A 56,703-nucleotide genomic window follows, 5' to 3' on the forward strand; every position below is an offset into this window, starting at 1 on the left:
GTGGGAGGGTGGGGCGGCAGGAGCCGCGGGGTGCGGTCGCCGGGTGCTCAGCGGGGGCGCGCCGACCGGCGGCCACGCAGCCGCAGTCGGCTGTAGGTGAACAACGCCAGTACCACACCGATGAGCACCAGCATCCCCATGCTGAACAGCCACCACGAGGCGACGTGCTGCCAGAGGGGGTCGCTCTCGGCCGTCGGATCCTTCGCTCGGAGGTCGACGGTCGAGGCGGCTGCGGCGTAGCCCCAGCGGGCCGCGAACAGCCAGGACAACTGTTCGAGCACCATCCGGCCGGTGATCGGGATCAGGCCTCCGCTCATCACGAGCTGCACCATCACCGCCACCACCAGCATCGGCATGACCTGCTCGCTCGACCGGGCCACGGCCGACAGGGCCAATCCCAGCACGACGCACGCGCACGTGGTCATCGCGACGTCGACCACGAGCTCGATGCCACCGAACGGGATGAGTGCACCGGAACCCGGAATTCCCTTGCCCGCCATGACCACCAGCACCAGCACGATCGACTGGACGAGCGCAGCCGTGCAGAACACCAGGATCTTCGCCGCCAGATAGGCGGACGGCTGCAGACCAGCCGCGCGTTCACGGAAGTAGATCTGCCGCTCGCCGACGAGGTCGCGCACCGTCAGCGACAGACCCATGAAGCACGCACCGAGGATCAGCAGAATGAGAATGAACGACAGCTCGCCGGGTTCCACACCCGGCGCCGGGAAACCGAACCCCGCGTCGCCCGGCACCAGGATGGTCAGCCCGCCGAGGACGAACGGCAGCACCGACAGAAAGATCAAATATCCGCGATCCGCCCTGACGAGACGGAACTGTCGTCGCGCCACCGTGCCGAGCTGACCCGTCCGGGACGTGGGTGCCGGTCGCCCCAGCGGACGTCGTTCCTTCGGGGGCGGTTCGTCGAGCGTGGAGCTGCGGGCAAGGTGATCGGCGTACACGGCGTCGGGTTCGGCCGCGACGCGGGCGAAGATCTCCGCCCAGTCGGTGCTGCCCAGCGCGGAACCGACGTCGGCGGGCGGTCCGACATACGCGGTCCGTCCCCCCGGCGCCAGGAGCAGCACCTGATCGCACATCTCCAGATACGACAGCGAATGCGTGATCACCAGGATCACCCGGCCCAGGTCCGCGAGGCGGCGCAGGGTGGACATGATCTGCCTGTCCAGGGCCGGATCGAGTCCGGAGGTGGGTTCGTCGAGGATCAGGAGCGACGGCCCGGTCAGCAGCTCCAGCGCCACCGACGCCCGCTTGCGTTGCCCGCCGGACAGCCGATCGACACGGGTGTCGGCATGCTCGGTGAGCTGCAACTCGGCCAGCACCTTCGCGATCACCTCGTCGCGGTCGGCGCGTGTGGTGTCCGGCGGCAGCCGCAGTTCCGCGGCGTAGCCGAGCGCCTGCCGCACGGTGAGCTGCCGGTGCACCACGTCGTCCTGCGGGACGAGCCCGATCCGGGAACGCAACGCCTGATACTCCGAATGCAGGTCGTGGCCCTCGAATTCGACGATCCCGTCGGTCGGGCCGGTGGTCCCGGAGACGATCCTGGCGACCGTCGACTTGCCCGCCCCGGACGGGCCGATCACGGCGGTGAGTGTGCCGAGAGGCGCGGAGAGGCTGACGTCGTCGAGCAGCCGCCGCCCGCCCGCGATCGTCAGGCCGACGCCCTGCACGCGCAACCCGACCGTGGGTGAGGGCTCGTCCTGTCGCGGGACGAGGTTGTCACCGTGTACCACCAGATCGGTGTTGCCGATGGTCACGACGTCACCGTCGTGCAGCAGCGTGCGGGTCACCGGTTCACCACCGACGAACGTACCGTTGACGCTGCCCAGATCCTCGATCTCGAGACCGGAAGGGCCGGTGTACAGGGCAGCGTGCGTGCGGGAGGCGAGCACGTCGGAGACGACGATGTCGCAGGTCCGGTCGCGGCCGACGGTCCGGCCGCCGGTGTCGGGCGGACGCGGTCTGCGACGAGGCGCGGGCCGAAGGTCGTCGGCGCGGATCGTCCGAAGCTGCTCGACCAGGCCCTTCCGGGTCCGCGTCGCGGACGGATCGGCCACGACGAATCGCACCGACGGCGCGGTGTAGGGGCCACCGCAGTGCACGACGACGGAATCGGTCAGCGCGACGCGTTCCACGCGGTGACCGTCGACGAACGTGCCGTTCTTGCTGCCCGAGTCGGTGAGGTACCAGCCGTCGTCCCATTGCAGCCGGACGTGTTCGCGGGAGACCACCGGATCGGTGATCGTGATCTCCATCGTCTCGTCCCGGCCGATACGCACCTGGTCGGGCGCGTCCACGACGGTGCGGCCCCCGTCCCACTCGATGACAACCCGGCCGTTTCCCGTGCTCATCGCCCAGGCCTCCCGTTCAGTGTTCGGGTCGCAGCACCAGACGGATGCCACGCGCGTCGCCGGCTTCGAGCCGGCGGTGGGCTTCACCGGCAGCGCTCAGCGGCAGCTCCTCGACGTTCCGGGGGCGCAGCACCCCGTCGGCGAGCAACGTGGTGACGTGCTGTGCGGCCTCGGCCAGTTCATCGGAGGTGGCGTTGCTGATCGCGAAGCCGATCAGGCTGCGGTCGCGGGGATAGAGGTCGCCGGCCCGGCATTCGAGCTGCCGGTCCATCCCTGCCATCACCACGATCCGCCCGCGCGTCGCGAGCAGGTTCAACGTGGTGGCGAGGTCGAGCCGGCCGGAAGTGTCCACAAGCACGTCGATGCCGTCGGAGGCGGCGGAGCGCAGCCGACCGGCCAGATCGGGAGCTGTGTAGTCGAGTACCTCTGCCGCGCCGGACGATCGGCACCACTCGTCGTCGTCCGCGCGGGCCGAGACCAGGACGCGCGCGCCGGAGCGGGCGGCCATGACGGTCAGCGCCGACCCGACGTGTCCGGCGCCGCCGGCGACGAACACCGTCTCCACAGCGCGGAGACCGGCGTGGGTGTACAGCGCGAGGTGCGCGGTAGCCGCGGGGTGCGCGACCGCGACCGCGACGACCGGATCGACCCCGGCCGGCAGCGAATACACCCGGTCCGCCGGTGCGGTGGTGTACTCGGAGGTCGGACCCTGGCGGCCGTCGTGTCCGAGGCTGTTGCACCACACACGGTCGCCGACGTTCGGCGTCGTCACCTCGGCGCCGCGGCCGACGACGGTCCCGACGACATCGCGGCCGATCACGAACGGGAACGTCAGCGCGGTGGGGAAACGGCCGGACCGGACGAACGTGTCGACGTTGTCCACCGCGACCGCTTCGACCTGCAGCAGCACGTCGCCGGGGCCGCACCGGGGGACGGGCAACATGCCGTAGCGGATCGCGTCGGTGCCCCCGAGCGATTCGACATACGCCGCGTGCATCTGTTCCGGGCCGGACACCATTCGATGGTACCGACCGGGCCGGTCGAGGCCGGGCGGTTCGACGAGCCTTCTCGGACACCCGGTCAGCGCAGCGGATACTGGTGCCGTGAGCACACCATTGTTCGCGGCCGAACCCCTGGCCGGGCTCACACTGGCTGCCGCGCAGGCGGCGTGGTTGGTCTCGGAGGTCCGCATCGGGCGGCGGAACCGGATGCCTGCGCCGGATCGGATCGGACGCGGGAGCGGTCTGGTCGTCGGGATCGGCCTCGTCGCGGTCTACGTCGGCGGGCCGATGCTGAGCCTGACCGTCACCGCGGCGACGATCACCACCGGTGCGGTGATCTGTTTCGTTGCGGGCCTGGCGATTGCGGCGGCCGGTCAGGCGCTGCGGCTGCGCGCGGTGCGAGAACTCGGCGCATCGTTCACCTTCGAACTGCAGACGGTCGCGGGCCAGCGGGTGATCGACACCGGGCCGTACGCGCGGGTCCGTCATCCGTCGTACACCGGAGCGCTGATCTGCGCGCTGGGTTTCACTGTGGCCTATACGAATTGGCTGGCTCCGCTCACGGTGCTGGTGCTTGCGGCGGCGTATATGGTGCGGATACCGGCGGAGGAACGCATGCTCGTCGCCGCGCTGGGGGACCCGTACCGGCGTTACATCGACCGCACATGGCGGCTGGTTCCGCACGTGCTCTGACCCGGCCGCCCCCGGTGGCCGGGGTCGCCTAACCGTCGTGCTCGGGGACGGTACGGTCGCGGTACGTGCTCGGGTTGAAGCCGAGAACCCGACGGAAGTCCGCGCACAGATGGGCCTGGTCCGCGTACCCGAGTTCGGCGGCGACCTGTCCGATCGGAACAGCCGGATCGTCGCGCAGACGCTGGGCGGCTTCCTGAAGCCGGTAGCGGCGGATCATCGCCAGCGGAGTCACACCGACGTACCGCTGCGCGAGACGCTGCACGCTGCGCACCGAGATTCCCAGCGCGCGTGCCAGGTGTTCGACGCGGATGACCGTGAGGTCGGTGGCGATCGTCTCCTCCATCGTGTTGGCGAGCTCGCCGTCGGCGTCCGGCGGCCCGAGACGGTCGGTGATCCACCGGGCGTACGCCGCGGTCGCCCGAGCGCGCCGCGCGTCGTCGTCGGCCGTCATCGCCGCCGTCACCGCCCGGTGTAGTTCCGGTGCATCGTGCGGGATCTGCCGGTCGCGAACCGCGCACGGGTCGCCGACGAGCGACGGAATCGCGGCCGGCCGAAGCAGCGCACCGACGGCCCAGCCGGACCCGCTCAGGTCGCGGTGCGATCGTCGGGTCGTCGGTCCGGAGAGCGTCACCCAGCCGGGTTCGACGGTCAGATTCGACGCGGGGAACGCCAGGATCTCCTGCCGTGACGTCCGGCCCGGCGCGAGCCGCCACTGCGGAATCCAGAACCACCGCACCAGACCTGCGAGTTCGGGGGGTGGCGGTTCGCGATGGAACGTGGGCAGGCGCGCCGGATACAGGACACCGCGTCGGTCGCCGTTCGTCACGCCTGTCCTTTCCCGAGTGCTGTCGCGAATCTACAAGCCACCCCCGACAGAGCGGTCCTACCGTCGTGACATGAGCGAAAACACCATGATCAAGGCCGGGGTCACCGGCGACCACACGACCGACGGCATCCCGCACGGATCCACCAGCCTGACGCCGTTCATCACTGTCCCGGCGGCCCGCGACGCAATCGAGTTCTACCGTTCGGTGTTCGGTGCCCGTGTCGTGGACGTCACCGAACTCGGTGGCGTCGTCGTGCATGCGGATCTGGATTTTGGCTGCGGCCGAATGCAACTCGGCGAGCCGAACCCCGAATACGGGCTCGTCGCCGCGCCGGCGGGGGACGCCGACTGCTATTCGATCGGTCTGTACTGCCCGAATGTCGACGAGGTGGTCGCGCACGCCGAACGAGCCGGCGCCACCGTCCGTGAACCGGTCGGCACGTTCGTCTCCGGGGACCGGTTCGCGTCGATCCGCGACCCCTTCGGGGTGCGATGGTCGATCATGACCCGGGTGGAGGACCTGTCCGAGGAGGAAAGTGCCCGACGGGTCGCCGAGTGGGCGGCCGAGCAGTCGGCCCCGGATGCCGGCTGACCTGCCGTATCCGCCCGGTCCCGGGGATCACCACAGGTCGAATGCGCTGTCCGACACGGTGAATCAGTGTAGTCGCGCGGCGCAGGTGACGCCCCGGTCCGGGTCCACGGCGCAGGTGAATCCGGCGGTGGTGAGGCTGCGACCGTAGGCGAGCGGCCGCGCGGTCTCGCCGAACCTCAGGAACAGGGTGTCGCCGGCGCTCATGAAGGCGGCCTCGTCGCCTGCGGTGGGGGCCCGGGAACGACGACGGTGCATCCGGCGACAACCGCCACCGCGACGACCCGCGGCAGGACAGCCACACCCCCGTGTCTCATGCCGACATGGTGATCGAAGTGTCCGGCTCGGTGGCATGCGGGGATGGTGTCCCCGAGGTCACGCCGCCAGCAGGCGATCCAGCGCCGCGTAGCTCTCGCTCAACCCGTCGGCCATGCCGCTCTGCATCATGCCGTCGCGTTCCTCGGTGGTGTGGAACAGGCTCTCGGTGACGATCCTGGTGCGGCCGTCGCCGAGATCGGCGAACGTCGCGGTGTCGATCGAGACGTAGCCGGGCATGCCGTCCCACTCGAAGGTCTGGACGATGCGTTCCTTCGGGGTGATCTCGCGGAATCGTCCTTCGAATCCGTGGGTTTCGCCATCGGAGTGTTCGACGAACCGCCAGTGACCGCCGCGCTCGAATTCGAACTTCTCGACGTCGAGCCGGTTCCCGCGGCCCCACCAGCGGGCGAGCTGCCCGGGGTCGGAATGGGCCGCCCAGACCCGGTCGAGCGGGGCGTCGAAGACCCGCTCGACGCGGATTGCGCGGTCGCTGGGGGTGGTGACGGTGACGGTGGTGTTCTGGGTGGTCATCACAGCTCCTTCGTGTCGTCGAGAAATGCGGCGAGGCGGTCCATGCGGTCTTCGATCGACTGCCGGTGGCCGCGGATCCAGTCCGCCTCGCGGTCGAGAGGGTTGGCTCCGAGCGTGCAGTACCGCACGCGGCCCTTCTTCTCCGTCAGTACCAGGCCGGCCTCCTCGAGGAGTCGGATGTGTTTGGTGATGCCGGGCAGGCTCATGTCGAATCGTGCGGCCAGGTCGCTGATCGAGGCGGGACCGTTCGTCAGATGTTCGAGGATTCCGCGGCGGGTGGGATCGGCCAGCGCCGCGAACGTCGAATCCAGATCCGAATACTGAACCATTTGGTTAAGTGTTGCATCACGGCTCTTCGGAGTCAACACTCCGCGCTCGCGTATTCGCGGACCGTTCACCCGCTCGTTCCGCACACGTGACCGCACCGACGGGTGAATCCGGCACGCTGACAGCATGGCGACGCTCGTTCTCGACTCCGTGTTCGGCTTTCTGCAGGACAGCGGCCTCGCCGGATCTCCGGGTGAAGCCGCGGCCCTGCTCATGGAGGGCCTGGTGCGGATCAATCACCTGCCCGTGCGCAACCCCCGGACCCACCTCGTCTCCGGGGACGTCGTCTCCGTCGCCGGAGACCACCGGCACGCGGTGTTCACGACCCCGGCCGAAGTGCGGTGCACACAATCGCTGCGCACCCGGCGAGCGCGAGGCACACTGGTCCGCGTGACCGGTCATCCGCTGCCGAAGACCTCGGCTCCCGCCCAGCGCGCATTCGACGACATCGGCGTCGCGACCCTCGAAGATCTCACCCGCTACACCGAACACGACCTGCTCGCGCTGCACGGCGTGGGGCCGAAGGCCGTGCGCATCCTGCGGGAGGACCTCGAACGCCACGGTCTGCACTTCGCGTGACGAGCGGTTCGATTCCCCGACCGTGGTCGTAGTGACGCAGTAGCGTTCCCATCCATGCCGAAGAAATTCGAGTTCACGGCAGTTCTCGACCATCCGGCGGGAGATGTGCACGCCGCGCTGATCGATGAGCGGTACTGGCGTGACCGGGTCGCCGCCAGTCCCACCGCGACCGTTCGGATCGAGAATCCCCGCGGTCCCGGCACGCTGCGTGTCGTCGTGACCGAGCGGACCGAACCGTCCGACATCCCCGCGCTCGTCCGCAGCGTCGTGCGCGGACCCATGGTGCTGGAGCGCACCGACGAGTGGGGCGCCCTGGGCGCCGACGGCGCGACCGGCCTCATCGCCGGTGCGGCCACCGGCATCCCCGTCGACTTCCGCGGCACCTCGCAACTGCGGCCCACCACCGACGGAACCGTCCTCGACCTGTACGGGGAGGTGACCGTGAAGATCCCGCTCCTCGGCGGGCAGATCGAAGGACTGGCCGCCAAGATGATCGGCCAGATCATCGAGAAGGACCGTGCCGCGCTCGCCTCCTGGCTCACCCGCTGACACCCGGCCACCGACCGCCTGCCCGGGGGTCACGCGATCGTGCTCGATGTCCGACCGGTGTGATAGACCGCAGAGGAACACCGGACGACTTCGAGGAGGACACGCGTGCTGACGCTGCACCGCGCCGAGCGCGCCGACATCCTCGCCGACACCCTGGCCGGATTGCTCGCCACCCCACCGGCCGACCCGTTCGCCCGGGAGGTCGTCGCGGTCCCGGCCCGCGGAATGGAACGTTGGCTCACCCAGCGGTTGTCCACCGCGCTCGGCACGACCGGAGGCGACGGCGTCGCCGCGAACATCGACTTTCCCTCGCCGGCCCGACTGGTCGACGAAGCGCTGTCCGCGGCCTCCGGCACCACCGCCGACGACGACCCGTGGCACCCGTCGCGCGTGTTGTGGGCACTGCTCGCCGTGATCGACGAGTGCGTCGGCGAGCCCTGGTGCGCGGTGCTGTCCCGGCACCTCGGGCACGGCAGCGACGACTTCCGTGCCGGTCGCCGCTACGCGACCGCCGCGCACCTGGCCGAGCTGATGCGCAGCTACGGCGCCCAGCGGCCGCAGATGCTCGTGGACTGGGCGGCGGGCCGGGACACGGACGGCACAGGTGCACCGCTCGGTGAGCACCTGCTGTGGCAGGCCGAACTGTGGCGTCGCCTGCGCGACCGCATCGGCAGCGACAGCCCGGCCCAGCGGCTCGACGCCGCGTGCTCGCGGCTGCGCGCCGAACCCGGTGTCGTCGACCTGCCGGAACGGCTGTCCCTGTTCGGGCCGACCCGGCTGACTGCGGTGCAGCTCGCGGTGCTGTCCGCGCTCGGCGAGCGCCGCGACGTGCACCTGTGGCTGCCGCACCCGAGCCCGGCGATGTGGGAGGCGCTCACCGGAACGCCGCGTCGTTTGCGGCGCGCGGACGACGACAGCGCCCTCGCCGTGCGTCATCCGCTGCTCGCCGCCCTTGCCCGCGACGTCCGCGAATTCCAGGCCCGCCTGAGCGACCTCGACGGCGCCGACGTGCACCACCGCTCGGACGAGCCCGCCGGCACGCTGCTCGGCCGGTTGCAGGCCGACATCCGCGCGGACCGGCCGCCGGTCGCCGGTACCGCATCCGCCGACGGCACCGTGCAGATCCACGCGTGCCACGGCCCGACCCGCCAGGTCGAGGTGCTGCGCGAGTCGCTGCTGCACCTGTTCCGCGAAGATCCGACGCTCGAGCCTCGCGACGTGATCGTCATGTGCCCCGACGTCGAGACCTATGCCCCGCTCGTCCACGCCGCGTTCGGGCAGGGCGTGGCCGGGCATCCGGGCCACGGCCTGCGGGTGCGCGTCGCCGACCGCGGCCTGCGCCGCACCAACCCCGTCCTCGCCGTCGTCGCGACCCTCCTCGACCTCGCCGATGCCCGCGTCACCGCGAGCCAGGTCCTCGACCTGGCCGCGGCGCCGCCGGTGCGGCGCCGGCTCGGATTCACCGACGACGACCTGGAACGCCTGCAGGAATGGACCGTCGAGACCGGCGCCCGGTGGGGCCTGGCCAAGGGCCAGCGCGCCGCGGTCGGCCTCGGAGACTTCCCGCAGAACACTTTCGGCACGGCACTCGACCGGCTCCTGCTGGGGGTCGCCGCCGACGAGTCGCAGAGCGAATGGCTTTCGCTCGCACTGCCGTTCGATGATGTGGACAGCAACGACATCGACCGCGCGGGCCGATTCGCCGAGTACATCGACCGGCTGCACTCGGTGCTGCACAGTCTCCGAGGTCCCAAACCCGCCACCCGGTGGTCCGCCGACCTGACCCGCGCCGTCGACCTGCTCGCCGATGTCGCGCCGGGCGACAGCTGGCAACTCGTCCAGGCGCACCGCGAACTCGCCGCCGCCGTCGAACACAGCGGTGGCGCGCACCTCCGCCTCGCCGACGTGCGGTCCATGCTCGCGAGCCGGCTGGCGGGCCGGCCCACCCGGGCGAACTTCCGCACCGGTGAACTCACGGTCTGCACGATGGTGCCGATGCGATCGGTGCCGCACCGTGTGGTGGTGCTGCTCGGGCTCGACGACGAGCACTTCCCGCGCGGCACCCACATCGACGGCGACGACGTCACCTCCCTCGATCCCGTTGTGGGGGAGAGAGACCCGCGCAGCGAGGACCGGCAGCTGCTGCTCGACGCGTTGATGTCCGCGCGCGACCGGGTGCTGTTGTTCCACACCGGTGCCGATCCGGTCACCGGAGCGCCGCGGCCACCCGCCGTCCCGCTCAGCGAACTGCGCGACGTCGTCGCCGCCATGACCGGCACCGAGACCGGGGGTGAGCGAAGTGACGGGGGCGAGCGAAGCGACGCGGGGCCCGGCGCCATCGTGACGCGGCATCCGTTGCAGCCGTTCGATGCCCGCAATTTCCGTGCGGACGCGCCGTTCAGCTTCGACACCGCCGCCCTCGCCGGGGCCCGGGCCGCGGCGCGGCCCGATCCCGAACCGCCGCGTCCGGTCGGCGCGGCGTGCACGGCCCTGGCGCCCCGGCCCGTGGACGGTGACATCGACCTCGCCGAGCTCGTCGCCTTCCTCACCCACCCCACGCAGGGGTTCCTGCGGCAGCGGCTGGGCCTGCGCATTCCCGAACTCGACGAGAACATCGCCGACGCCCTCGACATCGAACTCGACGGACTCGCCCGCTGGAATCTCGGTGAGCGCATGCTCGAGGCACGTCTGGCCGGTGTCGATCCGGCCGATTTCCGCGCCGCCGAGTGGCGCCGCGGCACCCTGCCCCCGGCGGCGCTGGGCGAGCACGTGCTCGGCGACGTGACCCGCACCGTCGAAGAACTCGTCGCGACGTGCGGGCCGGTGCACGCAGGCCCCGCCGACACGGCCGATGTCGTCGTCGATCTCGGTGGGGGTCGCCGCCTCACCGGTACCGTCGGCGGTGTCCACGGCACGACCATCGCGCGGAGCACCTTCTCACGGCTGGCGCCGAAACAGCGGATGACGGCGTGGGTCCACCTGCTCGCGGTCGCCGCGTCGGGTCGTCCCGGCACGTGGCAGGCGGTGACCACCGGCCGCGGCCGTTTCCGCACACCCGCCTGGCGTTCCACCCTCACCGCGCCGGCGGACGCACACGAGCAGCTCCTGCGGTTGGTGAGCCTGCGCGACCGCGGACTGCACAGGCCGCTGCCGATCACCACCGGTGCCTCCGCCGAATACGCGAACCGGCGCTACCGCGGCGACTCTGTCGAGATGGCCCTCGAATCCGCGGGCAAGGAGTTCGGCGGTGCGTTCGGCGACGGCAAGGACCGGCACCTGACGTACCTCTACGGAACGGGAGTGAGCCTGAGCACGCTGACCGCTGCCGTGCCGCTCGACGACGAACGCGCCTGGCACGACGATCCGACCCGTTTCGGAGTCCTCGCGCGGCGCCTCTGGGAACCGCTGCTGGCCTCGGAAATCCAAGGGAGGCCGTGATGACGGCGCCGACGTCGCCGGCAACGGCGTTCGACCTGCTCGGCCCGCTGCCGCGCGGCACCACCGTGCTCGAGGCCAGCGCCGGCACCGGCAAGACCTACGCGATCGTCGGCCTGGCGACCCGGTTCGTCGCCGAAGGCCACGCCGACCTGTCGGAACTGCTGCTCGTGACGTTCAGCCGCGCCGCCACCCAGGAACTGCGCGAACGCACCCGGGAACGGTTCGCCACCGTCGCGGCGGCACTCGCCGACCCGGACGCCGCGCGGAGCAGCGGCGACGAACTGATCCGATATCTGGCCGACGGCGACGTCGCCGCGCACCGCACCCGGCTCCGGCAGGCCCTGTCGAACTTCGACGCCACGACCATCGCCACCACCCACGGGTTCTGCCAGCGCATGCTCGACGAACTCGGCATCGCGGGGGAACGGGAACCCGACGTGGTCCTCGTCGAGGACGTCGGCGACCTCACCACCGAAGTCGTCGCGGACCTCTACCTGCGTACCTACGGGCGGGTCGAGAGCGCCCCGATCGGTCTGTCCGAGGCGACCGCCGCCGCGCGCGCCGCGGTCTTCGACCCGCAGGCCGACCTCGTCCCGGAGGGCGCCGAGGGCACCCCGGCGGGGGAGCGGGTCGCGTTCGCCCGGGCCGTGCGCGCCGAGGTCGAACGTCGCAAGCGGGCGGTGGGTCTGCGTGACTTCGACGATCAGCTCGCGCTCCTGCACCGGGTGCTGGGCGATCCCGAACACGGCGACGCGGCGTGCCGGCGCATCCGCTCGCGGTTCGCGGTGGTGCTCGTCGACGAATTCCAGGACACCGACCCGAAACAGTGGGAGATCCTGCGTCGCGCCTTCCACGGGCACACCACCCTCGTGCTCGTCGGCGACCCCAAGCAGGCGATCTACGCCTTCCGCGGGGCAGAGGTCCTCAGCTACCTCGAGGCCGTCGCGGTCGCGGACAGTCACCTGGAACTGACCACCAACTGGCGCAGCGACGGCAACCTGCTTGCGGCACTGCGCCGGTTGTACGGCGGTGCCGCACTGGGTGACTCGCGGATCGTGGTGCATCCGGTCGACGCAGCGCAACCGCCCTCGCGCCTGACGGGTGCACCGCCGATCCGGATGCGCTACCTGCCGCGCACCGGAGCCGGACCCTACGGCAGTTCCGGATTTCCCACCGTGGGGGCGCTGCGGTCGCGGGTCGCGCGTGATGTCGCCGCCGCCGTCGTGCGGCTGCTTGAGGACGGCGCCACCGTCGACCACGGGCGGGGACCGAGCCGAATCGAACCGGGCGACATCGCGGTGCTGGTGCGCACCCACACGCAGGTGTCGCTCGTGTACGACGCGCTGGTGCGTACCGGCGTGCCGTGCGTGCTGGCCGGCGGTACCAGCGTGTTCGCGACCCCCTCCGCGCAGGATTGGCTGTGGCTGCTGCAGGCGCTCGAGCAACCGCACCGGTCCGATCGGGTGCGGCTGGCCGCGCTGACCTCCCTGCTCGGCTACACCGTCGACGACGTCGACACCCGCGGTGACGAGTTGGTCGCCGAGGTCGGCGGCAGGCTGCGGGAACTGTCGACGGTGTTCGCGCGGTCCGGTTTCGCGGCGTTGTTCGAACGCCTCGCGGCGGTCGGCGGACTGGAGGCGCGGCTGCTCGCGTCCGCGTCCGGCGAACGCGCCCTGACCGACGTGCGGCACATCGCGCAGTTGCTCGATCGTGTTGCCGCCGAAGAATTCCTGGGGCCGGCCGCGCTGACGCGCTGGCTCGAGGAGCGGATGCTCGATCCGGGTACCGGCAGCGCCGACCGCAGCCGCCGGCTCGACAGCGACGCCGCGGCCGTGCAGATCCTCACCGTGCACGGCAGCAAGGGTCTCGAATTCCCGGTGGTGTACGTGCCGTTCGGGTGGGATTCGGCGAAACACCCGAACCCCGATCCGTTGCTGCTGCACGAAGACGACCGGCGCATCCTCGACGTCGGCGGCGAGGGCAGCCCCGGATACGGGCAGCGCCGCGCCCGGCACGACGAGGAGGCTGCCGGGGAGGAGTTGCGGCTGCTGTACGTCGCGCTGACGCGGGCACGGTGTCACCTCGCGCTGTGGTGGGCGCCGTCCTACGGCACCGGATCGTCGCCGCTGCACCGAATGCTCGCGGGCCGCGTCGACGGCACCGCCGACCTCGCGCCCGGCGTGAAGGTCCCCACCGACGCGGCCGTCGCCGACCAGTTCGCCGCATGGTCCGAGCGCGCCGACGGGCTCATCGTCACCGAGGCGGTCGGCCCGGGCCCGATCCCGGTGCCGGCCTGGAGCCGCGACCGCGACCGCGACGAAACGCTTGCCGCGGCCCGGTTCGACCGGGTTCTCGACGAGCACTGGCGGCGCACGTCCTACTCGGCGCTGACCGCCTCCGCGCACGACAATCCCGGTGTCGCAAGTGAAGTGGAGAATCCGGACAAGGACGACGAACCGGAGGAGCCGCCGCTGCCGGCCGGTGGCGAACGCGAAGGGGAGCCGGCGGTAGCCGTGATCGAGTCGCCGATGAACGAGCTGCCCGGCGGCACCGTGTTCGGCACCCTCGTGCACGCGGTCCTCGAGGTCGTCGACACCAGCGCCGCCGATCTCGGTACCGAACTGCTCGAGCGCTGCCGCGACGTGATCGCCGCGCAACTCTCGGAGGTCGACCCGGAGGCACTGGCCGCGGCCCTGCTGCCCGTGCTGCACACCCCGCTCGGCGACCTCGGCACCACACTCGCCGGAATCGCGCCGTCGGACCGGCTGGCCGAGCTCGACTTCGAACTGCCGCTCGCCGGCGGGGACACCCCGGTCGCGGCGACCGTGACACTCGACGCGGTCGGTGCCCTGCTGCGCCGGCACCTGCCCGCCGACGATCCGATGTTGCCCTACGCGGATCTGGTACGGACGCTCGATCCGATTCCGTTGCGCGGCTATCTCACCGGCAGCATCGACGCGGTGTTGCGGGTGCCCGGCGCAGAGCGGAGTGCCGCGGAATGCCGCTTCGTGATCGTCGACTACAAGACGAACCGGCTCGCGCCCGGCGAGCTGACCACCGAGCACTACACCCGCGATCGGATGGCCGCGGAGATGCTGCGCGCCCACTATCCGATGCAGGCGCTGCTGTATTCTGTTGCGCTGCATCGATACCTGCGGTGGCGGCTGCCCGGCTACGACCCCGCCGCCCACCTGGGCGGTGCGCAGTACCTGTTCGTGCGCGGCATGGTCGGACCCGACACCCCGGCCGGGGTCGGGGTGTTCGACTGGACACCGCCGGCCGCCCTCGTCACCGAACTGTCCGACCTGCTCGCCGGAAAGGACCAGCCGTGATCGATGTCCTGGTGGCCCAGCGCGGCAAAGGCGCACTGCGCGCGTTCAACGAGGCCGGTGTCCTCGCCGCGGCCGACGTGCACGTCGCCCTGCGACTGGCGGGTCTCGGCGCCGAACCCGACGAAGGTGTTCAGCTCGCCACCGCACTGGCGGTGCGGGCCGTGCGGTCGGGTTCGGTGTGCCTGGACCTGACCCGCCTGCGGGATGTCGGTGTCGACGAGAACGCCGAGGTGGATCCGGCCGCGCTCCCGTGGCCGGACGACGACGAGGTCGTCGCCGCGTTGCGTCGCAGCCCCCTGACCACGGGATCTCCGACCGGTCCGCTGCGCCCGCTGCGGCTCGTCGACACCGACGCCGGGCCGCTGCTGTACCTGGAGCGCTACTTCCGGCAGGAACAGATCGTGCGGCGTGCCCTGGACGAGCGGGGCCGCGACTATCCGGACATCGACGCGGGCCTGCTCGTGCAGCGGCTCGACGAGTTGTTCCGCGACCCGGCCGACCCGTCCCGCCCGTCGCCGGCGCCGGACCGGCAACGCGTGGCCGCCGCACTTGCCGCGACCCACTGGACCACCGTCATCGCCGGTGGTCCCGGTACCGGAAAGACGCACACCGTCGCGCGGATCCTCGCGTTGCTCACGTCGCTGCACGGACCGGGCGTGCGGATCGGCCTGGCCGCGCCCACCGGCAAGGCGGCGGCGCGACTGCAGGAATCGGTGCGCGACCAGGCCGGGACGCTCGGGCTGGCACCCGACGTCACCGCCATGACCCTGCACCGGATGCTCGGCTGGCAGCGCGGCCGCACCCGGTTCCGCTACCACGCCGGCAACCACCTGCCGTTCGACGCGATCGTCGTCGACGAAACCTCCATGGTGTCGCTGACGATGATGAGCTGCCTGCTCGAGGCGGTGCGGCCGGACACCAGGCTCGTGCTCGTCGGCGACCCCGACCAGCTCACGTCCGTCGATGCCGGAGCGGTCCTCGCGGACCTCGTGGCGCGACCCGTTTCCGGCACCCCCAACCCGGTGTTCGTCGACATCGCCGCACGCGACCTGGCCGCCGCCGACGACCCGGACGAAGCCGCGTTCGGTGCCGGGGAGCGGGAACGGCTGCGCGGCAGTGTGGTCCGCCTCAGCCGCGGCAGGAGGTTCGGTGGGGCCATCGCGCGACTCGCGGTCGCGGTGCGCGACGGCGACGACGACGAGACGATGCGGATCCTGCGCAGCGGTGTGCCCGAGGTGTCCTTCCATGCCCCCGGCGACCTGAACGCCCTGCACGACGATGTCGTCCGTTCGGCCGAGGAGGTCACCGCCGCCGCGGTCGCGGGCGACGCGCACACCGCGCTGGCCCGCTTCGAGACCCACCGGCTGCTGTGTGCGCACCGGGACGGCGAGTACGGGGTGCAGCGCTGGGCCCGGCAGGCCATGGAATGGATCGGTGCGGCGTCCGGTCGTCGCCTCGACCCGGAGCACTGGTATCCGGGACAGCCGCTCATGGTCACCGCCAACGACCACGACCTGCGCATCTACAACGGCGACACCGGGGTCGTGGTCCGCCGTGAGGACGACACGCCGGTCGCGGCGTTCGCACGCGGAAAGGAGCCGTTCCTGCTGCATCCGAGCCACCTGTCGGCGGTGCAGACGGTGTATGCGATGACGATCCACCGCAGCCAGGGCAGTCAGTACGACACCGTGTCGGTGGTGCTGCCCGACGCGACGTCGTCGCTGCTGACGCGGGAACTGCTGTACACCGCGATCACCCGCGCCCGGACCCACGTGCGGATCATCGGCACCGAGGACGCGGTGCGCGCCGGCGTGGGCCGGCAGGTGCTGCGCGCGAGCGGGCTGCGCCGCACCATTCTCGCCGAGAGCTGACGCGCAGCGGCGCTCTCACGACGACGGGTTGGGCCGGACGAACCGCTCGTCGATGTCGGCGACCGACCGCGCACCCGTCAAGGCCATGGTGAGGTCGAACTCGGCGATCACGTTGCGGATCACCTCCTCGACCCCGCGCCGGCCCGCGACGGCCAGCCCGTACATGTAGGGCCGGCCGAGCAGCACCGCATCGGCGCCGAGGGCGAGCGCGACGAACACGTCGGCGCCGCTACGGATTCCACTGTCCAGCAGGACGGTCGGTTCCCGGCCGATCGCCGCCCGGATGTCGGGGAGCGCATCGAGCGAGGCGATCGACCCGTCGATCTGCCGTCCACCGTGATTCGACACCACGATCGCGTCGACGCCGAGGTCGACCGCGCGTCGCGCATCGTCGGGATGCAGAATCCCCTTGAGCACGATCGGCAACCGCGTGCGCTCGCGTAACGTCGCCAGGTGATCCCAGCTCAATCCCGGATTCGAGTAGATGTCGAGGAAGGTCTCCGCGGCGGCACGCGGCACAGGGGAGCGCAGATTGTCGAGGAACCGGCCCGGATGGTTGCGGGTCATCGCCAGCAGCGTGCGGATCGCGCCGAGCGTGACATCGGGCCGTTCCGTGACGGTTTCGCGGAGCGCGTCGATCCGCTGCCGGACGATGTCGCGGAAACGCCCGTCGGACGTGTACTGGGCGATGCCCTCCCCCCGCGCGAACGGCAGCGAACCCAGGTTCAGGTCCTGCGGGCGCCACCCCAGCATCGTCGTGTCGAGGGTGACGACGACAGCCTCGGCGCCGATCGCCTCGGCTCGGTGCAGCAGGCTGTCGACGAGCCCTTCGTCCGAGCTCCAGTACAGCTGGAACCAGCGCGACGCGCCGCCCATCGCGGCGGCGCAGTCCTCCATCGGACTGCAACCCTGGTTGGAGAAGATGTACGGCACACCCGTCGCCGCGGCGGCCCGCGCGATCGCCAGGTCGCTGTCGGGTGCCATCAGCGCGCCCGCGCCGACCGGCGCGAGCAGCAGCGGCGACGGCAGCACGGTGTTCACCACCGTGGTGCGGAGATCACGTTCGGTGACGCCGTGCGCCATGCGTGGCACGATGGCCCACCGGTCGAACGCGCGCCGGTTGTTGCGCATCGTGCGGCCTTCCCCGGCCCCTCCCGCGACGTACGCCCAGGCTCGCTTCGAACTGGCCCGGCGCGCGGCGCGTTCGAGGTCGGTGAAGGCGGTCGGCACAGCGGGCCGGCGGCCGAGCGCACCGTCGCGATAGACGACGCCCTGACGTTCCCGGCCGGGGCCGGTGGCGGGGGAAGCAGCGGTTTCGGTCACGTGTTCTCCTGAATGGTGGGAACTGGTATTCGGTCTGTCCGGGTGGTGGAACCCTCACCCGGAGGGGAGGAGCGCCCGCACCGCGTCGATGGTGTCGGCGTCCGCGGCGTCCTTGTCGGGGCGGTACCGCAGCACGCGCGCGAACCGCAGGGCGACCCCGCCGGGATAGCGCGGGCTCACCTGGACTCCATCGAGTTCGATCTCGACGACCAGTTCGGGACGCAGGTAGACGGTGTGCGCGTCGCGGGACCGTTCGTGCCGGGGGAATTCGTCGGTCTGCCAGCGCAGCAGCGCGTCGGTCAGGCCCTTGAAGGTCTTGCCCACCATGATCGGTTCACCGCCGCCGGGGTCGCGGGCACCCAGATGGAGATTCGACAGGAATCCCGTGCGCCGGCCGTATCCCCACTCCGCGCCGAGCACCACCAGGTCCAGAGTGTGTTCGGGTTTGACCTTGAGCCACGTGCGGCCCCGGCGGCCGGCCGCGTACGGATCGGCGAGTGACTTGACCATCACACCCTCGTGACCCGCCGCGAGCGCAGCATCGAAATGTGCTGCCGCCGAGTCGGAATCGGGTTCGATCAAGGACGGGATGCGATAGGGCGATGCGACCGATTCGAGCGCGGCGATCCTGTCGGTCAGCGGTGCGTCGAGCAGGTCGGCGCCGTCGAGGTGCAGGCAGTCGAAGAAGTACGGCCGCAACAGCAGATCGTGGGTGCTCCCGGTCCCGAAACGGCTCATCGTCTCCTGGAACGGGCGTGGCCGTCCGCTGTCGTCCAGCGCGAGGGTTTCGCCGTCGAGCACCACACTCGTGCACGGCAGGGATGCGACCAGTTCGACGAGTTCCGGTACACCGGAGGTGATCTCACGCAGAGTACGTGTGTACACGCGGACCTCGTCGCCGTGGCGGTGCACCTGGATGCGGGCGCCGTCGAGCTTGTACTCGACGCTCACCGCCGATCCGAGCGTGGCGAGCGCATCGGCGAGCGAGCCAGCGGGGGAGGCCAGCATCGGCCGGATCGGCCGCCCCACCTCGAGCCGGAATACACCCAGCGCCTCCACGCCACCGGTGAGAGCGGCCGATGCGGTCGCTGGGAGGCGGCCGGACAGCATGAACGCCCGCCGCACCGCCTCGACGGGAACCGACGAGGCCGCGGCGACCGCGTCGGTCATCACCCCTTCGAGCGCACCCTGCCGCAGGTCGCCGGTGAGCAACCGGACGAAGAAGCGCTGCTCGTCCGCGGTCGCGGCACCGAACAGGGAGGTCAGCAGGGCCCGCCGTCGTTCCGTGGATCCGGCACCGGTGGTCGCGGCGAGAGTCGTGAGGGTCGCGTCGAGTTCACCGACGGACAGCGCCGGGCCGGGCGCCGGATCGATGTCCAGTCCGGTCAGGGTGCGCCATCCGACCCCGACCCGGCCCTGCCTCACCTCTCCCGACAGCCACGCGACGACCGGTTCGACCTCGTCCGGTTGCAGATCGGCCAGGACCTCGCGCAGCAGCGCGACCTTCTCCCGCCGTGAGCGGGTGGCACCCACGGCGTCCGACACGGCGACGATCCGGGACACACGCACAGTCCGACGGTAGCCGTACCCCGGGTGGAGGGTCCGGATATTCGGTGCGGCCGGGTGTCGGTTCTCCGCTCGCCGGGGGCGGCGGGTTCCCAAAGGGCCGCGGCGGTGGGATCCTCGGAATCGGAGACAGCGGTGGACTGGTTCGATGCGGACGGTTACACGTGGGGCCGGATGTTCTTCACACGGGGACTCGCGGCTCTCTACCTCGTCGCGTTCCTGGTGGCGTTCAACCAGTTCCGCGCGCTGCTCGGCAGCGAGGGGCTGTTGCCGATCCCGGACTTCGTGCGGGCGGTGCCGTTCCGGAGCGCACCGAGCATCTTCCACCGCCACTACACGGATCGCTTCTTCGCGGCCGTCGCGGTGACCGGAGCCGCGCTCGCCGCCGCCACCCTACTGGGTGTCACGGACCTGCTGCCGCTTCCGGCGACGATGCTCGTGTGGTTCGTGCTGTGGGCGCTGTACCTGTCGATCGTCAATGTGGGACAGACGTGGTACTCGTTCGGATGGGAATCCCTGATCCTCGAGGCCGGTGTGCTGGCGATGTTCCTGGGCAATGCCGCGACCGCACCGCCGTTCGTCGTGCTGATCCTGCTGCGGTGGCTGCTGTTCCGCCTCGAATTCGGTGCCGGCCTGATCAAGATGCGCGGCGACCGCTGCTGGCGTGACCTGACGTGCCTCTACTACCACCACGAAACCCAGCCCATGCCTGGGCCGCTGAGCTGGTACTTCCACCACCTGCCGCGACCGCTGCACAAGGTGGAGGTCGCCGGCAACCACGTCACGCAGCTGGTCGTGCCGTTCGGGTTGTTCCTGCCGCAACCGGTCGCCGGGATCGCCGCCGCGATCATGATCGTCACCCAGTTGTGGCTGGTGGCGAGCGGAAACTTCTCGTGGCTGAACTGGATGGCGATCATCCTCGGGCTGTCCGTGCTGCCGGATTCGTTCTACGACGCGGTGCTCCCCGCCGGTGCGTCCCGCAGCTACGCGGACACACCGACGGCGTTCGTCGTGATGGTATCGGGCCTGGCCGCCGTGGTGGTGGTGCTCAGCTACCGGCCCGTGCAGAACATGATCTCCCGTGGGCAGAAGATGAACGCCAGTTTCAATCGCTGGCACTTCGTGAACACCTACGGGGCGTTCGGCAGCGTGACCCGGGTGCGGCGGGAGGTCGTCGTCGAGGGCACCGCGAGCGAGCACCCGGACTCGGACACGGTGTGGAGGGAATACGAATTCAAGGGCAAACCGGGCGACGTGCGGCGCCGGCCACGGCAGTTCGCGCCGTACCACCTGCGCCTGGACTGGCTCATGTGGTTCGCCGGGATCTCCCCGGACTACGCGGCCCGCTGGTTCCCGCCGCTCATGGCGAAACTGCTGCAGAACGACGAACACGTTCTGAAACTGCTGCGCCACAACCCGTTCCCCGAAGAACCACCGCGTTACGTGCGGGCCCGTTTGTTCCGCTACCGGTTCTCGACACGCGCGGAACGGCGCGCCACGGGCGCGTGGTGGGTGCGGACCCCCATCCACGAGTTCTTCTATCCGGCGCGGCTCGCGGAGGTACCCGGGAATCGCGCCTGATCATCCCAGTCCCGATCGATGACTTTTCGTCCCCCGGCCGGTCTGTGTATTCGACGATGGAGACCCCAGGCAAGGAGACGACGATGCCCAAGATCACCCCGTGGCTGTGGTTCGACATGAACGCACAGGAAGCGGCCGAGTACTACATCACGGTGTTCCCCAACTCCCGCATCCTGAACGTGACCCACTACCCCGAAGGGACGCCCGTGCCCGCGGGCACCGTCCTGACCGTCGACTTCGAACTCGACGGAACCCTGTTCGGCGGACTCAACGGCGGTCCCCAGTTCCGGTTCAGCGAGGCCGTGTCGTTCTCGATCGACTGCCGAGACCAGGACGAGGTGGACCACTACTGGAACGCCCTCACCGCCGACGGCGGCGAGGAATCCCAGTGTGGATGGCTGAAGGACAGGTTCGGGGTGTCCTGGCAGGTGGTGCCGCGCCGGCTCACCGAACTGATGTCCGATCCGGATCCGGAGGTCGTGGGGCGGGTCAGCGACGCCCTGATGAAGATGCGCAGGATCGAGGTGCCGTTGCTCGAGGCGGCCGCCCGGGGCTGACGACCGCGCGGGACCGTCCGCGCGCACGCGCTGCGACGGGTGCTGCCCGCGGGCGGTACGTTGCGGTTCATGACCACGCGCGCCCAGCGGCTCGACGAACTGCCGTTCACCCGTAGACACGCCAAGCTGGTGCTCGGCTCCGGCGTCGGCTGGGCGCTCGACGCCATGGACGTCGGACTCATCTCGTTCGTGATGGCCGCGCTCGCCGTGCAATGGAACCTGAGCAGCACCCAGCTGTCGTGGATCGGCTCGATCGGCTTCGTCGGCATGGCCGTCGGGGCCGCGCTCGGCGGCCTGCTCGCGGACCGCATCGGACGCAGGCAGGTGTTCGCGACGACGCTGCTCGTGTACGGACTGGCGACCGGGGCGTCCGCGCTGGCCGGATCGGTCGCGGTGCTGCTGGTGCTGCGGTTCGTCGTCGGCCTCGGGCTGGGCGCGGAACTGCCGGTCGCATCGACGCTGGTCAGTGAATACGCGCCGCGCAAGGTCCGCGGTCGCGTGGTGGTGGCGCTCGAGGCGTTCTGGGCGGTCGGCTGGATCCTGGCCGCCCTCATCGGCTACTTCGTCGTACCGATCGGCGACGACGGCTGGCGGTGGGCGCTGCTCGCCGGAGTCATCCCGACGTTGTACGCCGTGGTCGTGCGGCTCGGCCTGCCCGAGTCGGTGCGGTTCCTCGAACGCAAGGGCCGCTACGTCGAGGCCGAAGCGGCCGTACGCGCGTTCGAGAAGTCGGCGGGCGTGGCCGTTCCCACCCCCGCACCCGAGACTGCGGTCGCCGAGCCGGAGCCCGTCGTCCCGGAATCGATCTGGTCCCCGAGACTGCGGTCGCGCACCGCCGCACTGTGGACCGTGTGGTTCGGCATCAACCTGTCGTACTACGGCGCATTCATCTGGTTGCCCAGCCTGCTGGTCAACCAGGGTTTCGACCTCGTCAAGTCGTTCGAGTACACGCTCATCATCACGCTGGCGCAGCTGCCCGGCTACGCGGTCGCGGCATGGCTGATCGAAGTGTGGGGCCGCCGCCCGACCCTCGCCACGTTCCTCGTCGGATCGGCGGTCGCAGCCGCACTGTTCGGCCTCGCCGGAAGCCCCGCCACGATCGTCGCAGCCGGAATGATGCTGTCGTTCTTCAACCTCGGGGCGTGGGGCGCCCTGTACGCGATCGGGCCCGAGCTGTATCCGACCTCGGTGCGTGGAGCCGGCACGGGCGCCGCTGCCGCGTTCGGCCGGATCGCGTCGATCCTCGCGCCGCTGATGGTGCCGTGGCTGTTGCACGGCGGCAACGGCCTGGTGTTCGGGGTGTTCGCCGCCGCGTTCGCCGTCGCCGCGGTCGCGGCGTACACCCTTCCGGAGCGGGCCGGGGCGGTCCTCGACGCCTGATCCGAAGGCCCGTCGCCGTGGGGGTGGCGTGCGCGCGTGCGTCCGAGCGAATGTATCCCTCGTCTCCGTCACTCGATCGAGTGTGCCTTTCGCTCGGAATCGAGGCGGGTCTGCCGTGAGCGGACGAACGGCGCCGTCCGCGTCGGGGGCGCTGAAACTGATCCCATGATCGAATCAACCCAGACGTATCGGGACCAACTGGCCGACAGACTGTTCCGGCACAGGACGCTGCTGCTCACCGGCGAGGTGAACGACGAGATGGCCGAGCGGGTGTGCGCCGAACTCGTGCTGCTCGCCGCGGCGGACGACGAACGGGACATCGTTCTCCACATCAACTCGCCCGGCGGATCGGTGCTCGCCGGCCTGGCCATCCACGACACGATGGCACTCGTCCCGAACGACGTGGTGACCGTCGCCGTCGGCTTCGCCGCCAGCATGGGACAGGTGCTGCTCGCCGCGGGGACCAAGGGCAAGCGGATCGGCCTGCCGCACAGCCGGATCATGATGCACCAGCCGTCGGCCGGATTCGCCGGCACCGCCGTCGACATCGCGATCCAGGCAGAGAACCTCGAGTACATGAAGCGGCAGTCCCAGCAGATCCTCGCCGACGCCACCGGCCGGTCCGTCGAGGAGATCGAACGTGACAGCGACCGCGACCGCTGGTTCACCCCGGAACAGGCCCGTGACTACGGGATCATCGACTCGGTTGCGGGGTCGCTCGCCGAGCTGGCGCCGTTCGCCGCGGCACCTCGGATGGGGTTGTCGTGAGCACATCACCGAGAATGCAGACCCAGTACGCGATTCCGTACGTCGTCGAGCGCACCCCCGCCGGCGAGCGGTCCTATGATGTCTTCAGCCGGTTGCTGAACGAACGAATCGTCTTCCTCGGCACGGAGATCGACGACGGGGTCGCCAATGTGATCATGGCGCAGCTGCTGCACCTCGAGGCCGAATCACCGGATCGTGAGATCGGCCTGTACATCAACTCGCCGGGAGGGTCGACGACGGCGATGCTCGCGGTCTACGACACGATGCAGTTCCTGCGGCCGAAGGTCGCCACGTACTGCATGGGGCAGGCCGCCTCCGCCGCTGCGGTGCTGCTCGCCGCGGGAGCGCCCGGTCGCCGGCACGTACTCGCGCATTCGCGGGTGCTGTTGCATCAACCGTCGGCGCAGGGGCAGGGCACCATCTCCGACCTCGCGTTGCAGGCCGCGGAGGTGATGCGGGTGCGGGCGCAGACGGAGGAGATCCTCGCCCGGCACACGGGACGCGGCACCGCCGAACTGCGCCGCGACACCGACCGCGACCGCATCTTCGGCCCGGAGGAGGCGGTCGGGTACGGGCTCGCCGACCACGTGATCGTCAGCCGCGACGGGTGACGGTCATGCCGCGCACAGTTCGACGCCTGCGCCGGGGACGCTCCGGAGCGCGCGGTGCGCGGTCATCCTGCGGATACCTCGGGCAAGCAGCTGTTCCATGGGCAGACCGAGCGCGTCGCACACCGACTGCAGCATCTCCGACGACGGTTCCTTCCGGCCGCGCTCGACCTCGGACAGGTACTGCTTGGACATGCCGACGGACCGGGCTACGTCGTCGAGGCTGCGGTCCTGGTCGCGGCGTTCGTCCCGCAGGACCTCGCCGTAGACCTGCCGGAGCAGACGACGACCCGGGGCGGACGTGGCCGGGGAAGAGGCGCGCCGGCCGGCGAGATCGACGACGTTCGGGTCCATGCGGTTCATTGTTCCCGGTGTTCGGTTGTCCCGGAACGAGTTCAGCTCTCGACGAACACGATGTCGGTGGTGATCCTGCGTGGTCGGCTCCGCCTGCGCCCGACCGAATGTATCGTTCGCTCGGTTGAACCGCGCGGTGGACGTCAGTTCCCGTTGATGAGCACGACGTCCAGAGCCGCGACCCGATCGGGCTCGACGACCACCTCGATCGAGGCCACCCGCCCGTCCTCGACGGCGAAGACGAACACCGACCGGACGACGCCGCCGGGCGCCCACGCGGCGCCGGGCATGCCGTCGACAAGTGCGGCCTGGGCGGCCCGGGCGCGGCCGGAGAAGGCGGTCGCGACCGCGCGGGCGCCGTGCAGTTCGCGCTGCAGGCCCGGTGCCCCCGCCGCGGCACCCAGCCGTGCCGACGCGACGGCGGCGTCGTCGGCGAGCAGGCTCACCTCCGGATCGAGCAGAGCCAGCAGGTCGTCGAACCGCCCTTCGCGGGACGCGGCGAGAAACGCGTCGACGACCCGCCGACGGCGCGACAGATCCGCCGGGGCGACCGTGGCACCCTGCACCCGCCGCCGCGCGCGGCTCGCGAGTTGCCGGGTCGCGGCCGGTGCCCGGTCGACGATCGGGGCGATCTCGTCGAACGGCACCCCGAACATGTCGTGCAGTACGAACGCGAGGCGCTCGGCCGGCGCGAGTGTGTCCAGGACGACGAGCATCGCGACGCCGACGGAATCGGCCAGCACCGCTTCGTGTTCGGGTCCGGCCGCGGGTTGGGGGAGGACCGGCTCCGGACGCTCGGGATCGTCGAGCGACACCTCGGGCCGGGCTCCGCGGGCCCGCAGCTGATCGAGGCACACCCGGCTCACCACGGTCGTCAGCCAGCCGGCGAGGTTGGCGACCTCACTCGTGTCGGAACGGCTCAGCCGCAACCATGTCTCCTGGAGTGCGTCGTCGGCGTCCGGCCCCGAACCCAGCATCCGCAGCGCCACGGCCCGCAGGTGCGCGCGGTGGGTTTCGAACTGCCGCGCCAGAAACTCTTCGTCGCTCACCTGTCACATCCTTCCGCCCGGTTTCGTCGATGAAGTGACGAACGGCCACAACCGAATGTGACAAGGAGCGAACGATGCAGTCTCGAATGAAGAATCCGGTCATGGTCCTGCCCGCGGCGATGCAGGCGATCCTCGCGCTCGGACAGTCCACCGACAGCGTCGATGTTCCCACGCGGACACTGCATCTGATGCACCTGCGGGCCAGCCAGATCAACGGCTGCAGCGTGTGCGTGGATCTGCACCCACGGCTCGCGCTGAAGGACGGCGAGACGACCGAGCGGCTGTTCGCGGTCGCCGCGTGGCGCGAATCCCCGTACTTCACCGACGAGGAACGTGCCGCGCTCGCCCTGACCGAAGCGATCACGCGGCTCGCGGACAGGCCGGATCCGGTTCCGGACGACGTGTGGGACGCGGCCGCCGACCTCTACACCGAGGAACAGCTCGCGGCGCTGATCGTGCAGATCGCGACGATCAACGTGTGGAACCGCGTCAACGCCTCGGTCAGGCAGGTGGCCGGCGATGTTCCGGCCTGACGGGGGTCGTCGGCTCAGGTCGTCTCCCGGACGATGATCTCGGACGGGGGCTGGGTCCACGGTCCGGCGTCGAGGCCCAACGAGATGCGCGCGGCGCGGCGACCGTAGGCCGTGGCGTTGATGCGGACCGTCGTCAGGGCCGGCTCCAGCAGGGCCGCGTGGCGTCCCTCGTCGAAACCTATGACGGCGAGGTCGCCCGGAACGCGGTGGCCGGTCCTGCGCATCGCCGCGAGCACCGCCAGCGCCACGTTGTCGTCGAAGGCGGCGACCGCGGTGACGTCGGTGTCCTCGACGAGGCGGCGGACGACCTCGGGGTCTCCTCGCCCGTCGGGAGTCGTGTGAAGACGGATCACCTCGAGCGTGAGCCCGAGTGTCTCCGCGGTTCGCTCCGCGTGCGAGATGCGGGCGTGGCCGATCGCGCCCGCTCCCTCGGCCGGGAGCACGAACGCGACGTGGCGGTGACCCCGCTCGCCGAGGTGGCGCAGCTGCGTGATCGTGTGGAACGCCAGCCCCACGTGATAGCCGTTCGTCACACCCGAGACGGGGTCGTCCTCCTCGGTGCCCGTCGCCACTTTCGTGAGGTCGAGGACGGCCCGAGGTGACACCGTCGCGAGCACGGAGTCGTCGATTCCGCCGGCATCGGTGGTGACCAGCAGGACGTGATCGTGTCTCCGGAGTTCCTCGGACATGCCGGCGACGACACTGTCGAGACTGTTGCCCGCCACGAGGGAACCGATGTGGAGCAGCACGATCCGTGAACGGCCCGATCGCAGGGTGCGGGCCACACCGTGCGGGGTGTAGCCGAGCTCGGCGACCGCCCGCCGGACACGCAGTCGCGTGGCCTCGGTGATCGTCTGGCCGGGGGTGTCGTTCAGGACGTAGCTCACGGTCGCGGTGGAGACGCCGGCGGCAGCGGCGACGTCGCGCATTCGGATCCGCCCGGCCCGGTCGCCCGACGATGCGCTGCGTGCTCCTCTCACCATGGTCGGATACTAACGCTTAACCGATTAAGTACCTACCGTTGGCGAGGGTGGGCCGGAGAGGACGGCCCGATCGTCACGAAGGAGTCGAACCATGAGGGCATGGCAGTTCGAAGGGGCCGGCAAGCCGATCGCGCTGAACGAGATACCGGAGCCGGAGCCGGGTCCCGGCGAGGTCGTCATCGATGTCAAGGCCGCAGGGCTGTGCCACAGCGATCTCATGTACATGGAGGTCGGTGCGGCGACCATGCCGTTCCTGCCGATGACCCAGGGGCACGAGAACGCCGGTGTGGTCAGCGCACTCGGTGAGGGGGTCGAGGGCTGGGCCGTCGGAGACCTCGTCGGCGTCTGTACGTCCGGCGTGCGTCCGCCTGCCGGCATGTTCACTCACGGTGGGTTCGCCGACAAACTCGTGGCCGACGCCCGCGACCTCGCGCGCGTACCCGAGGGACTCGACCCGGCACTGGCCGCGCTCGCGACCGATGCGGGCATGACCTCCTATCACGCGATCATCAAGGTCGGCGGCGCCGCGGCCGGAATGAAGGTCGGTGTCATCGGCTACGGTGGTCTCGGCCAGATCGGAACCCGCGCAGCGGTTCTCGCGGGCGCCGAGGTGCACGTGGCCGAAACCAAGAAGTCCGTGTGGGACCTGGCACGGGCGGCCGGCGTCGCCGGTGTCGTCGAGGACGCCGCGGAATGGGCCGGTCAGGGATTCGACCTCGTCGTCGACTACGCCGGTTTCGACACGACGCAGCGCGCCATCGACGCGATCGAGCGGGGCGGCACGGTCGTCCAGGTGGGACTCGGCCTCCCGACGTTCACCGTCACCTCGCCGACGATCCTCGGCAAGACCCTCGTCGGTTCCCTCGGCGGAACGGTTCAGGACATCGAGGAGGTTTTCGACCTGCTGCTGGCCCGCGAAATCGAACCGGCATACACCGAGATCGCCTTCGACGAGATCGGTGCCGGGCTCGAACGTCTGGCCCGGGGCGAGGTCACCGGTCGTCTGGTCGCGCGGTTCGGCGACTGAACGGACCTCGCTCGGAGACCCCGGAAACAACGCATCCGCGAACCGATACGGTTCGCGGATGCGTTGAGATGTAACGGATTACAGGCCGGGACGCTTGCCGACCGTGAGGGTGACCTCGCCGGTACCGGCGAAGAAGTCGTTGCCCTTGTCATCGACGACGATGAACGCCGGGAAGTCCTCGACCTCGATCTTCCAGACGGCTTCCATGCCGAGTTCCTGGTATTCGACGACCTCGACCTTCTTGATGCAGTCGAGGGCGAGGCGTGCCGCGGGGCCGCCGATGGAACCGAGGTAGAAGCCGCCGTGAGTGTTGCACGCGTCGGTGACCTGCTTGGAGCGGTTGCCCTTCGCGAGCATCACCATGGACCCGCCGGCCGCCTGGAACTGCTCGACGTACGAGTCCATACGACCCGCGGTCGTCGGCCCGAACGAGCCGGACGCCAGGCCGTCGGGGGTCTTTGCCGGGCCCGCGTAGTACACGGGGTGATCCCGCAGGTACTGCGGCATCTCCTCGCCGGCGTCGAGGCGCTCCTTGATCTTCGCGTGCGCGATGTCGCGGGCCACGACCAGCGGGCCGGTCAGCGACAGGCGGGTCTTGACCGGATGCTTGGAAAGCTCGGCCAGGATCTCCGGCATCGGCCGCGTCAGGTCGATCTTGACGGCGGCACCCTTGCCGGTGCCCGACACGCCGTCGGTCTCGGCGTCGAGCTGCGAATCGGTGACCTCGGGCAGGAACCGGCCCGGGTTGAATTCGAGCTGCTCGAGGAACACGCCCTCGGGGGTGATCTTCGCCTTCGCCTGACGGTCCGCCGAGCAGGACACGGCGATCGCGACGGGCAGCGACGCACCGTGGCGGGGGAGACGGATCACGCGGACGTCGTGGCAGAAGTACTTGCCGCCGAACTGCGCGCCGATACCGATCTTCTGGGTGAGTTCGAAGACCTTCTTCTCGAGTTCGTGGTCGCGGAAACCGCGGCCGGTGATCGCACCCTCGGTGGGCAACTCGTCCAGGTAGTGGGCCGAGGCGTACTTCGCGGTCTTGAGCGCGAACTCCGCGGACGTGCCGCCGACGACGATCGCCAGGTGGTACGGCGGGCACGCTGCGGTGCCCAGGGAACGGATCTTGGCCTCGAGGAACTGCATCATCGAGTCCGGATTCAGGATGGCCTTCGTCTCCTGGTACAGGTACGACTTGTTGGCCGATCCGCCGCCCTTGGCCATGAACAGGAACTTGTAGGAGTTCTCGTGGCCCTTGGCGGTGTCCGCGTACAGCTCGATCTGCGCAGGCAGGTTGTTGCCCGTGTTCTTCTCCTCCCACATCGTGATGGGAGCGTTCTGCGAGTAGCGCAGGTTCAGCTTGGTGTACGCGTCGTAGACACCGCGCGCGATCGACTCCTCGTCGTCCCCGGGGGTGAGCACCTGCTGGCCGCGCTTGCCCATGACGATCGCGGTGCCGGTGTCCTGGCACATCGGCAGAACGCCGGCCGCGGCGATGTTCGCGTTCTTCAGGAGATCCAGGGCCACGAACTTGTCGTTGTTCGACGCTTCCGGATCGTCGAGGATGCTCGCGAGCTGCTTCAGGTGATCCGTGCGCAGGTAATGCGAAATGTCGTGCAGCGCGGTCTCGGTGAGCAGGCGGAGAGCCTCGGGTTCGACCTTCAGGAAGGTGCGGCCGTCGGGTCCTTCGACGGTGGACACCCCCTCGCTGGTCAGCAGCCGATACTCGGTGGGGTCTTCCCCGATCGGCAGCAGGTCCTCGTAGAGGAAGTCGGCCATTGTGTCTCCTGGAGAGGGGCTGGGTTCGGTGACAGGCTAGTCGCGCCGACGCAAGGCCTTGACAACGGGGCGTGTGGCGGACCCGGAATCCGCAACGGTTGTGACGCGCGTCTCCACCGGCGCGAGGCTGGGTTTATCTTCCGTCGAAATCGGCAAATCCGCAGATGACAAGGGTGACGTGACCGGCATCATGCCGGTCCGGCAGCCGAATCCGTACAGTTGCATGGATGGCCGTCGGAACCGGGAGGATCGCACATGACCGTAGATGGTGAGCTGGCACCCGCGCCGGCGATCCGACGATTGCCGTCCCTGGCCTGGCTTCCCCGATTCCACGCCTGGATCGACGTCGGCGTCGTCGTCGCAGTGCTCGTCACCACCAACATGGTCGCGCATTTCACCACCGTGTGGGCCTCGGTCGCGACCGTGCCCATCGCCGCGGTCGTGCTCGTCGCGATGATGCGGCACCGGGGCATGCGCTGGTCGGAACTCGGATTGTCGCCACGACAGTGGAAGCGCGGAACCCTCTACTCGGTCGCCGCGGTCGGACTCGTGGTCGCGGTCGTCGGAGTCGGTATCGCGCTGCCGTTCACCAGGCAGTTCTTCCTGTCCGAGCGGTACGCGACGATCTCCGGTGCGCTCGTCGCGTCGATGATCGTCATTCCGCTGCAGACGGTGATCCCGGAGGAACTCGCGTTCCGCGGTGTCCTGCACGGCGCGCTCGAACGCGCGTGGGGAGCTCGCGGTGTGTTCGCCGCCGGGTCGCTGCTGTTCGGGTTGTGGCACATCGCGTCGTCGCTCGGCCTGACCTCCGGCAACGCCGGGCTGACGGCGGTGCTCGGCGGTGGTGTGTGGGGGCAGGTCCTCGGCATCGCGGGCGCGGTGGTCGCCACCGCGGCCGCCGGGTTCGTGTTCACGTGGTTGCGCAGCCGGAGCGGCAGCATCCTCGCGCCGATCGCCCTGCACTGGTCGCTCAACGGTGTCGGCGCGCTGGCCGCAGCCCTGGTGTGGCACGTGACAGTGGCCTGACCTCGCCGCGGCGCCGACGAAGGGAGGCCACCGGTGGCCCTCGCCGTCTGCCTGCTCTTCGATCCCGACACCGAACACGCACTGCGCCGCCTGTGGGACCGGCTCGAGGACCTCGGCATCCCGACGCTGCGCACCCACACGCACCGCCGTCACGTCCCCCACCTCTCCTACACGGTGCTGCGGACCTTCGTCGTCGGTGAGGTCGCCGCCGCGGTCGAGCGGCTACCGGACGGCGGTCCGATGGTGCTGCACCTCGACGCGCTCGGTTCGTTCCGGCGAGGCCGGATCTGGCTGGCACCCGCGCCCACCGAGGACCTGCTCCACCGGCAACGCCGGGTCGTGGACGCGGTCGTCGGCACCGGCGCCGACCTGCACCGGAACTACCGTCCGGGCAGCTGGACACCACACTGCACGCTGAGCCCGCGCACCCGCCTGACCGACCTGCCGCGACTGGCCGCGGCGATCTACGACGTGCTGCCCGTCGATGCGGTCGTCGACGCGGCGGCCCTCGTGGACAGCACGACGGGAGAGCGTTACGCGCTCCGGATCATTCCCTGAGTGGTCGGTCCCCGGCCGTCAGTCCTCGGGGTTCTCCACCCAGTGCCCGTACGGCGGCGGCCCCTCGCTCTGGATCTGCACACCGAACACGGGTGAGTGTTTCCACACGTACCCGTGCAGGACGTGTTCTTCGGAGGTGGTCTTGTCGACGACGACGAGATCGCCGCTCGGTCGTTCCTCGAGGACGAAGCCGTTCTTGCGTCCGTCCAGAACCCACCACTTCGCAGTGCTCATGATCGGTGCCCTCCGGATCCGGTTCACGATGGGTGCTTCGACGCTACCGCGTCGCGGCGTGGCGCGGCACGGGTTCGGCGGGCGGGAGCTCGGGTCACCTGCCGAGCAGTACGCGGGCGGTCGCGTCGTCGGCGGGGTAGAACGCCTCGATCGCCAGCTCCGACACCGTGACGTCGAGGGGCGTGCCGAACAGTGTGGTCGTACTCAGCAACGACAGCTCGCCGTCGTCGGACCGCAGCCGCAGCGGGACCACGAGCGCGGCGCCGTCGCCGTGGTCGGCGCCGTCGCCGCCGGGATAACCCTCGAGTTCGGCGTGCAGCCGCATCAGCTCGGGGTCGCCGCTCGCCGCGATCTGATGCCGGAGCCGGGCCAGCAGATGCGCCCGCCACTGGCCGAGGTTCGCGATCCGCGGGGCCAGGCCGTCGGGATGCAGGGTCAGCCGCAGCACGTTCACCGGCGGCTCGATCAACGACGGTGCGCAGTCGGCGACGAGCGCGACGACGGCGTCGTTCGCGTCGATCATCGTCCAGTGCCGGTCCACGACCAGCGCGGGGAACGGCATGTGTGACGTCAGGATCCGGCCGATCGCGTCGGACACGGCGGCCATCGGCACATCGCCGAGCCGATGCTCGGGATATGCCGGCGCGAGGCCCGCCGCGAGCAGCAGCGCGTTGCGCTCGCGCAGCGGAAGGTCCAGGTGGTCGCTGAGCTCGAGCAGCATCCGGCGGGACGGCTTCGACCGGCCCGTCTCGACGAAACTGACGTGCCGCGCCGACACCCCCGCCAGGTTCGCGAGAGCCAACTGGCTCAGTCCGCGACGTTCCCGCCAGTGCCGCAGCAACGCACCGGCCGATTCCCGCTGCACAGAGGAGGTCATGGGCTCGACCGTAGAGGGCCGGGGGAGCCGTTGCCATTACCTCTCAGGTAATCGATTCGGGTCACCGGACGCGGCAGGCTCGTCCGTGCACCCACCGACTCGGTGTACCCACCGACAACACCACGGGAGAAACCATGACCGCCTACGCCGCTGCCCATCTGCGTTCCGTCGACTTCGGCCCCGACATCGTGCGTTACCTGCAAGAGATCGACGCGACCCTCGACGAGTTCGGCGGCCGGTTCCTCGTACACGGCGTCGACCCGGAGGTCGTGGAAGGACCGTTCCCCGGGAACCTGATCCTGGTCGAGTTCCCCGACATCGAACACGCCCGCGCGTGGTACGCCTCGCCGGGCTACCAGGCGATCCTGCCGTTGCGGACCGAGAACTCCGACGGCGTCGCGATCCTCGTCGAGGGCGTCGCACCCGGCTACCGCGCGACGAACTTCCTCGCGAAGGTGGACTAATGGGTGGTGTGCCTATGTGGCGCCTCCAGTGGCCACAAAGGCACACCGGCGAGCATCGCCGGCTCCGCGTAGGCGGCGGCGAGCGAGTCGACGGTGTCGTGGGCGTTGAGTCCGCTCGGGTTCGGCACGACCCACAGCGGCACACCACCGATCGTCTCCTCCTGCCGGCCCGCCACCGCCTTGCGGCGGCCGAAAGCGGTGCGGTACGCGGTGATTCCCGCGACCGCGACGACCCGAGGGTCGAACTCCGCAACGACCGCGGCGAGTCGCCCGGCGCCGGCGCGCAGTTCGTCGGCGGTCAGTTCGTCGGCGCGAGCGGTCGCACGCGGGGCCAGGTTGGTGATGCCGACGCCGCGGTCGAGCAGGTGCTGCCGGTCTTCCGGGCTCATTCCCGAGCCGGGATCGATCGGGCGGGTGATGATCCCGGCCCGCAGCAGCGCGGGATAGAACCGGTTGCCGGGGCGCGCGAAATGCGCGCCGGTCGCCGCGGTCCACAGACCCGGATTGATCCCGACGAACAGCAACCGGCACCCCGGCCCGATCAGGTCGGGGACGACGGTGTCGCGAAACGACTCGAGCTCTGCGCGTGTGAAACCCACGGCTCCACCGTAGGCGGTGTCAACCGGCGGGCAGCCAGGCCCCGTGCAGTCCGGCGGGCACCCGGATCGGCAGCCGCACCCGCGCGAGCGGACCCGAGGCCGGATCCTCGGCGGGGAAGACGAGGAACCAGCTCGTCAGGTCCGCACGATCGGTCGCGACGGCTCCCCAGTATCCGGGACCACCGGCCGAGCTCGGCAGGTAGGAGGGTTCGCCCACCCCGAAGCCCGGGGCCCGCCACTCCGTTTCGGAGCCGGCGGTGACGTCGAACCAGAACAGCGCGTCGGCGTCACCCGCGGGCAGTGCCTGCGTGCCGGTGCTGCCGACGGTCGCGACGACCCGGTGTTCCCCGGTGACCAGCCTATCGTCGACTCGGGGGAACTCGATAGCGCGTTCGTGCAGGGTGGTGCGGGTGACGCCGCCGTCGCCGATCACCGCGCGCCGCAACGCACTCGCGTTGGGTTCCCGCGATTCCGCGAAGCCGCCCGGATAACGCCATTCGACGTAGTCGAGTGCGACCGAACCGTCGGGAAGATCGAAGGCGTTGGCGGTGTGCCACATCCAGAACGCGTCGGTGGTGTGCCATCGGACGGCGCTGCCGTCGCGGGGAATCAGCGCGATGCGCACACCCAGATCGGGCTGCCATCGCAGCGGCGACCCGCCGCTGAAGATCTCCCCGAGGTCGAACACGAGCGGCGCGAGCACCAGCACGATACAACGCTGCGTGAGCGCCATGTCGTGGATCATCAGTGCCCGATCGGTGCCCTCGACGGGGGTGGGGCCGCGGGTCACCGTGCCGTCGGCGCCGATCACCGACCAGGTCAGATAGGGGGACTCGAAGGAATAGCAGAACGACACCATCTCGCCGGTGTGCGGATCGATCTTCGGGTGTGCAGTGAGCGCGACGGGAGCTGCGCCGCCGAAACTTTCACGTCCGAGTGTTCCGAGGTCAGGCCCGAGCGCATAGGCGGGCGCGGCCTCCGCGAGGGCGAGCAGCCGGCCGCGGTGCCGGACCACGTTGATGTCGGGGAGGTCGCGGAACGTGTTTGCGAGATCGGGGCCGACCTCCTCGGCGGGCGGGAAGTACGGATCGGTCAGGCCCGACCACAGCGCGCGCCCGGCCTCCTCCTCTGCGACGACCTGCGGCGTGCGAACGAACCTGTTGGTGTAACACGCTGTACCGCCGTCCAATTCGATGCGATGCACCATGGCGTCACCGTCGAGCGGATAGACGTACGAGCCGATCGGGTCGAACCGGGGATTCGGTCCGTTGCGCAGATAACTCCCGTGCAGGTCGGTGGGGAGTTCGCCTGCGACCTCGAGGCCGCGGACGTCGACCTCCTCGCGCTGCGGTGCGAACAGACCGCTCAGGTGCGGGTGGTGTGCCATGTCGATCGGTGCCGGACGGGCCACGGATGTGATCGTAACGGTCGCGGCGGTGTGGTGGTCGGAATCGGATTCGTTCCGGGCCGCCCACACCGATCCGGGTGCGCCGGGCATGCAGGCTCCCAGCGCGATAGAGCAAGCAGCACGAACTCGTCGCCGACGTACGCCTGTAGGCCGGCTCAGCGCCCGTACCTGTCCCACCAGATCCGGGCGTCCTCGGGCAGGGTGCCTGCGTCCTGCGCGGCGCGGCACCAGCCCTGCGCCATCCGCAGGAAGTTCATCGGGTTGTAGGCGTCCTCCTCGTAGCTCCACAACCCGTCGCCCCCGTAGTGCAGGATCGTGATGTTCGCCGCCGCGTGGTGCGAACCGTCGCCCGGATCCTCCATCGGGTTGTCGATCTCGGCGATCACCCAGCCGCGGTCGGTATCGACCACCGACCAGTTCGCGGGAAACGCGGTCATCCGGTTCCCGGGGAATGCGCCCATCGTTCGGATCACCCACTCGCGGATCGCGGCGCGGCCCTCGAACCGGCCGTAGGCGTGTTCGTAGTAGCGGGCGTCCTCGGTGAAGCGGTCCGCGAACAGACCCCAGTCGCCGGTCCGCCGCGCGTCCGCGGACGCCTGCTGGTACAGCGCGAACGCATCTTCGAGTTCGCTGTGACTCCACCCCATGTCGAGACTCACCCCGTTCCGCACCCACCCGGGTGCCCCTCCCGCTGCCGGTACGCCGTGCCCGGCGTGGTCTGCGTCACTATCGCACGACCATGGCCCTCCGCGCCGACCGGTCCCGGGCGATGGGAGCGTGTGTGTGCACCGCCGTCCCCCGGCCGATCCGCTAGGGTGAATCCGACGTGCAGGATCGAGAGCGGTGCGGAGTCATTCCGCACGCGATTGGGGAAGGTGTGCAGCGCCGGAACGTGGTCGGAGCCTCCGCCGAAAGCTCGGTCGACGACGAAGTCGCGCTGCCGCCGTACACGGATCTGTTGTGGCCCACCCTGCAAGCGGTCATCGCGCTCGGCGGGTCCGGCGTCATCGAGGAGATCGACGCCGAAGTGATCGACCGTGCCGGGCTGCCCGACGCGGTGCGGACCGTGCTCCACGGCGACGGCCCCGGCACCGAGATCGAATACCGGGTCGCGTGGGCCCGGACCTATCTCAAGGGCATGGGCCTGCTGTCGAACACCCGCCGCGGCGTGTGGAGCGTGACGGACCGGGGCCGCGCGGTGCGCGAATCCGAGATCAAGCCCATGCAGGTCGCGTACACCGCGGAGAAGCGCCGCAAGCGGCTGGTCCGCAATGCGTCGTCGGGCGCTCAGGTCGTGCCGCTCGTGGCGGCACCCGAGGATCCCGAACTCTGGCGCGAACCGGTCCTGGCCGCGGTCGCGGAGCTGCCCGCCGACGGCTTCGCCCGGATGGTCAGCTCGGTGTTGCGCGCCGCCGGGTTCACGACCCTGACGATCCCCGCGCCCGGTTCCGTGCCGGACACCGAACCCGACGACGCGGACGCCGCGGTCGAGGGCACGGGCGTGCTGAGGATCTCGCTGCTCAGCTTCTCGGTGTTCTTCCGTTTCGTACGCGGACCCGAGCGGGCCGGCGCCGACGTCGTCCGTGAGTTCCGTGCCGCCATGGTCGGTCGCGGCGACAAGGGCCTGCTCGTCTCCACCGGCTCGTTCACCGACGACGCCCGCGCCGAGGCGCACCGCCACGGCGCGCCCCCGATCGACCTGATCGACGGCGACGGTCTGTGCGACCTGCTCAAGGAACACGGTCTCGGGGTGCGCACCACGGTGCGGACGGTCGAGGACGTCGCGCTGATTCCGGCGTACTTCGCCGATCTCTCGGGCCGCTAGGCGGGCAGGTACCCGAGGTCCCGGGTTTCGCGTGTTGCCCCTGTGACGGCTGGGGATGTGGTCCAATACCGGATGGTGCTCACCGACCGAACCGGCCGAATCGAGGTGTGATGAGTCTTTCTCGTCGGGAACTGTTGCGGTATGCGGCGATCGGCTCGGGAGCGGTGTGGCTGTCCGTCGTCGCGGCCCCCGGTGTCGCGCAGGGCAGGGAGGTCCTGGGCACGATCGTCGACTATTCGGCGGATGTGCCGTCGCCGCAGTCGATCCGCGCGGCCGGGCACATCGGTGCGATCCGCTATGTGTCGGATCGCCGTCCGGGTGCCGAGTGGATGCTCGCCAAGCCGCTGACCGAGTCGGAGGCCACGGACCTGACCGACAGCGGGCTCGAGGTGGTCTCCTGCTACCAGTTCGGCAAGGCCGAGACCGCGGACTGGCGTGGCGGTTTCGACGCCGGGGTGAAGCACGCGACCCGCGGTCTGGAACTGCACCGCGCGGCGGGCGGCCCCGACGACCGCCCGATCTACGCGTCGATCGACGACAATCCGTCGCCGCTGGACTTCGCGACGATGATCGCGCCGTACCTGCTCGGATGGCAGTCGGTGATCGGCCGGGAGAACACCGGCGTGTACGCGAACTCGCCGACCATCGACCTCGCCGCCGCGGCGCAGCTGGGCTCGTTCTACTGGCAGCACGATTGGGGCACCCCGAAGGGCTATGTGCATCCGCTGGCGAATCTGCACCAGCTGCCCGGGCAGAAGGATGCGATCGACGGGATCGGCATCGACGTCAATCACGTGCTCACCGCCGACTACGGGCAGTGGTCTCTCTCGGCCGTGTAGACGCCCCGGTCCTCAGCTCTGGCAGTGTTGCGCCGGATCACTCTCCGTGGCGGTGACCACGAGCGCGGGATGTTCGGATTCCGGGGCGCTGTGGTTGCCCCGCCACGACAGCAGCGACCACCGGGACAGCCCGGACAAGGCGGACCCGAGACTGCCGAACGACCACGACGACAGGGCCGATCCTGCGGAGCCGATCGAGCCGACGGACAGGATCGAGCCGACGCTGCCGATCGACAGGATCGAGTAGGCGGATCCGATGGACAGGATCGAGCCCTCCGAGCGGATCGACAGGATCGACCGGCGTGAGCCGATCGAGCGGATCGAACGGGTCCGGTCGGTGCTGCAGCGATGTCGTGCACCGCAAGTGGTGTGGGCCATGCTCCGGTCTACCACGTCGTGGCGGCCGATCGAAAGGGCCCGGAAACGACGGGACCGCCGGGGCGTGTGCCCCGGCGGTCCCGATCGAAGAAGGGTTTCGTGTCAGCGCACCGTGACCAGTCCGATGGTCGGCAGGAAGGTGCACGAGCGCGGCTCGGCGTCCGGCTTCTGGGTGGTGATACCGCCCGAGATCACGGCGACGACGTTGCCGGATCCCGTGTCGGCGATCGCGCTGAGCGTGGCCGGGCCGTCCGGATTGATCTTCGCCTCACCGGTGAGCGGCTGCGAGCCGGTCCGGCCGTTGGAGACGTTGAGCCAGCTCACGGTGAGCGGGCTCTCCTGCGTCGGGGCGAGCGGTGCAGTGCCCAGGGCCGTGAACACGAACCCGGTCTGGCCGGCGGCCGGTCCCGGAGGAGGCAGGTGCGACGGCCCGCCCACGGCGAGCGCGGTGCCGACCGAGTCGGCGCCGTCGCCCACGCAGTCCTGGCCGAGGGTCGGGTACAGGAACTGCGAGATGACCACGGTGTTCGGATCCGGGATTTCAGGGCCGCCCCCGCCACTGCCGTCCAGGAACGTGATGACCCGATTGAGCGTCGCCTTGACCGAGTCGGGGAGCTGCGAGTTCGCGAGCAGCTCCTTGGCCTGCGCGAGAAGGTCGTTCTTACCGTCGTCAGCGACGTCGGAGGGTCCCGCAGCGGCGCCGACGATCGCGGGGGCGAGGGACGCGAGGGCCTCGATCTCGTCGGGATTCGCGACCTGGTTGGCGAGAAGGTTCGTCAGCGTCTCGATGGACAGGTCCGCAGGCACCACGACGCCAGGCAGACCGTTCGCGATCTGGGCCAGATCGGGAATGGCCGGGGCCGGTGGAAGCGGTTGCGCGACCGCGTGCGTCGGCACGATCAGTCCCGCGGTGGCGGCGAGTGCGCACGTGATGAGCGCCCGTCGCATTCCTCGAGTACGAAGCACTGTTCCCCATCCTTGTCGTTGACGCCCCCGACGGCCCTGCGGGCCACCGCGAGCTGACGGCTCGAGGAGACACTCTATGTAGGCCCCCCGTTCGGTACAAGCCATAGCGCTTGATTTACGCCGGCGGCATGACCTGCGGGAAGTGTAGTCACAGTGTCTTCCGAATGGTGGTATCCGGTAGACCGTAACCCCTTGCATGCGTTACAGCTGGTGTTGGAGATAAAACTGTTACTCCTGGGACCAGCGTTTTCGGAGCGTCCGTGCCGAGCCGATAGTCTGTATCCCCGGTCCTCGGGTGAGCCGGGGCCCCTCGGATGCTCCGGGCCCTCCCGGATGTGCCCGGGCCGACGACGACGGGAGGCTGCGCCGCAGTGCCACACCCTGTCCGCCCCCCGCGCAGTCCGAATACGCAGAGGCCGGGTTCGCAGCGCCTGTGGTGGTGCGCGGCACTGCTCGTCGTGTCCGTCACCGCCCGGCTGCTGTGGGCATTTCTCACTCCCAACGGCTTCAACCTCGTCGACCTGCACGTCTACGTCGACGGCGCGGCGAGTCTGCAACAGGGCAACCTCTACGACTTCACATACTCCCGGGACACCCCCGACTTCCCGCTGCCGTTCACCTACCCGCCCTTCGCGGCGATGGTGTTCTTCCCGCTGCACTACCTGCCGTTCTCCTTCGTCGGCCTCGCATGGCAACTGCTCACCGTCGCCGCGCTGTTCGGCATCGTCCGGATCGCACTCGAGCTGGTCGTCGGTCCCGACGCGCGCAACGCGCGGTGGACCTCGGTCGCGCTGGCGTGGACCGCGATCGGCCTGTGGACCGAACCGGTCCGGATGACTCTCGACTACGGGCAGGTCAACGTCTTCCTGGTGCTCGGCATCATGTTCGCCGCGCGCAGCAGCCGCTGGTGGGTCTCGGGCGGTCTCGTCGGGATCCTCGCGGGAATCAAGCTGACCCCCGCGATCGCCGGCCTGTACTTCCTCGCGCGCCGCCGCTGGTCCGCCGCGGTGTTCTCCGCCGTCGTGTTCTTCGCGACCGTCGCGCTGAGCGTGCTCGTCCTCGGCGAACAGGCCCGCCTCTACTTCACGACCTTCTTCGGCGACGCCGACCGGGTCGGCCCCGTCGGATCGGTGTGGAACCAGTCGCTGCGCGGCGCACTCAGCCGCATCGTCGGCTACGACGTCGGGACCGGCCTGCTGTGGCTGGTCGCGGTCGCCCTCTCCGCGGCGCTCGCCTACGCCGCGTGGCGGGCACTCGGCCCCGACGACCGGCTCGGCACGCTCGTCGTCGTCCAGCTGTTCGGGCTGCTCGTGTCCCCGATCTCATGGGCGCACCACTGGGTGTGGGTCGTGCCGATGCTGGTATGGCTCGTGTACGGACCACTCGCGCAGCGACGCGGAACCCGCCTGATCGCGGCAGCCTGGGCGGTCGCCACGCTCATCGGAGTGCCGTGGCTTCTCGGCTGGGCCCAGGACTCCATCTGGGACATCTCACGACCCGCCGTCCTGTCGTGGCTCGGCGCGGCGAACGTCATCGGCGCACTCGTGGTCTACGCCTGGATCATCCACACCGGGCGGACACAGCCGCCCCGCGAACCGGTCACTGCCCGGCCAGCGAATCGATCCGACGGGCGAGAGCCGGATCCGACGCCGTGATCCCGCCCGCGGAATGCGTGGACAACGTGTACGTCACCTTCCGCCAGCGAATGTCGATGTCGGGATGATGATTCGCCTCCTCGGCGACCTCGGCCACCCGGGAGACCAACGCGACGGCGTCCGGAAAAGTTGCCGATTCGATGGTCCTCACCAGAGAATTCCCCACCCGGGACCAACCCGGCAGTGCGGCGAGGGCAGCATCGATCTCGGTGTCGGAGAGAAGCTCGGCCATGACCCATTCTGGGACGATCCAGCCCGTGACCGCAACGACGAGGAGCAGCCGATGACCGAGCGCCCGGGAGAAGTGGTGGCCGCCGCGCTGTTCCGCGACGGACTGCTGCTCCTCGCGCAACGCACCCGGCCCGCCGAACTCGCCGGCCTGTGGGAACTACCCGGCGGCAAGGTGGAACCCGGCGAAACCGTCGAGGATGCGCTGCGCCGTGAGCTGCGCGAGGAACTCGGCGTCGACGTCTCCGGCGGCGAACGCATCGGAGCGGCGGTGCCCCTGCCGGACGGCCGGATGCTGTGCGCCTACCGCGTCGAACTGGTCGCCGGTGTGCCCGCCCCGCTGGAACACTCCGCCCTGCGGTGGGTGGACGCGGCGGAACTGGCGACGGTACCGCTGGTACCCAACGACCGGGAATGGCTACCGGACCTGCAGGAACACCTGCTGCGCAGAAGCTGACGATGCGCTCAGGCCGCGCGGGCCTTCTCGAGTCGCTTCTTGAGTTCCTTCTTGCTGAGATCCTCGTGCTCGATCTTCTTCATCCGCATGATCACCACCGGGCACTTGATGCACCGGGTCTTCTTGCGGCAGCACTTCTTCTTCGGGGTGAGGCTCGCGATCTTGCTCACCTTGACCTTGCCCATCGCGTGCCCACCTGTGCCTTCCACGGACGTGTTCGCGGTCACCCGACCGTGGAAGGCAGGTTAGCATTCCCTTACCGAATTTCGGGGGAGCCGTGCACCGGGAAATTTCCGCGTACCACACAGCGAGGAGCAGCCGACTCCTTGACATCGCGCGACGCCTGCACCTGTCTTCCCACACCGTCCAGGACCATCTGAAGGCGGTGCCCACGAAGAGGGGGTCACGAGCCGACGCGAACTGATGTCGACGGTCTTCTTCGATCGCTACACCGGCCGGAAGAACAGCGCGGTCGGGTGGGACGGCTGGTTCGACGACGCGGTCCCGCGCACCGAGTAGACGTGTCGAACATCACCCCTGGCGGCTCGAGCTGGGGCGATCGCGACTCGTCGGCGTGGGCACGCTCCGGCGGCCTGTAAGATATACGAGGCCGCAGTGCCTGCGCGGGCCGGTTCCGGTCGCGTCGGGTGTCTCGCATTCGCGTCGCGGCCACCGAGACGAAACGCCGTACGGGCGAGGTGCCGACCGGGTCCAGTGCCGTGTGGCCGGACTACAGCCAGGAGAGCCATCGCGTGAGCACCGCTGATTTTCGGAACGTCGCCATCGTCGCGCACGTCGACCACGGAAAGACCACCCTCGTCGACGCCATGCTGCGCCAGTCGGGCGCCTTCGCCGAACGTGCGGAACTCGTCGACCGGGTCATGGACTCCGGCGACCTCGAGCGCGAGAAGGGCATCACCATCCTCGCGAAGAACACCGCCGTGCACCGCCACCACCAGGACGGTTCGGTGACGGTCATCAACGTCATCGACACCCCCGGCCACGCCGACTTCGGTGGCGAGGTCGAGCGCGGCCTGTCCATGGTCGACGGCGTCGTGCTGCTCGTCGACTCCTCCGAGGGGCCGCTGCCGCAGACCCGCTTCGTGCTGCGCAAGGCGCTCGCCGCGTCGCTGCCGGTGATCCTGGTCGTCAACAAGACCGACCGGCCCGACGCCCGGATCGCCGAGGTCGTCGAGGAGAGCCAGACGCTGCTGCTCGACCTCGCCTCCGACCTCGACGACGAGGCCGCCGAAGCCGCCGAGCTCGCCCTCGAGCTGCCCGTCCTCTACGCCTCGGGTCGTGAGGGCAAGGCCAGCCGGAAGCAGCCGGAGAACGGCCAGGTTCCCGACGCGGAGAACCTCGACGAGCTGTTCGAGGTGCTGCTCGAGTGCATCCCCGCACCGAAGGGCGACCCCGAGGCCCCGTTCCAGGCGCACGTCACCAACCTCGACGCCTCCGAGTTCCTCGGCCGCCTCGCGCTGCTGCGCGTCCACAACGGCAAGCTCCGCAAGGGCGACACCGTCGCGTGGATGCACGCCGAGGGCGTCAAGAACGTCAAGATCACCGAGCTCCTCAAGACGGTCGGCGTCGACCGTCAGCCCGGCGACGTGGCCGTGGCCGGCGACATCGTCGCCGTCGCCGGTATCCCCGACATCATGATCGGCGACACCCTCGCCGACGTCGAGAACCCGGTCGCGCTTCCGACCATCACCGTCGACGAGCCGGCCATCTCGATGGTCATCGGCACCAACACGTCGCCGCTCGTCGGCCGCGTGAAGGGTCACAAGCTCACCGCCCGCATGGTGAAGACGCGCCTCGACACCGAGCTCGTCGGCAACGTGTCGCTGCGCGTGCTCGACATCGGACGCCCGGACGCATGGGAGGTGCAGGGCCGCGGTGAGCTCGCCCTGGCTATCCTCGTCGAGCAGATGCGCCGCGAAGGCTTCGAGCTGACCGTCGGCAAGCCGCAGGTGGTCACCCGCACCGTCGACGGCAAGCTGCACGAGCCCTACGAGGAACTGACCATCGACAGCCCCGAGGAGCACCTCGGCGCGATCACCCAGCTCCTCGCGAACCGCAAGGGCAAGATGGTCCAGATGACCAACCAGGGCACCGGCTGGGTCCGGATGGAGTTCATCATCCCGTCGCGCGGTCTGATCGGTTTCCGGACCGACTTCCTCACCGAGACCCGCGGCACCGGTATCTCCAACGCGATCTTCCACGGCTACGCACCGTGGGCCGGCGAGATCCGTGCCCGCCACACCGGTTCGCTCGTCTCCGACCGTGCCGGTTCGGTCACCCCGTTCGCGATGATCCAGCTCGCCGACCGCGGCACCTTCTTCGTCGATCCGGGCGCCGACACCTACGAAGGTCATGTCGTCGGCATCAACCCGCGCGCCGAGGACCTCGACATCAACGTCACCCGCGAGAAGAAGCTCACGAACATGCGCTCGTCGACGGCCGACGTCATGGAGACGCTCGCCAAGCCGATCGAGCTCACCCTCGAGGCTGCGCTCGAATTCTGTGCCGTCGACGAGTGCGTCGAGGTCACGCCGGAAGCGGTGCGCGTCCGTAAGGTGCATCTGTCGGCCACCGACCGCGCCCGCGCCCGCTCGCGCGAGAAGGCCCGGAACAAGTAGAAGTCCGGACGGTGGTGCCCCGGACGAACCGGGGCACCACCGTCCGAGGCCGTTTCCGACGGAGGGAGGCTCGGTTGTTGCGTTCGCGCGTCCGGAGACGGCGGTGGCCACTGATCATCGCCGGTATCACTGCTCTGGCCACGGGGTTGTCCGGCTGCACCGCCGATCCGCCCCCGCCGATCGAACAGACCGAGCCGACCCCGACCCCGGCACCCGTGCCCAAGCGCAACACGGTCGTCGTCGCGATCGACGACATCGGCGCCGGGTTCAACCCGCACCTGCTCGCGGATCAGTCGCCGGTCGGCAACGCCGTCGCCGAACTGGTGCTGCCGAGCGCGTTCCGGCCCGTGCCGAATCCCGAGAACCCGGCGCTGGTGGACCGGGTTCCGGACGAGTCGGTGCTCGTATCGGCCGAGGTCACCTCCGAGAACCCGTTCACGGTCACCTACCAGCTGCGCACCGACGCCCAGTGGTCGGACAGCGCGCCCATCGCCGCCGAGGACTTCCGCTACCTGTGGCAGCAGATGATCACCCAGCCCGGGGTCGTCGACCCGGCCGGCTACCGGCTGATCGACGATGTCGCGTCGTCCGGCGGCGGCAAGACCGTCACCGTGACCCTGCGCGAGCCCTATCCGGCGTGGCGTGAACTGTTCACCGATCTGCTGCCCGCACACCTGGTCAAGGACACACCCGGCGGATTCGCCACCGGACTGGCCGAGTCCATCCCGGTGTCGGGCGGCCGGTTCTCCGTCGAATCGGTGGACCGCGGCCGCGGCGAGATCCTCCTCGAACGCAACGACCGCTTCTGGGGACTCCCGGCGCGACCCGACGAGATCCTGCTGCGCCGCGGTGGCACCGATTCGCAGCTCACCGATTCGATGCGCACCGGCGACGTGCAGGTCGCGCAGATGCACGGCGGCTCGGCTCTGCTCGCCCAGCTCGGTGCGGTTCCCGGCGTCCGGGCCGGCACGCAACTGCAACCGCGCACCCTCGACCTGGCCCTCAACGCGCGCACCCCCGAATTCGCCGATCCGCGTGTGCGCCGCGGCGTGCTGGGCCTGCTCGACCCGGACCTGCTCGCCACCGTCGCGGCGGGAACCGAATCCGCGGTCGTTCCCGCCCGCGCCCAGGTGCTTGCGCCTTCGGACCCGGGTTACGCACCGTCCATGCCGCCGCGACCGACCCGCGAACAGGCGCTCGGACTGCTCGCCGAGGCCGGGTACCTTCCCGCGGCGCCGTCGGCGCCGGCCGAGGATCCGGGAGATACACCGGCCGGCGCCGTGACGACCACGTCCGGGCCCGCGACCACCTCGGCGGAACCGGCGCCGGCACCCGAGACCGAAACCCAAGGGCTGCTCGTCCGCGACGGCGCACCCCTGAACCTCGTGATCGGTGTCGCCGAGGACGCCGGCGTTCCTCTCGCGGTCGCGCGCACCGCCGCCGACGTCCTGCGCGGCGCCGGCATCCGCGCGACGGTGACCGCGCTGCCCGCCGACGAACTGTACGGTGAGGCTCTCGTCGAAGGCCGCGTGCACGCCGTCGTCGGCTGGATGCGCGCCGGGAACGATCCGGCGACGGCCGCGCTCTCGCGGTTCGGGTGCGTCCCGCTCCCGGCCGCCGAGGCCGGGGAAGCGCCGTCGCCCGCCGGTGGGTCGGCACCCGACCCCGCCGTGCCGACCGCAGCCGAACCGACCACGGCCGAACCGACCACCTCCGCCGCGGAACAGGCCCGGAGCGACCTCGTGAAGGCGCTGGTCGAGGCCCCGAGCAATCTGAGCTCGGTGTGCGACCCGACTCTGACCGCCGGCCTGGACGCCGCGATCCGCGGTACCGGCGACGTGCACGAGATCCTGACGGACGCCCAGCCGAAGCTGTGGGATCTCGCCGTGAACCTGCCGATCGTGCAGGACCGTACGGTCGTCGCGGCCGGCCCCGGAATCGACGGCGTATCACTGGCCGGCGCGGTACCCGCGGGTGTCGTCGCCGACGCCGACAACTGGTGGAGGACCACACCGTGACCGACGCTGCCCGCCGGCTGCTGCTCGTGCATGCCCATCCCGACGACGAAACCCTCACCACCGGCGGTGTCATCGCCCGGTACGCGGCCGAGGGCGCCGAGGTCACCGTCGTGACCTGCACCCTGGGCGAAGAGGGTGAGGTCATCGGCGACGACTGGGCGCAACTCGTCGCGGACCGTGCCGATCAGCTCGGCGGCTACCGGATCCTCGAACTGACCCGCGCGCTGGCCGCGCTCGGTGTCGCCGCGCCGCGCTTCCTCGGCGGCGCGGGGCGCTGGCGGGACTCCGGCATGGCGGGCACCCCGTCGGCGGAGAATCCGCGAGCCTGGGTCAACGCGAACCCGGACGAGGCGGTGTCCGCGCTCGTCGCCGTCGTCCGGGAACTGCGCCCGCACGTCGTCGTCACCTACGACCCGGTGGGCGGCTACGGACATCCCGATCACATCGCGGTGCACGAGAGGGTGACCGCCGCGGTCGAGGCCGCCGCCACCGACGCGTATCCGGAGGCGGGGGAGCCGTGGGCGACACCGAAGCTGTACTGGACGGTGACCGAGGACAGCGCCCTGCGGGACGGGCTCACCGCACTCGGTGACGTCCCCGCGGGGTGGGCCGTACCGAGGGCCGGCGAACTGCCGAGCGTGCCGGACGAGCGGGTCACCACGGTCGTGGACGTGAGCGCGGTGCTCGACGCCAAGCGGACCGCCATGGCCGAGCACGCGACCCAGGTGATCGTCGCGCCCGGCGGCGCCGCGTTCGCGTTGTCGAACCTGATCGCGCAACCGGTGTTCGCGGAGGAGCACTTCGTGCTGGTGCGGGGCACGCTCGGGGCCGTGGACGGGTCCGGCCGGGAACGTGACCTCTTCGCCGGCCTGACGTAGGGTGACCGCAGTCACCGGGAAGGTGACGACGATCACACCCGGTCGCAAGGTGACTCTGATCACAGTCGCCGGACGGCCGGACTGCGCACAGGGAGGTGCGGATGTACAACTGGTCCGTCCAGAACCAGATCGTCGCGTTCGTGGATTCGTTGCGGCCGTACGCCGATCAGATCCACGCCGACTACTACCATGCGCTGTACAGCTTCGCGGATCAGCAGAGTCACCTGCTGACGATGCTCGGCTACCCGCCGGTTCCCTGATCGGGACCCTCGCGATATGCGCCCCCGATGTGCGCGGGAGCGGTCCGTAGGCGCACTATCGACACCATGACGGTCGATCCCGCCACCGCAGCACCCGACGCGCCCATCCCGGCCGGCGACGCCCCACCCCGGACGGGGGTCGTGGCGTTGCTCGTCGTCGACGGCCTGATCTGCGCGGTGCTGTCCGTGCTGTTCCTCGGCATGTACATCGGGTCGGTGCCGTTCCCGATCTCGATCCTGGTGGCCGCGATCGTGAATCTGCTGCTGGTGATGGCGGTACGAACCGAGACCGGATCTCTGGGGAAGTCGACGTGGCCGCTCGTGGCGTGGACCGTCGGGTTCGTGTTGTGCCTCGCCGGTGGGCCCGGCGCCGATCAGCTCGCGGTCGCGGACTGGCGGATCCTGCTGCTGCCGATCGCGGCGCTCGGCCCGGCCGGCATGTACCTGTTCAGCGCGCGGATCAACGCCATCACGAACGCAGTCCGGCAGTCTCGGCCGCAGAAATGAGTACGTCGGTCAGCATCGCCGGGGTCAGCCGCCCGGTGAACGTGTTCTGCTGACTGACGTGATAGCACCCGTGCAGGTGCAGGGGAGCACGGTCCGCCGATGCTCCCGCCAACTCGACGTGCGCGCCGTGCCCGAATCGCGGGCGAGGACGCGGGATCACCCAGCCGGCGTCGGCGAGAACCGGCAGCAGTGCCTGCCATCCGAAACCACCGAGCACGATCACCGAGCGCAGGGTCGGGGTCAGCAATGTCAGTTCCCGATCCAGCCAGTGGCGGCACGTGTCGCGCTCGACGGTCGTCGGCCGGTTCGCGGGCGGTGCACAGTGCACCGGTGACGTGATCCGGGTGCCGCGCAGCACGAGACCGTCGCCGGGGCGCGTCGCCGTCGGCTGTGATGCGAGTCCCGCCTCGTACATCGCGGCGTACAGGAAATCGCCAGCGCGGTCGCCGGTGAACATCCGGCCGGTGCGGTTGCCGCCGTGCGCGGCCGGGGCCAGACCCACGATGAGCAGCGCCGCGTCGGCCGGGCCGAAGCCCGGCACCGGACGACCCCAGTACTCCTTGTCGCGGAATGCGGCGCGTTTGTCGCGGGCCACCTGCTCGCGCCACGCCACCAGCCGTGGGCAGGCCCGGCAGTGCACGAGCCGGTCGTCCATCTCGGCGAGCGTGCGCAGATTCTCGTCGGGTGGCCACGTCATCGCTGCCTCCCCACCCACACGTCGCCGGCACCGGGGGTGACGGCCTCGACCAGCGCCCACGCCCGGTCCACCGGGAGATCCAGGACCTCGTAGTGCCCGACACCTGCGGGGGTCGCGGCGACGACGGTCGCGACCCCGGCACGACGCTGGAAGAACGTCTGCCGCACGGTCCACCCGATGATCCCGTCGGCTTCGAGGCACACCCGCTGCCGGTCCAGCGATCCGCTGCGGGTGATCAGCCAGCCGGGCCGGACGGCGTGTCCGAGGCTGCGGTACCGGTCCCATGCCAGCACCACCGCGACCGGGACGAGCAGGCCGGCACCGATCCACACGGCCGCGGGCACCGTCCGGCCGGTGACCGCCGCCGCGACGGCCGCGGCCGCGAGTACGGCGAGCACCGGCCCCGCCGCCCGGGTGTAGCGGCGTCGCCGCGCGGCCGGGCCGTGCGGCTCCAGCGGCGTCTCCGGCAGTGCCGGGTCGCGCACCACGGCCGTCGCGACGCGATGCGCCTCCGCTGCCGGAGCCGCGGGTAGCAGCAGTGACGATTCGCCGCGCTCTGCCGCGACCCCCGTCATGATCGCGTCGAGACGGGCGCCGCCGGCGATCCGCAGCGCGAGCGGTTCGCGCAGCACCGCGCCGCGCAGCCGCGCCCGATCCAGGGTGGAGTGCCGGACCCGCAGCAACCCGTGGCCGATCCGCAGCGCGTGGCCGTCGTCGGTGACCAGCAGATTCCCATAGAGCAGCAGGTACCGCACGCAGGCCGCGGCACTCGCGATCGCGAGCAGCACCACGACCGCGACCGCGACCGCGACGACGGGCCCGGCCGTGGTGGCCCACGAGATGCCGCGTTGCACGGTGCCGGACTCGGCGAGGGTTTCCCCGATCCCGTACTGGAACGCCAGGCCGACGACCGCGGCCACGGCGACGAGACCGGTTGTGGAGAACGGCGCGTAGCGGACCCAGGACGGTTGCAGGCGAGCCACTTCGATTTCGGTGCGGGCAGCCGGTGTGGTCGTGCCGACGGGGTCCTCGGGGGCGGGGTGAGCGGACAGCAGCGCTTCCCGCAGTGCCGGCACGGCGCCGATCGCGAGGCCGTCGAGTTCGAACCGGTTCCGGTCGTGGCCGCCCCCGGTGGCCTGGCCGGTGCCGATCCGCACCGACGCGAGCCCGAGCAGCCGGTGCATGACGCGACGATCGACGTCGACCGACCGGATCCGGCTGCGCGGAATCGACAGCACCTGCCGTTGCAGCAGCCCGCGACGCAACTCGACGTGCGCCGGGCCGATCCGGTAGGTGGTCGTGAACCAGCGCAGCACACCGATGACGACGAGCACCGCGGCGACCGCCAGCCCCCACCCGTGATTGCCGCTGCTGCTGCCGACGATCACCGACACGGCGAGCACCGGCAGCAGCCGCAGGATCTCCTGGACGGGGTGGATCAACAGCATCCGGCGGTCCAGGCGCAGCCACGGCTGGTCGGCTTCGGCGGCGAGCGCGGCCGGGCTCTCCGATTCGGGGGGTACGGATTCGATGCTCACGTCGCGTCGACCCCGTTGCGGCCGGCGATCTCGGTGAGCCGCGCCGCGGTGGCGTCGGCGACCGCGACGTCCAGTGCGGTGATCTCCACGGCGCCGGCCGACGATGCGGTGGTGACGGTGACCGTGGCCAGACCCAGCCACCGGTCGATGGGCCCGCGCTCGGTGTCGACGGTTTGGATCCGGGAGATCGGGGCGATGCGGCGTTCCTGCGTGAACCATCCGGATCGGGTGTAGACGGCGCTGTCGCTGATCTCCCAGCGGTGCACCCGGTATCGCCAGACCGGGACGATGCCGATGTGGGTGGCGGCCAGCGCGACCGTTGCGACCGCGGCCGCGAGGTGCCACGGGCCGTGACCAGCGTCGACGATCGCCCACACGATCTGTGCGGCGACGATCGGTATCCACAGCAGCGCGGCGTTCACGGCCCACAGCACCCGGGCCTTCGGGCTCGGCCGCCAGGCCGGATCGTCCATCCGCGCCGGGACCGGTGGAACGGTCCGGGCGCCGGGGCTGCCCGTGTCGGAATCCCGTCTCAATTCGTGCTCCTCGTCGCTGCGGCGGTAGCCCCGAGTATCGCGCAGTGCCGAGGCCGGGGCTCACACCTTCGATTCGGCGGGTGATTCCGCTCCTGCGTCCGCGGACTCCGGCGACCCTGCCCGGCGTCCGGGAATCGTCAGCGTGATCGCTGCTGCAACGAGAGCGGACACGAGGCCGATCGCCAGGATGGCGAGGAAGCCGGTCTCGGAGGGGACCGGGTGACCGGCGAACTCGACGGTCAGGTGCGCGAGCACCACCCCGGTCACCGCGGCGGACACGGTGTTCCCGATCGAGCGGATCAGCGTGTTGACGCTCGTGGCGGACGAGATCTCCGATGCCGGCACCGCGCCCATGATCAGCGCGGGCAGCGCGGCGTAGGCCAGTCCGACCCCCGCGGCGATGCTGCACGTGACGACCAGCAGACCCCAGGACGAGTTCATCGCGATCAGGGACAACCCGTATCCCGCCGCGATGACCAGGCAACCCGCGAACAGCGTGACCCGGGGGCCTCGGAAGGACATCAGGCGCGCGGCCAGGGGAGCGGCCGCCATCATCACGATCCCGGCGGGCGCGCACCACACGCCCATCGCCACCATCGACTGGCCGAGTCCGTGGCCCGTCTCCGCGGGCAGCTGCCGGATCTGTGGTACGACGAGCGACTGGATGAACAGTGAGAAGCCGATCACGGCGGTCACCGTGTTGGTCAGGAGCACCTGTCGTCCCGATGCGACGGCGAGGTCGACGAGCGGATCGCGGGTCCGCCGTTCCCACAGCGCCCACGCCGGCAGGACGACGATCGCACCCGCCGCGAACGCGAGGGTCACCCCGCTCGTCCACCCCCAGTCCCCGCCCTTGGACAATGCGAGCAGCAGGAAGACCAGGCCCGCACCCAGACCCACCGCCCCGAACCGGTCGAAGCGACGACCGGTGGCGTGCGCGGGCGTGTGGGGCACGAACCAGCGGATGAGCACGGCGATCAGCACGCTGAGCGCGCCGACGCCCCAGAACAGGGCGCGCCAGTCGGCGTGCTCGGCGACCACCGCGGCGAGCGGCAGACCGAGCGCGCCGCCGATTCCCATAGACGCGCTCATCATGGCGATCGCGGAGGGCAGCCGATCGGGCGGCACCAGTGACCGCAGTGCACTGATCCCCAGCGGGATCATTCCGAATCCCATTCCCTGGAGCGCCCGGCCGACCAGCATGGGCGTCAGGGATGTCGCGACGGCACACACGAACGAGCCCAGGACCAGGGGAATCGTGCAGAGCAGCATCACCCGGCGGGCGCCGAGGAGATCGCCGAGTCGGCCGGTCACCGGAGTGATCACCGCGCCGGCCAGCACGGTCACGGTGACGACCCAGGACGCGTTCGCGGCGCTCGTGTCGAGGAGGAGCGGGAGCTGACCGAGCAGCGGTACCACCAATGTCGACATGAGGGTGGTGACGACGCCGGCGAATGCGAGTCCGCCGACGACGAGGCCGGGGCGGGTCGAGGGCACGGGACTGTCCACGCGGATTCCTTGCCTGTGAGGGAATTTCGGCGCGTCGGTGGAACCCCGACCCTCCGAGGCTATGACGCGCGTCACGTACTCGGCCAATATCGTTCTCGGCGTTCGGTCATGCCGAATCGCTATGGCCGACAGAACTCCGGGCCGATAGAACGCCGGGCCGATAGAACGCCGGGCTGACAGAACGCCGGGCTGATAGAACGCTGCCATGGACACTCACCGGCTCAGGTACTTCCTGAGCATCGCCGAGCACGGATCGATGTCGCGGGCGGCGAACGTGCTCGGAATCGCGCAGCCGGCTCTGAGTCGTCAGGTACGCCGGCTCGAGGACGACCTCGGTGTCACGTTGTTCGTCCGGACCTCCCGCGGAATGGAGCTGACCGAGGACGGCGAACGACTGCGCGCGAGCACCGCCACACCGCTGCGCCAACTGGAACTCGCCCTGCAATACGCGGGGTCCCCGTTGGCGCGCATCGAGAGAGGACTGCGGATCGGCCTGACGGAGACGGCCGCCGGCATTCTCGCGGCTCCGCTGCTCGGTGGTCTGGCCGCGGCGTTTCCCCGGGTGAACTTCTCCGTCACGGTCGCGAACACGGGACGACTCGTCGACGAGTTGATCCAGGAGACCCTGGACACCGCGATCATCCATTCGGTCCCCGACGACCGCTTGTTCTACAGCGATCTGCTGGTCGAGGAGCTCGTCGTCGTCGGGGGGCCCGCATCGGTGCTCGACCCCGCGTGTCCGATCGAGTTCTCCGAACTTTCCGAACTGCCGCTCGTCCTCCCGGCCTCCTCGACCGGGATCGGCAGTGCTCTGGTGAACACCGCGCTGCGCCGGAACGTCACGCTCACTTCCCGGTTCGTGACCGATTCGGTGCAGGCGACGAAGGATTTCGTCGAGGCGGGACTGGCCTATTGCGTCCTGCCCGTGTCCGCGTGCGGAGTCGAGCTCGAGGCGGGCCGGCTGCGCTACGCGCCGCTTCGTGACCCGGCGCCGACGCAGCGCCTCGGTATGGCGGCCACCGGCAGGCACAAGCTTCCCAGGGGGTTCTCGATCAAGGTCGGACTGATCATCAGGGACGAGATCGCCCGACTGGTCGGGTCCGGCCGGTGGCCCGCTCGGATCCTGCCCCCGGCTCCCCGGCCGTGATCGCCGGGCCGGGATGGCGCACAGCCGTTAGGCTCGGTCGTACCCGGCCGGTCCGGTACGCGGGCCGTCCGGTCGAGACGAGGAGGACTGTGATGCCCGGATCAGAGCGCCCCGACGAGTTCGCCGGACTGCCCGAGGCCGACCGCATCGAGCAGGCCACCGACGTCTACGACGACGACGCCGACGACGAGGTGGTGCCGGAAGAGGTTCCGCTCGAGGTCGACCCGGGGGACGCCGTCGAGCAGGCACTGACGGTGCCCGAGGACGAGGACTATCCCAGGGAGTGAGCACCCGGAGGTGGCACACGTCGCACCCGTGGCGCATGATCGGCCAATGACCCGCTCCACTGACGACGACGCTCCCGTCACGATCCTTCCCATGCCTTCGGTCCGCCCCGGCGCCGCCGGCCGGGCCGAGGAACGGGCCGTGCCGGGTATGCGGCGCGCGTTGCGGCGGGCCCGCGACGGAGTGACCCTCAACGTCGACGAAGCAGCGGTGTTGCTGCAGGCGCGCGGCGCGGACCTCGACGACCTGTGCGCCTCCGCGGCACGGGTTCGGGACGCCGGCCTGCTCGCCGCCGGGCGTCCCGGCACCGTCACGTATTCGCGGAAGGTGTTCGTGCCGATCACCCGGCTGTGCCGGGACAAGTGCCACTACTGCACGTTCGTCACGGTGCCGGGCAAACTGCGCGCGGCGGGGCACGGCATGTACCTCGAACCCGACGAGATCCTCGAGATCGCGCGGCAGGGAGCCGAACTCGGCTGCAAGGAGGCGCTCTTCACACTCGGAGACCGCCCCGAGGACCGGTGGCCCGAGGCGCGGCAGTGGCTCGACGAGCGCGGCTACGACTCGACACTGGACTACGTGCGGGCGATGGCGATCCGGGTGCTCGAGGAGACGGGCCTGCTGCCGCATCTGAACCCGGGCGTGATGAGCTGGGCGGAGATGTCCCGGCTCAAGCCCGTCGCGCCGTCGATGGGCATGATGCTCGAAACCACCTCCGAGCGGCTGTTCACCGAGAAGGGGCAGTGCCACCACGGCAGCCCCGACAAGGACCCGCAGGTCCGTCTGCGGGTGCTCACCGACGCCGGTCGGCTCTCGGTGCCGTTCACCACCGGCATCCTGGTCGGCATCGGCGAGACGATCACCGAACGCGCCGAGTCGATCGCCGCGATCCGTAAGTCGCACAAGGCATTCGGCCACATCCAGGAAGTCATCGTGCAGAACTTCCGGGCGAAGGACGACACCGCGATGCGCGAGCACGACGACGCCGGGCTCGACGAGTTCCGGGCCGCGATCGCCGTGGCCCGTCTGGTGCTCGGCCCCGGGATGCGCATCCAGGCGCCGCCGAACCTCGTCTCGCACGACGAATGCCGGGCACTGCTCGCTGCCGGCGTCGACGACTGGGGCGGGGTGTCGCCGCTGACCCCGGACCACGTCAACCCGGAGCGGCCCTGGCCCAATCTGGACACGCTCGCGCAGATCAGCGCGGACGCCGGGTTCACCCTCACCGAACGGGTCGCCGCGCAACCGCAGTACGTGCTGGCCGGTCAGCCGTGGATCGACCCGCGGATCGCGGCCCACGTGCACGCGCTGTCCGATCCGGAGACCGGGCTCGCACAGGACGTGATCCCGTCCGGGCTGCCATGGCAGGAACCGGACATCGACTGGGAGTCGTCCGGGCGCATCGACCTGAATTCCGAGATCGACGTCACCGGCCGCAACACCGAGCACCGTTCGGACCTGGGCAGCGCCTTCGGTGACTGGGAGACCGTGCGCGAACAGGTCCTCGCGCTCGGCGCGAGCGCGCCCGTGCGGGTCGAGGGTGATGTCCTCGCCGCGCTGCGCTCGGCCGAACGCGACCCCGCGGGTTGCTCCGACGCCGAGTACCTGGCACTGGCGACGGCCGAGGGGGCGGGACTCGAGGCGGTCGTCGCGCTCGCCGACACGCTGCGCCGCGACACCGTCGGCGACGACGTCACCTACGTGGTGAACCGCAACATCAACTTCACCAACATCTGCTATACCGGCTGCCGGTTCTGCGCGTTCGCGCAGCGCAAGGGCGACGCCGACGCGTTCACCCTGTCCGCGAGCGAGGTCGCGGACAGGGCGTGGGAAGCACACGTCGCCGGCGCCACCGAGGTGTGCATGCAGGGCGGTATCGACCCGGAGCTGCCGGTCACCGGCTACGCGGACCTGGTGCGCGCGGTGAAGGACCGGGTGCCGTCGATGCACGTGCACGCGTTCTCGCCGATGGAGATCGCCAACGGTGTCTCGCGCAGCGGCATCTCCACCCGCGACTGGCTGATCGAACTGCGCGAAGCGGGCCTGGACACCATCCCGGGCACCGCCGCCGAGATCCTCGACGACGAGGTGCGCTGGGTGCTCACGAAGGGCAAGCTGCCCACCGCCGAATGGATCGACGTGGTCACCACCGCGCACGAGGTGGGGCTGCGGTCGAGCTCGACGATGATGTACGGGCACGTCGACCAGCCGCACCACTGGGTGGGGCACCTGAACGTGCTGCGCGGTATCCAGGACCGTACCGGTGGTTTCACCGAATTCGTGCTGCTGCCGTTCGTGCACCAGTCGTCGCCGCTGTATCTCGCGGGCGCGTCCCGGCCGGGCCCGACGATGCGCGACAACCGCGCCGCGCACGCGCTGGCCCGGATCATGCTGCACGGACGCATCGACAACATCCAGACGAGCTGGGTCAAGCTCGGTGTCGCCGGGACGCAGGCGATGCTCCAGGGTGGCGCCAACGACCTGGGCGGCACGCTGATGGAGGAGACCATCTCCCGGATGGCCGGATCGCAGCACGGATCGGAGAAGACCGTGGCCGAACTCGTCGCGATCGCCGAGGGAATCGGCCGACCGGCCCGGCAGCGCACCACCGCATACGCCCATCGCGGACTCGGCGTCACGGTCCGGTAGTCTTCCGGCGTTCGACGAGCGGCGTGCGTTGCCAGGTCAGGGCACCCTAACGCGCAGGCCTGCCCGGTCGCCGGAGGATACTGGACTGCGGTGGTGTCCGAGCACGCCACGATCGAAGAACCGCGCAGGCCGCCGGGGATGCCGGGCCGGAGGGCCGACAGAGAGGCAGGGAGAGCAGCAGTGACGTACACGATTGCGGAACCGTGTGTGGATGTGTTGGACAAGGCATGCATCGAGGAATGCCCCGTCGACTGCATCTACGAGGGTGGACGCATGCTGTACATCCACCCCGACGAGTGCGTCGACTGCGGTGCGTGCGAGCCGGTGTGCCCGGTCGAGGCGATCTTCTACGAGGACGACGTGCCGGACGAATGGTCCGGGTACGTGAAGGCGAACGTCGACTTCTTCGACGACCTTGGTTCGCCCGGCGGTGCGGCCAAGCTCGGCAAGGTCGACTACGATCCGCCGTTCGTCAAGGCGCTGCCTCCCATGGGCGAGGAATGAGTTGACCTCCACCGTGACTCCACGCGCACGCCGATCGGTGGCGAGGACCCTGCCGGACTTCCCCTGGGATTCGCTCACCGGCGCCAAGGAGAAG

At 70.1% G+C, this 56,703-nt stretch carries 56 protein-coding genes (1 of these 56 only partly in view); 31 read left to right on the forward strand and 25 right to left on the reverse strand.

All coding sequences use genetic code 11. The features are described 5' to 3' along the window. Nucleotides 1-47: 47 nt before the first annotated feature. Both A8G15_RS19470 and A8G15_RS19475 read right to left on the reverse strand, forming a co-directional pair. Nucleotides 48-2,369: an FHA domain-containing protein gene (locus A8G15_RS19470; protein ID WP_068163426.1), complete on the reverse strand. Its 2,322-nt coding sequence runs from the start codon at nt 2,367-2,369 to the stop codon at nt 48-50. Nucleotides 2,370-2,385: 16 nt separating this feature from the next. After that, entirely contained in the window at nt 2,386-3,384 is a 999-nt protein-coding gene (locus tag A8G15_RS19475; RefSeq protein WP_245687906.1) for an NADPH:quinone reductase, read from the reverse strand. Nucleotides 3,385-3,472: 88 nt separating this feature from the next. On the opposite strand from A8G15_RS19475, the gene A8G15_RS19480 reads away from it, so the two are divergent. Beyond that, on the forward strand, nt 3,473-4,063 hold the full coding sequence (locus A8G15_RS19480) for a methyltransferase family protein (RefSeq protein WP_068163281.1): 591 nt from the start codon (nt 3,473-3,475) through the stop codon (nt 4,061-4,063). A gap of 28 nt (nt 4,064-4,091) precedes the next feature. Here the strand turns inward: A8G15_RS19480 and A8G15_RS19485 are convergent, their stop codons facing one another. Beyond that, nucleotides 4,092-4,889, reverse strand: coding sequence for an AraC family transcriptional regulator (locus tag A8G15_RS19485; RefSeq protein WP_068163285.1), 798 nt, complete (start codon nt 4,887-4,889; stop codon nt 4,092-4,094). A 70-nt stretch (nt 4,890-4,959) separates the two neighbouring features. On the opposite strand from A8G15_RS19485, the gene A8G15_RS19490 reads away from it, so the two are divergent. Continuing rightward, nucleotides 4,960-5,481, forward strand: coding sequence for a VOC family protein (locus A8G15_RS19490; RefSeq protein ID WP_068163287.1), 522 nt, complete (start codon nt 4,960-4,962; stop codon nt 5,479-5,481). A gap of 63 nt (nt 5,482-5,544) precedes the next feature. On the opposite strand, the gene A8G15_RS19495 is transcribed toward A8G15_RS19490, so the two are convergent. From A8G15_RS19495 to A8G15_RS19505, 3 genes are all read right to left on the reverse strand, one after another. Then, complete coding sequence (locus tag A8G15_RS19495) at nt 5,545-5,736, reverse strand: hypothetical protein (RefSeq protein WP_068163289.1); 192 nt, start codon at nt 5,734-5,736, stop codon at nt 5,545-5,547. Between the two features lie 117 nt (nt 5,737-5,853). After that, nucleotides 5,854-6,327, reverse strand: coding sequence for an SRPBCC family protein (locus A8G15_RS19500; RefSeq protein ID WP_068163291.1), 474 nt, complete (start codon nt 6,325-6,327; stop codon nt 5,854-5,856). Beyond that, entirely contained in the window at nt 6,327-6,656 is a 330-nt protein-coding gene (locus tag A8G15_RS19505) for an ArsR/SmtB family transcription factor (protein WP_068163294.1), read from the reverse strand. Before A8G15_RS19505 ends, A8G15_RS19500 begins: the two co-directional genes overlap by 1 nt. 124 nt (nt 6,657-6,780) lie before the next feature. On the opposite strand from A8G15_RS19505, the gene A8G15_RS30745 reads away from it, so the two are divergent. The 5 genes from A8G15_RS30745 (at nt 6,781) to recD (ending at nt 16,423) form a co-directional block, all read left to right on the forward strand. Further along, entirely contained in the window at nt 6,781-7,233 is a 453-nt protein-coding gene (locus tag A8G15_RS30745; protein ID WP_156665475.1) for a S4 domain-containing protein, read from the forward strand. A gap of 54 nt (nt 7,234-7,287) precedes the next feature. After that, the gene (locus A8G15_RS19515) at nt 7,288-7,782 is read left to right on the forward strand and encodes a DUF2505 domain-containing protein (RefSeq protein ID WP_068163301.1); all 495 of its coding nucleotides are present in this window, start codon (nt 7,288-7,290) and stop codon (nt 7,780-7,782) included. Nucleotides 7,783-7,887: 105 nt separating this feature from the next. Beyond that, nucleotides 7,888-11,220: an exodeoxyribonuclease V subunit gamma gene (gene recC / locus A8G15_RS19520; protein ID WP_068163302.1), complete on the forward strand. Its 3,333-nt coding sequence runs from the start codon at nt 7,888-7,890 to the stop codon at nt 11,218-11,220. Then, the gene (locus tag A8G15_RS19525; RefSeq protein WP_068163311.1) at nt 11,220-14,552 is read left to right on the forward strand and encodes a UvrD-helicase domain-containing protein; all 3,333 of its coding nucleotides are present in this window, start codon (nt 11,220-11,222) and stop codon (nt 14,550-14,552) included. The genes recC and A8G15_RS19525 overlap by 1 nt, the downstream gene beginning before the upstream one ends. After that, nucleotides 14,549-16,423, forward strand: a complete 1,875-nt coding sequence (recD, locus tag A8G15_RS19530; RefSeq protein WP_068163312.1) for an exodeoxyribonuclease V subunit alpha — start codon at nt 14,549-14,551, stop codon at nt 16,421-16,423. Before A8G15_RS19525 ends, recD begins: the two co-directional genes overlap by 4 nt. Before the next feature lie 15 nt (nt 16,424-16,438). Here the strand turns inward: recD and A8G15_RS19535 are convergent, their stop codons facing one another. Continuing rightward, nucleotides 16,439-17,746, reverse strand: coding sequence for an alpha-hydroxy-acid oxidizing protein (locus tag A8G15_RS19535; RefSeq protein WP_068163313.1), 1,308 nt, complete (start codon nt 17,744-17,746; stop codon nt 16,439-16,441). Between the two features lie 54 nt (nt 17,747-17,800). Continuing rightward, a complete protein-coding gene (locus A8G15_RS19540) occupies nt 17,801-19,315 on the reverse strand; it encodes an ATP-dependent DNA ligase (protein ID WP_068163316.1) in 1,515 nt (504 codons plus the stop codon). 132 nt (nt 19,316-19,447) lie between these two features. Here A8G15_RS19540 and A8G15_RS19545 point away from each other — a divergent pair, with 132 nt between their 5' ends. From A8G15_RS19545 to A8G15_RS19565, 5 genes are all read left to right on the forward strand, one after another. Next, nucleotides 19,448-20,893 carry a lipase maturation factor family protein gene (locus A8G15_RS19545; RefSeq protein WP_068163319.1) on the forward strand — a complete coding sequence of 482 codons (1,446 nt, stop codon included), beginning with the start codon at nt 19,448-19,450 and terminating at the stop codon, nt 20,891-20,893. Between the two features lie 83 nt (nt 20,894-20,976). Beyond that, nucleotides 20,977-21,450, forward strand: a complete 474-nt coding sequence (locus tag A8G15_RS19550) for a VOC family protein (protein ID WP_068163434.1) — start codon at nt 20,977-20,979, stop codon at nt 21,448-21,450. A 69-nt stretch (nt 21,451-21,519) separates the two neighbouring features. Further along, nucleotides 21,520-22,830: an MFS transporter gene (locus tag A8G15_RS19555; protein WP_068163436.1), complete on the forward strand. Its 1,311-nt coding sequence runs from the start codon at nt 21,520-21,522 to the stop codon at nt 22,828-22,830. Nucleotides 22,831-22,995: 165 nt separating this feature from the next. Beyond that, nucleotides 22,996-23,598 (forward strand): ClpP family protease, encoded by a 603-nt coding sequence (locus A8G15_RS19560; RefSeq protein WP_068163321.1) that lies wholly within the window; start codon nt 22,996-22,998, stop codon nt 23,596-23,598. A 14-nt stretch (nt 23,599-23,612) separates the two neighbouring features. Beyond that, on the forward strand, nt 23,613-24,209 hold the full coding sequence (locus A8G15_RS19565; protein ID WP_068163324.1) for an ATP-dependent Clp protease proteolytic subunit: 597 nt from the start codon (nt 23,613-23,615) through the stop codon (nt 24,207-24,209). Nucleotides 24,210-24,212: 3 nt separating this feature from the next. Here A8G15_RS19565 and A8G15_RS19570 read toward each other — a convergent pair whose 3' ends face one another. After that, complete coding sequence (locus A8G15_RS19570) at nt 24,213-24,569, reverse strand: helix-turn-helix domain-containing protein (RefSeq protein ID WP_082900023.1); 357 nt, start codon at nt 24,567-24,569, stop codon at nt 24,213-24,215. A gap of 134 nt (nt 24,570-24,703) precedes the next feature. After that, on the reverse strand, nt 24,704-25,609 hold the full coding sequence (locus A8G15_RS19575; RefSeq protein WP_068163325.1) for a sigma-70 family RNA polymerase sigma factor: 906 nt from the start codon (nt 25,607-25,609) through the stop codon (nt 24,704-24,706). 74 nt (nt 25,610-25,683) lie between these two features. Between A8G15_RS19575 and A8G15_RS19580 the strand changes: the two genes are divergently transcribed. Continuing rightward, nucleotides 25,684-26,142, forward strand: coding sequence for a carboxymuconolactone decarboxylase family protein (locus A8G15_RS19580; RefSeq protein ID WP_068163326.1), 459 nt, complete (start codon nt 25,684-25,686; stop codon nt 26,140-26,142). A gap of 14 nt (nt 26,143-26,156) precedes the next feature. Here the strand turns inward: A8G15_RS19580 and A8G15_RS19585 are convergent, their stop codons facing one another. Then, the gene (locus A8G15_RS19585) at nt 26,157-27,125 is read right to left on the reverse strand and encodes a LacI family DNA-binding transcriptional regulator (RefSeq protein ID WP_082900024.1); all 969 of its coding nucleotides are present in this window, start codon (nt 27,123-27,125) and stop codon (nt 26,157-26,159) included. Between the two features lie 91 nt (nt 27,126-27,216). Here A8G15_RS19585 and A8G15_RS19590 point away from each other — a divergent pair, with 91 nt between their 5' ends. Then, nucleotides 27,217-28,152 carry a zinc-binding dehydrogenase gene (locus A8G15_RS19590; RefSeq protein WP_068163342.1) on the forward strand — a complete coding sequence of 312 codons (936 nt, stop codon included), beginning with the start codon at nt 27,217-27,219 and terminating at the stop codon, nt 28,150-28,152. 78 nt (nt 28,153-28,230) lie between these two features. Here the strand turns inward: A8G15_RS19590 and A8G15_RS19595 are convergent, their stop codons facing one another. Continuing rightward, nucleotides 28,231-29,928, reverse strand: coding sequence for a fumarate hydratase (locus A8G15_RS19595; RefSeq protein ID WP_068163344.1), 1,698 nt, complete (start codon nt 29,926-29,928; stop codon nt 28,231-28,233). Nucleotides 29,929-30,183: 255 nt separating this feature from the next. Between A8G15_RS19595 and A8G15_RS19600 the strand changes: the two genes are divergently transcribed. Together A8G15_RS19600 and A8G15_RS19605 are read left to right on the forward strand one after the other, a co-directional pair. Beyond that, nucleotides 30,184-30,954 (forward strand): CPBP family intramembrane glutamic endopeptidase, encoded by a 771-nt coding sequence (locus tag A8G15_RS19600; RefSeq protein WP_068163346.1) that lies wholly within the window; start codon nt 30,184-30,186, stop codon nt 30,952-30,954. Nucleotides 30,955-30,987: 33 nt separating this feature from the next. Further along, nucleotides 30,988-31,512 (forward strand): 2'-5' RNA ligase family protein, encoded by a 525-nt coding sequence (locus A8G15_RS19605; protein ID WP_068163348.1) that lies wholly within the window; start codon nt 30,988-30,990, stop codon nt 31,510-31,512. Between the two features lie 18 nt (nt 31,513-31,530). Here the strand turns inward: A8G15_RS19605 and A8G15_RS19610 are convergent, their stop codons facing one another. Further along, nucleotides 31,531-31,746 carry a maltose regulon activator MalT gene (locus A8G15_RS19610; protein ID WP_068163439.1) on the reverse strand — a complete coding sequence of 72 codons (216 nt, stop codon included), beginning with the start codon at nt 31,744-31,746 and terminating at the stop codon, nt 31,531-31,533. Between the two features lie 94 nt (nt 31,747-31,840). Then, nucleotides 31,841-32,623 (reverse strand): helix-turn-helix domain-containing protein, encoded by a 783-nt coding sequence (locus tag A8G15_RS19615; RefSeq protein WP_068163351.1) that lies wholly within the window; start codon nt 32,621-32,623, stop codon nt 31,841-31,843. Between the two features lie 134 nt (nt 32,624-32,757). Between A8G15_RS19615 and A8G15_RS19620 the strand changes: the two genes are divergently transcribed. Continuing rightward, nucleotides 32,758-33,087 (forward strand): DUF1330 domain-containing protein, encoded by a 330-nt coding sequence (locus A8G15_RS19620; RefSeq protein ID WP_068163357.1) that lies wholly within the window; start codon nt 32,758-32,760, stop codon nt 33,085-33,087. On the opposite strand, the gene mug is transcribed toward A8G15_RS19620, so the two are convergent. The 3 genes from mug to A8G15_RS19635 form a co-directional block, all read right to left on the reverse strand. Beyond that, entirely contained in the window at nt 33,084-33,686 is a 603-nt protein-coding gene (mug, locus tag A8G15_RS19625; protein WP_068163358.1) for a G/U mismatch-specific DNA glycosylase, read from the reverse strand. The two genes, A8G15_RS19620 and mug, sit on opposite strands and share 4 nt — an antisense overlap. A gap of 19 nt (nt 33,687-33,705) precedes the next feature. Next, nucleotides 33,706-35,073 (reverse strand): carotenoid oxygenase family protein, encoded by a 1,368-nt coding sequence (locus tag A8G15_RS19630; protein WP_245687907.1) that lies wholly within the window; start codon nt 35,071-35,073, stop codon nt 33,706-33,708. Nucleotides 35,074-35,249: 176 nt separating this feature from the next. After that, the gene (locus A8G15_RS19635) at nt 35,250-35,741 is read right to left on the reverse strand and encodes a nuclear transport factor 2 family protein (protein ID WP_068163359.1); all 492 of its coding nucleotides are present in this window, start codon (nt 35,739-35,741) and stop codon (nt 35,250-35,252) included. Between the two features lie 230 nt (nt 35,742-35,971). Here A8G15_RS19635 and A8G15_RS19640 point away from each other — a divergent pair, with 230 nt between their 5' ends. Together A8G15_RS19640 and A8G15_RS19645 are read left to right on the forward strand one after the other, a co-directional pair. Continuing rightward, nucleotides 35,972-36,919 (forward strand): restriction endonuclease, encoded by a 948-nt coding sequence (locus A8G15_RS19640; protein ID WP_068163362.1) that lies wholly within the window; start codon nt 35,972-35,974, stop codon nt 36,917-36,919. 110 nt (nt 36,920-37,029) lie between these two features. Continuing rightward, entirely contained in the window at nt 37,030-37,758 is a 729-nt protein-coding gene (locus tag A8G15_RS19645) for a DUF1906 domain-containing protein (RefSeq protein WP_068163365.1), read from the forward strand. A gap of 12 nt (nt 37,759-37,770) precedes the next feature. Here A8G15_RS19645 and A8G15_RS19650 read toward each other — a convergent pair whose 3' ends face one another. Further along, a complete protein-coding gene (locus A8G15_RS19650; RefSeq protein WP_068163368.1) occupies nt 37,771-38,136 on the reverse strand; it encodes a hypothetical protein in 366 nt (121 codons plus the stop codon). A gap of 102 nt (nt 38,137-38,238) precedes the next feature. After that, on the reverse strand, nt 38,239-39,084 hold the full coding sequence (locus tag A8G15_RS19655; protein ID WP_068163371.1) for an Rv1157c family protein: 846 nt from the start codon (nt 39,082-39,084) through the stop codon (nt 38,239-38,241). 389 nt (nt 39,085-39,473) lie between these two features. On the opposite strand from A8G15_RS19655, the gene A8G15_RS19660 reads away from it, so the two are divergent. After that, nucleotides 39,474-40,757, forward strand: a complete 1,284-nt coding sequence (locus A8G15_RS19660; RefSeq protein ID WP_425415110.1) for a mannosyltransferase — start codon at nt 39,474-39,476, stop codon at nt 40,755-40,757. Here the strand turns inward: A8G15_RS19660 and A8G15_RS19665 are convergent. After that, nucleotides 40,702-40,989, reverse strand: coding sequence for a 4a-hydroxytetrahydrobiopterin dehydratase (locus tag A8G15_RS19665; protein WP_068163373.1), 288 nt, complete (start codon nt 40,987-40,989; stop codon nt 40,702-40,704). The two genes, A8G15_RS19660 and A8G15_RS19665, sit on opposite strands and share 56 nt — an antisense overlap. A 51-nt stretch (nt 40,990-41,040) precedes the next feature. On the opposite strand from A8G15_RS19665, the gene A8G15_RS19670 reads away from it, so the two are divergent. Continuing rightward, a complete protein-coding gene (locus A8G15_RS19670; protein WP_068163376.1) occupies nt 41,041-41,442 on the forward strand; it encodes a (deoxy)nucleoside triphosphate pyrophosphohydrolase in 402 nt (133 codons plus the stop codon). A gap of 8 nt (nt 41,443-41,450) precedes the next feature. Here A8G15_RS19670 and A8G15_RS19675 read toward each other — a convergent pair whose 3' ends face one another. Next, nucleotides 41,451-41,669 (reverse strand): hypothetical protein, encoded by a 219-nt coding sequence (locus tag A8G15_RS19675; protein WP_068163379.1) that lies wholly within the window; start codon nt 41,667-41,669, stop codon nt 41,451-41,453. A 525-nt stretch (nt 41,670-42,194) separates the two neighbouring features. Here A8G15_RS19675 and typA point away from each other — a divergent pair. The 5 genes from typA to A8G15_RS19695 all read left to right on the forward strand — a co-directional run bounded on the left by typA (nt 42,195) and on the right by A8G15_RS19695 (nt 47,744). Further along, on the forward strand, nt 42,195-44,081 hold the full coding sequence (gene typA / locus A8G15_RS19680; RefSeq protein ID WP_068163449.1) for a translational GTPase TypA: 1,887 nt from the start codon (nt 42,195-42,197) through the stop codon (nt 44,079-44,081). 74 nt (nt 44,082-44,155) lie between these two features. After that, the gene (locus A8G15_RS19685) at nt 44,156-46,099 is read left to right on the forward strand and encodes an ABC transporter family substrate-binding protein (protein WP_211270203.1); all 1,944 of its coding nucleotides are present in this window, start codon (nt 44,156-44,158) and stop codon (nt 46,097-46,099) included. After that, nucleotides 46,096-46,977, forward strand: coding sequence for an N-acetyl-1-D-myo-inositol-2-amino-2-deoxy-alpha-D-glucopyranoside deacetylase (gene mshB / locus A8G15_RS19690; RefSeq protein WP_156665476.1), 882 nt, complete (start codon nt 46,096-46,098; stop codon nt 46,975-46,977). Before A8G15_RS19685 ends, mshB begins: the two co-directional genes overlap by 4 nt. A 101-nt stretch (nt 46,978-47,078) precedes the next feature. Continuing rightward, nucleotides 47,079-47,237: a hypothetical protein gene (locus A8G15_RS31170; RefSeq protein ID WP_169833916.1), complete on the forward strand. Its 159-nt coding sequence runs from the start codon at nt 47,079-47,081 to the stop codon at nt 47,235-47,237. Nucleotides 47,238-47,303: 66 nt separating this feature from the next. Continuing rightward, the gene (locus A8G15_RS19695; protein ID WP_068163381.1) at nt 47,304-47,744 is read left to right on the forward strand and encodes a hypothetical protein; all 441 of its coding nucleotides are present in this window, start codon (nt 47,304-47,306) and stop codon (nt 47,742-47,744) included. On the opposite strand, the gene A8G15_RS19700 is transcribed toward A8G15_RS19695, so the two are convergent. The 4 genes from A8G15_RS19700 to A8G15_RS19715 form a co-directional block, all read right to left on the reverse strand. Then, nucleotides 47,707-48,441: a uracil-DNA glycosylase gene (locus tag A8G15_RS19700; RefSeq protein WP_068163457.1), complete on the reverse strand. Its 735-nt coding sequence runs from the start codon at nt 48,439-48,441 to the stop codon at nt 47,707-47,709. The two genes, A8G15_RS19695 and A8G15_RS19700, sit on opposite strands and share 38 nt — an antisense overlap. Further along, nucleotides 48,438-49,979, reverse strand: coding sequence for a PH domain-containing protein (locus A8G15_RS19705; RefSeq protein ID WP_068163383.1), 1,542 nt, complete (start codon nt 49,977-49,979; stop codon nt 48,438-48,440). The genes A8G15_RS19700 and A8G15_RS19705 overlap by 4 nt, the downstream gene beginning before the upstream one ends. Continuing rightward, nucleotides 49,976-50,452: a PH domain-containing protein gene (locus A8G15_RS19710; protein ID WP_068163385.1), complete on the reverse strand. Its 477-nt coding sequence runs from the start codon at nt 50,450-50,452 to the stop codon at nt 49,976-49,978. Before A8G15_RS19710 ends, A8G15_RS19705 begins: the two co-directional genes overlap by 4 nt. A 123-nt stretch (nt 50,453-50,575) precedes the next feature. Then, the gene (locus A8G15_RS19715; RefSeq protein WP_068163386.1) at nt 50,576-52,024 is read right to left on the reverse strand and encodes an MFS transporter; all 1,449 of its coding nucleotides are present in this window, start codon (nt 52,022-52,024) and stop codon (nt 50,576-50,578) included. Nucleotides 52,025-52,229: 205 nt separating this feature from the next. On the opposite strand from A8G15_RS19715, the gene A8G15_RS19720 reads away from it, so the two are divergent. The 5 genes from A8G15_RS19720 to dapC all read left to right on the forward strand — a co-directional run. Continuing rightward, the gene (locus A8G15_RS19720) at nt 52,230-53,171 is read left to right on the forward strand and encodes a LysR family transcriptional regulator (RefSeq protein ID WP_068163388.1); all 942 of its coding nucleotides are present in this window, start codon (nt 52,230-52,232) and stop codon (nt 53,169-53,171) included. A 92-nt stretch (nt 53,172-53,263) separates the two neighbouring features. Continuing rightward, nucleotides 53,264-53,458, forward strand: coding sequence for a hypothetical protein (locus A8G15_RS19725; RefSeq protein ID WP_068163389.1), 195 nt, complete (start codon nt 53,264-53,266; stop codon nt 53,456-53,458). 46 nt (nt 53,459-53,504) lie between these two features. Further along, nucleotides 53,505-56,105, forward strand: coding sequence for a bifunctional FO biosynthesis protein CofGH (locus A8G15_RS19730; RefSeq protein ID WP_068163393.1), 2,601 nt, complete (start codon nt 53,505-53,507; stop codon nt 56,103-56,105). Nucleotides 56,106-56,285: 180 nt separating this feature from the next. Further along, nucleotides 56,286-56,609 (forward strand): ferredoxin, encoded by a 324-nt coding sequence (gene fdxA, locus A8G15_RS19735; RefSeq protein ID WP_068163396.1) that lies wholly within the window; start codon nt 56,286-56,288, stop codon nt 56,607-56,609. Between the two features lie 37 nt (nt 56,610-56,646). Further along, a protein-coding gene (gene dapC, locus A8G15_RS19740) for a succinyldiaminopimelate transaminase (protein WP_068163399.1) crosses the window boundary here: on the forward strand, nt 56,647-56,703 show its 5' end (the start). The gene runs 1,029 nt beyond the window's last position; only the first 57 of its 1,086 coding nucleotides appear in the window; it begins with the start codon at nt 56,647-56,649; the stop codon falls past the right edge of the window.

The organism is Rhodococcus phenolicus, from assembly GCF_001646785.1.
Taxonomy (GTDB): Bacteria; Actinomycetota; Actinomycetes; order Mycobacteriales; family Mycobacteriaceae; genus Rhodococcus; species Rhodococcus phenolicus.

Excerpts from the sequence above, each read along its gene's own strand:
- A8G15_RS19600 (WP_068163346.1), top strand. The coding sequence starts at position 30,184 with ATGACCGTAGATGGTGAGCTGGCACCCGCGCCGGCGATCCGACGATTG.
- A8G15_RS19560 (WP_068163321.1), top strand. The coding sequence starts at position 22,996 with ATGATCGAATCAACCCAGACGTATCGGGACCAACTGGCCGACAGACTG.
- A8G15_RS19610 (WP_068163439.1), bottom strand. The coding sequence starts at position 31,746 with ATGAGCACTGCGAAGTGGTGGGTTCTGGACGGACGCAAGAACGGCTTC.
- A8G15_RS19665 (WP_068163373.1), bottom strand. The coding sequence starts at position 40,989 with ATGGCCGAGCTTCTCTCCGACACCGAGATCGATGCTGCCCTCGCCGCA.
- A8G15_RS19515 (WP_068163301.1), top strand. The coding sequence starts at position 7,288 with ATGCCGAAGAAATTCGAGTTCACGGCAGTTCTCGACCATCCGGCGGGA.
- A8G15_RS19670 (WP_068163376.1), top strand. The coding sequence starts at position 41,041 with ATGACCGAGCGCCCGGGAGAAGTGGTGGCCGCCGCGCTGTTCCGCGAC.
- A8G15_RS19570 (WP_082900023.1), bottom strand. The coding sequence starts at position 24,569 with ATGAACCGCATGGACCCGAACGTCGTCGATCTCGCCGGCCGGCGCGCC.
- A8G15_RS19585 (WP_082900024.1), bottom strand. The coding sequence starts at position 27,125 with ATGGTGAGAGGAGCACGCAGCGCATCGTCGGGCGACCGGGCCGGGCGG.
- A8G15_RS19565 (WP_068163324.1), top strand. The coding sequence starts at position 23,613 with ATGCAGACCCAGTACGCGATTCCGTACGTCGTCGAGCGCACCCCCGCC.
- A8G15_RS19555 (WP_068163436.1), top strand. The coding sequence starts at position 21,520 with ATGACCACGCGCGCCCAGCGGCTCGACGAACTGCCGTTCACCCGTAGA.
- A8G15_RS19470 (WP_068163426.1), bottom strand. The coding sequence starts at position 2,369 with ATGAGCACGGGAAACGGCCGGGTTGTCATCGAGTGGGACGGGGGCCGC.
- A8G15_RS19655 (WP_068163371.1), bottom strand. The coding sequence starts at position 39,084 with ATGCGACGGGCGCTCATCACGTGCGCACTCGCCGCCACCGCGGGACTG.
- A8G15_RS19505 (WP_068163294.1), bottom strand. The coding sequence starts at position 6,656 with ATGGTTCAGTATTCGGATCTGGATTCGACGTTCGCGGCGCTGGCCGAT.
- A8G15_RS19630 (WP_245687907.1), bottom strand. The coding sequence starts at position 35,073 with ATGGCACACCACCCGCACCTGAGCGGTCTGTTCGCACCGCAGCGCGAG.
- A8G15_RS19590 (WP_068163342.1), top strand. The coding sequence starts at position 27,217 with ATGAGGGCATGGCAGTTCGAAGGGGCCGGCAAGCCGATCGCGCTGAAC.
- A8G15_RS19700 (WP_068163457.1), bottom strand. The coding sequence starts at position 48,441 with ATGACGTGGCCACCCGACGAGAATCTGCGCACGCTCGCCGAGATGGAC.
- A8G15_RS19650 (WP_068163368.1), bottom strand. The coding sequence starts at position 38,136 with ATGGCCCACACCACTTGCGGTGCACGACATCGCTGCAGCACCGACCGG.
- A8G15_RS19645 (WP_068163365.1), top strand. The coding sequence starts at position 37,030 with ATGAGTCTTTCTCGTCGGGAACTGTTGCGGTATGCGGCGATCGGCTCG.
- A8G15_RS19495 (WP_068163289.1), bottom strand. The coding sequence starts at position 5,736 with ATGCACCGTCGTCGTTCCCGGGCCCCCACCGCAGGCGACGAGGCCGCC.
- A8G15_RS19730 (WP_068163393.1), top strand. The coding sequence starts at position 53,505 with ATGACCCGCTCCACTGACGACGACGCTCCCGTCACGATCCTTCCCATG.
- A8G15_RS19710 (WP_068163385.1), bottom strand. The coding sequence starts at position 50,452 with ATGGACGATCCGGCCTGGCGGCCGAGCCCGAAGGCCCGGGTGCTGTGG.
- A8G15_RS19620 (WP_068163357.1), top strand. The coding sequence starts at position 32,758 with ATGACCGCCTACGCCGCTGCCCATCTGCGTTCCGTCGACTTCGGCCCC.
- A8G15_RS19580 (WP_068163326.1), top strand. The coding sequence starts at position 25,684 with ATGCAGTCTCGAATGAAGAATCCGGTCATGGTCCTGCCCGCGGCGATG.
- A8G15_RS19720 (WP_068163388.1), top strand. The coding sequence starts at position 52,230 with ATGGACACTCACCGGCTCAGGTACTTCCTGAGCATCGCCGAGCACGGA.
- A8G15_RS19725 (WP_068163389.1), top strand. The coding sequence starts at position 53,264 with ATGCCCGGATCAGAGCGCCCCGACGAGTTCGCCGGACTGCCCGAGGCC.
- A8G15_RS19595 (WP_068163344.1), bottom strand. The coding sequence starts at position 29,928 with ATGGCCGACTTCCTCTACGAGGACCTGCTGCCGATCGGGGAAGACCCC.
- A8G15_RS19500 (WP_068163291.1), bottom strand. The coding sequence starts at position 6,327 with ATGACCACCCAGAACACCACCGTCACCGTCACCACCCCCAGCGACCGC.
- A8G15_RS19490 (WP_068163287.1), top strand. The coding sequence starts at position 4,960 with ATGAGCGAAAACACCATGATCAAGGCCGGGGTCACCGGCGACCACACG.
- A8G15_RS19615 (WP_068163351.1), bottom strand. The coding sequence starts at position 32,623 with ATGACCTCCTCTGTGCAGCGGGAATCGGCCGGTGCGTTGCTGCGGCAC.
- A8G15_RS19525 (WP_068163311.1), top strand. The coding sequence starts at position 11,220 with ATGACGGCGCCGACGTCGCCGGCAACGGCGTTCGACCTGCTCGGCCCG.
- A8G15_RS19695 (WP_068163381.1), top strand. The coding sequence starts at position 47,304 with ATGACGGTCGATCCCGCCACCGCAGCACCCGACGCGCCCATCCCGGCC.
- A8G15_RS19635 (WP_068163359.1), bottom strand. The coding sequence starts at position 35,741 with ATGGGGTGGAGTCACAGCGAACTCGAAGATGCGTTCGCGCTGTACCAG.
- A8G15_RS30745 (WP_156665475.1), top strand. The coding sequence starts at position 6,781 with ATGGCGACGCTCGTTCTCGACTCCGTGTTCGGCTTTCTGCAGGACAGC.
- A8G15_RS19550 (WP_068163434.1), top strand. The coding sequence starts at position 20,977 with ATGCCCAAGATCACCCCGTGGCTGTGGTTCGACATGAACGCACAGGAA.
- A8G15_RS31170 (WP_169833916.1), top strand. The coding sequence starts at position 47,079 with ATGTACAACTGGTCCGTCCAGAACCAGATCGTCGCGTTCGTGGATTCG.